Raw genomic sequence first — 44913 nt, forward strand, 5'->3', positions numbered from 1 at the left:
TTTCCGGGACATACCGATTATTTAGAGCAAGAATTAGAAGGAAATGCCCTTATGATGATGGTTCAGGATAATCTGAGAGTTGGTTTGCTGACGGATCACGTACCGTTGAATGAGGTTTCGTCTCATTTGACAGAAGAATTGATCACTAGAAAAATAGAAACCATTAAAAAGTCCTTAATTCAGGATTTTAGTATTGTGAAGCCGAAAATTGCAGTTTTAGGGTTGAACCCTCATTGTGGTGATGGTGGAGTGATCGGGAAAGAAGATGATTTGATTTTAAAGCCTGTTTTGAAAAAAATATTCGATAAAGGAACTATGGTTTTTGGGCCATTTCCTGCAGATGGGTTTTTTGGAAGCAGTCAATATGAAAAATATGATGCTGTTGTGGCGACTTATCACGATCAGGGACTTATTCCTTTTAAAACGCTTTCGTTCGGTAAAGGGGTTAATTATACAGCAGGATTGAATAAGGTAAGAACCTCGCCGGACCACGGTACGGCTTATGATATTGCTGGAAAAGATGTTGCAGATTACAATTCATTTAAAGAGGCTGTTTACCTTGCGATTGATATTTTTCGCTCGCGTAATCAGCATGAGGAGATTACTCAAAAACCTCTTAAAATAAAAGAAAAACAGTTATAAACAAAAAAAGGTGAATAAGATTATTAGTTTTATAATAATTTTATATCTTTGCACCCCAATTCAGGTATCTGAGTTTTAGATACCGGTTGGATAAATTGATGTTGAAATGAGCAAAACAAAAGAATTTTTAATTCCTTTCGTAGGATTAAAATTAGGAAAACACCATTTTGAGTATCAAATAAGTAACGCGTTCTTTGAGAACTTTGATTACGACGAATTTCAAAGTTCGGATATCAAAGTGGCTTTAGTTTTAGATAAGAAAAGCAACATGATGGAGTTGGATTTCAAACACAAAGGAACGATAAATGTACCTTGTGATCTGACAAGCGAAGAATTTGATTTGCCTATAAAAGGGAAAATGAAATTAATTGTTCGCTTCGGAGATGAATTCAATAACGACAATGAAGAGTTGTTGATCTTGCCGCATGGAGAGCATGAAATAGATGTAGCACAATACATTTACGAGATGATTGCACTTTCGGTACCGCTAAAACGAGTTCATCCAGGAGTAAAAGACGGAAGTTTGCAAACCGAAGCTTTAACAAAACTGAATGAATTAACCGTAAAAGAACAAAAAGAAGAGAGTAAACAAGAAGAAGATATTGACCCGCGTTGGGACAAATTAAAGAAACTATTAACGGATAAATAATATAGTAAAATGGCACATCCTAAGAGAAAAATCTCGAAAACAAGAAGAGATAAGAGAAGAACACATTATAAAGCTACTGTAGCTCAGATCGCTACATGTCCTATCACTGGAGAGGCACATTTATACCACAGAGCTTACTGGCATGAAGGTAAAATGTATTACAGAGGGCAAGTTGTTATCGATAAATCTGTAGCGGTTGCTTAATACGTTTTTGTAAAAAATACTGGAACTCTCACATCGTGGGAGTTTTTTTTGTTGGTTATAATTTTCTTTTTTTAAGAAAATAGATACAAATTCGCTTTGTTTTTTTTTGTAATTTTCAAGTCTTTTAAAAATTTTTCAAATAGGAGTATTTGGAAGGAAATAATAGAATATAATGAATACAATCACAGCCGCAATTACCGCTGTTGGAGCTTATGTTCCTGACTTTGTACTTTCGAACAAAGTTTTAGAAACAATGGTTGATACCAATGACGAATGGATTACCACTCGTACCGGGATAAAAGAAAGAAGGATTCTTAAAGATGCTGACAAAGGAACATCGTTTCTTGCTATAAAAGCAGCACAGGATTTAATAGCGAAAGCAAATATTGATCCGTTAGAGATTGATATGGTTATAATGGCAACGGCAACAGCAGATATGCCAGTAGCTTCTACGGGAGTTTTTGTTGCCACAGAAATTGGAGCTACAAATGCTTTTGCATACGATTTGCAAGCAGCATGTTCAAGTTTTTTATACGGAATGTCTACGGCTGCAGCTTATATTCAGTCAGGACGGTATAAAAAAGTATTATTGATTGGTGCGGATAAAATGTCATCAATTGTAGATTATACAGATAGAGCGACTTGTATTATTTTTGGAGACGGCGCAGGAGCTGTTTTATTTGAGCCAAATTATGAAGGCTTAGGTTTACAAGACGAATATTTACGCAGTGATGGCGTAGGACGTGATTTTCTTAAGATCGCTGCCGGTGGTTCTCTGATTCCTACTACAGCAGAGACCGTACAAAACAAACTACACAATGTTTTTCAGGACGGGAAAACCGTTTTCAAATACGCAGTAACTAATATGGCTGATGCCAGCGAATTGATCTTAAAAAGAAACAATTTGACTAGAGAAGATGTAAGCTGGTTAGTAGCACATCAGGCAAACAAACGTATTATTGATGCGACAGCAAACAGAATGGAGCTTGAAGATTCTAAAGTATTAATGAATATCGAAAGATATGGTAATACAACTTCAGCAACTTTACCATTAGTGCTAAACGACTTTGAACACTTATTAAAAAAAGGAGATAATATTATTTTTGCCGCTTTTGGTGGTGGATTCACTTGGGGATCTATTTACCTAAAATGGGCTTACGATAAGAAATAAATTAAAACTAAAAACAAATCATTATGGATTTAAAAGAAATTCAAAACCTAATCAAATTTGTTGCAAATTCGGGAGTTGCAGAAGTTAAGTTGGAAATGGATGATGTGAAAATCACGATCAGAACAACTTTGGAAACAAATGTAACAGAAGCTACTTATGTGCAACAATTACCTGCTCAAACTGCATTGCCACAGGCAGTAGTTCCTCAGCAGACAGCTCCGGTTGTTGTAAATGTTAACACTGATACACCAGCTGCAACAGAAGATTCTAAGTATATCACTATAAAATCTCCAATTATTGGAACGTTTTATAGAAAACCATCTCCGGATAAAGCCGTTTTCACTGAAGTGGGAAGCACTATCGCTAAAGGTGATGTTCTTTGTGTAATTGAAGCAATGAAATTATTCAACGAAATCGAATCAGAAGTTTCAGGTAAAATTGTAAAAATTCTTGTTGACGATATGTCTCCTGTAGAATTTGACCAACCTTTATTTTTAGTTGATCCATCATAGTTTTTAAAAATTCCAATAGACAAATCACAAAATCCAATGAGTTGGAATTAGGAGATTGGAATTTGTAATTTTTAATATAAGTAAGATGTTTAAAAAAATATTAATTGCGAATAGAGGAGAAATTGCACTTCGTGTAATTCGTACATGTAAAGAGATGGGAATCAAAACTGTAGCGGTTTACTCTACAGCTGATGCAGAAAGTCTACATGTTAAGTTCGCTGACGAAGCGGTTTGTATAGGACCTCCTCCAAGTAACTTATCGTATTTGAAAATGTCAAATATTATTGCTGCTGCTGAGATTACCAATGCAGACGCAATACACCCGGGATACGGTTTTCTTTCTGAGAATGCTAAATTCTCTAAAATTTGCCAAGAGCACGGAATCAAATTTATTGGTGCCGCTCCTGAAATGATTGACAGAATGGGAGACAAAGCTTCTGCAAAAGCTACCATGAAAGAAGCAGGAGTACCTTGTGTTCCAGGTTCAGACGGATTGTTAGAATCTTTTGAACAAACACAGGAACTGGCTAAAGAATTTGGTTACCCGGTAATGCTTAAAGCTACTGCCGGTGGTGGTGGAAAAGGAATGCGTGCTGTTTGGAAAGAAGAAGACTTATTGAAAGCCTGGGAAAGCGCACGTCAGGAAGCTGCTGCTGCTTTTGGGAATGACGGAATGTACATGGAGAAACTTATTGAAGAACCACGTCATATCGAAATTCAGGTTGTAGGAGATTCTTATGGAAAAGCATGTCACCTTTCTGAAAGAGATTGCTCGGTACAACGTCGTCACCAAAAACTTACTGAAGAAACACCTTCCCCTTTCATGACAGACGAATTGCGTGCTGCTATGGGAGAAGCTGCTGTAAAAGCTGCTGAGTTTATTAAATACGAAGGAGCAGGAACAGTAGAATTTTTGGTTGACAAACACAGAAATTTCTATTTCATGGAAATGAATACCCGTATTCAGGTAGAGCACCCGATCACAGAACAAGTTATAGATTATGATTTGATTCGTGAGCAAATTATGGTGGCTGCAGGAATTCCAATTTCCGGAAAAAACTATTTACCACAATTACACGCTATAGAATGTCGTATTAATGCTGAAGATCCTTATAACGATTTTCGCCCTTCACCGGGAAAAATTACTACGCTTCATATGCCGGGAGGTCACGGTGTACGTTTAGATACACACGTTTACTCTGGTTATAGTATTCCACCTAATTACGATTCGATGATTGCCAAGTTAATTACAACAGCGCAATCTCGTGAAGAAGCAATAAGCAAGATGCGAAGAGCTTTGGATGAGTTCGTTATTGAAGGTGTGAAAACTACAATACCTTTCCACAGACAATTAATGGATGATCCAAGATATATTGCAGGAGATTATACCACTGCATTTATGGATACTTTCAAAATGAATCCAATCGAATAATTTTAAAGGCTATCAATTTTGATAGCCTTTTTTTGTTTCTATAGTTAGTTTATTTCTACTGTTTAAAAAAAACGCTCCGGTTTGCCGGTTTGGTTTTTCGCTAAGTAAACACTATTTGTGTATACTTTTTACACACTATTTCGTAATAGTATACAGTTTTGTTTGTTTTTGAGTTTTGTTGTATTTTGTTTAAAGCCTTTTAAAATAAGAGCTTAGGGCGTTTGATGGTTGGTTTTGTACTTACGGCATAATAATTTCATTATCCTAAAGCGTATAACAACTATTAAATAACTAAACATATACATTATGAAAAATTTATTTTTATCAGCCGCAATCGTTTTGGGAAGTTTAACTTCATTTGCCTCAACTACTCCAATTAGTAACACAACAGTAAAAACGATCTCAGTTCAGGATGACTATACAGAGATTAAATTGGAAGAACTTCCTACTGCTGTTACAGACGCTCTTAAAAAAGCATATCCAACTGCTGTACTTGCTAAAGCATTCAAAAATACAAATTCAGAGTACAAATTAGAAGTAACAGTTGGAGATAAAACGGGAAATCTTTTTGCTAACGCAGATGGAACCTGGATCAAAAAATAAGTATCTTGGTTTCTCTTAAAAAGCATTCAATAAACACTATTAAATATATACACACTATGAAAAATTTATTTCTATCAGCCGCAATCGTTTTGGGAACTTTGACTTCATTTGCTTCAACTTCTCCCATTTCTACTACAATCCTAAAAACAATCTCAGTTCAGGACGAATATACTGAAGTGAAGCTGGAGGAAGTACCAGTCGCGATTACCGATGCTCTTAAAAAAGCTTATCCGACTGCTGTACTTGCCAAGGCATTCAAAAATGCAAATTCAGAATATAAATTAGAAGTTACCGTTGGGGACAAAACCGGGAATCTTTTTGCTAATGCAGATGGAACCTGGATTAAAAAATAACCAAAGTAAACTTAAAAACTATATCTTATGAAAAAATTAATGATCACTGCGACAATCGTTTTAGGAACTTTGTCAATGCAGGCTGGAACCACTTTTATCAAAACCACAAAAGTCCAGTTAGAAACCACTCAGGAGGAGTATAAAGAAATAGATGCTGTTCCGGCAGCCATCAAAACAGCTTTAGATAATGCTTATCCGGGGGTGAAGCTTGAAAAAGCATACGTTAATGAAAAGAAAGAATATAAAATTGAGATCGTTGTAAGAGACGTAAAGTCAGTTGTGTACACCGATGCTCAAGGAAATATTCTAAAAAAATAATAACTAATTATTAAACAACCCAATAAAAAAATCATTATGAAAAATTTAGTAGTAGCAACAGCAATCGTTTTAGGAAGTTTAACTGTTAATGCAGCCACAACTCCATCATTAGAAAATGCAGTAAACCAATCCGTACTTATTCAAGATGAGTTTAAGGAAGTTAGTGCAGATGCAGTTCCGGCAGCAGTAAAATCAACAGTTGAAAAATCTTTTCCAGGTACTAAACTTGAAAAAGCGTATGTAAATGAGAAGAAAGAGTATAAGCTTGAAATCTCTAAAGGAGACAAAAAGTATATTATATTCTCTGATGCTGCGGGAAACATAGTTAAATAAGAAAAAATATGAAAAAGATCGTTTTAATAGCCGCAATCGTTTTAGGAAGCCTATCCATTTATGCCACTACAATTGTACATTCTGAAGAAGTGAAAACGGAAACAAGTTTCCAAACCGAATATACCGAAGTTGGTACAGATGCTGTTCCGGCAGCAGTAAAAACGGCATTGGAAACAGCGTACCCTGGGGCAAAATTGGTTAAAGCTTATGTAAACGAGAAAAAAGAGTACAAATTAGATATATCAGTTGGTGACCAAAAGGCTACTGTCTACTCAGATGTCAATGGCAACTGGTTGAAAATATAATTAGGTGAATTAGATTTATGTTTTTGGTAAAAAAGAGATTGTTGGATAACAATCTCTTTTTTTTGCAAAATTTTATGAAAAGACAAGTTTAATAGTATTATTTTAGCAAAAAAGTCACTAAAAAACAATGCCAAAGATATTACTAATAGAAGATGATATTTCATTCTGCAAATTATTGGAGAAGTTCTTGATAAAAAAAGAATATGAAGTAATCATTGCCTTTTCAGCTGCAGAAGCCCGAGTAGCAGTTAACAATCAATTATTCGATTTGATTTTAACGGATCTTCGATTACCGGATTCTGATGGCATTGTACTTATGACTGAATTTAAGGCTTCCAATCCCGAAATACCTGTGATCTTAATGACAGGATACTCCGATGTGAATACGGCTGTAAAAGCGATCAAAAATGGCGCTGCAGACTATATTTCGAAACCGTTTAATCCCGATGAAGTTTTGTTGGTTATTACAAACGCTTTGCAAACTCCGCAAGTTCAAGTTCCAACAAAAGAAAAGAAAGTTGTCAAAAAACAAACTGCCGCTACGGAGAACGAATTTGTACGAGGAATTTCTGTAGCTTCAAAAAAATTACTGGATCATATTCAATTGGTAAGCCCAACGGACATGTCTGTTTTAATTATTGGGGAAAGTGGTACAGGAAAAGAAATCATCGCCAAAAGCATTCACGAACAAAGCACCCGAAAAAGCAATAATTTCATTGCCGTTGATTGTGGTGCAATCCCAAAAGAATTGGCTGCAAGTGAGTTTTTCGGACATTTAAAAGGATCTTTTACCGGAGCAATCAGCGACAAAATGGGTTATTTTGAAGCGGCTAACGGTGGAACTCTTTTTTTAGATGAAATAGGAAATCTTTCGTACGAAAATCAGATACAGTTGCTAAGAGCACTTCAAGAACGAAAAATTAAACCCGTAGGAAGCAATAAAGAAATTAACGTTGATATCAGAATTATTACGGCCACCAATGAAGATTTGCGGGAAGCCGTTAAAAATGGTGATTTCCGTGAAGATTTATACCATAGAATTAATGAGTTTTCTATTCAGTCTCCTTCCTTGACAGACCGTGAAGAAGATTTAATGGTTTTTGCCGATTATTTTCTCGAGAAAGCCAATCAGCAATTAAACAAAGAGATTATTGGTTTTTCACCGGATGTGATCCGAATTTTTCAAAACTACAGCTGGCCCGGAAATTTACGTGAACTTCAAAATTGCGTAAAACGTGCCACATTATTGTCACGTGGTGATTATATTGAAAGTGAAGTTTTACCAACAGAATTTTTTCAAATCGAAAAACAGCAAAATTCTAAAGGAAATTTTTCATTGTCAGAAAACGAGAAAGAGGCCATTATTCACGCATTATCCAAAGCACAGAACAATAAATCAGAAGCGGCTAAACTGCTTAAGATTACCAGAAAAACACTTTACAATAAGCTAAAGCAATACAATATAGATTAAGCTATTTCTTGTTGCAGCGCAATAAAAAGCGTTTCGATTTGGGCTTTTAAACTGTTGAATATACTTTCTAAATCAGAATTTTTAAATTCATTCTTTTCTAAAGTTTTTAAAATACCGGCAATTTCATCAGATTCAATTTGTTTGAACATTGGTGCAATTCGGTGTGCAATAAGGTTTACTTCAGTGATGTCTTCTTCTGTTATTGCTTTGTTTAAGTAAGTCAAATTTTCTTTAGTACTTTCAATAAACGAGGTGATAACATCTTTCAAAGCATCAGCATCATTGCCTAAAAATTCTTTCAGGGTATCTAACGAATACAGAGATTCGTTGTTGGATAAAGCTTCAGTAGTTCCTATTTCACTATTGGGCAGCGGAATATCTTCCACAATATGATGTAGGGTTTCAAGCAGCATTTTTGGGGAATACGGTTTTTTGATAACAGTGGTGAATCCGGCCGCTGTGTAAACGGAGAAATCGAGATCTGTTCTTCCCGTCAGTGCAATTATAGGTTGGCTTTTGAATGTCGAAAGCGCACTGTTTTTTAATTTTTCAATAAACATAAAACCATCCATTTCCGGCATTTGAATATCGGTGATGATAAAGTCAAAATCAGTAGTAGCAATGGTTTCTAACGCTTTTACGGCTTCGTTAAAAGACAAAACATGATGATTTTCCTGCTTTAAGACGCCACTGGTTAAATTCAATAAATTGATATCGTCGTCAATAACAATAAAAGTCAGCTTTTTTGTATTGAGGTTAGCGGGCTGTTTCGGGGTTGTAGCCGTTGTGTTTTTAGTACTGTCAAATAATAAAGGGAGTTTGATTTCAAAAGTACTTCCTTCTCCAAAAGTACTTCTAAGGGTTAAGCTTCCTTGAAGAATGGTGACTATTTTTTGGCAGATAGACAGCCCTAAGCCGGTTCCGCCATATTGTTTTTCAATATTTTCATTGGCTTGTGCAAATTCTTCAAAAACCAATTGTTGGTTTCCTTTCTCAATTCCAATTCCGGTATCTTCAATGGTAATAACAAAAAAGTCGCTGTTGTCTGCAACATAAGCACTGATTTTGATAAAGCCTTTTTCTGTAAATTTATAAGCATTCCCGATTATATTGGTCAGGATTTGCTTTAAACGAAACGGATCGCCGACTATTTTGCTGCTCAGCTGATCGTCAACATTGATAATAAGATCGATGGTTTTGTTTTTATAAACGGTCTGAATATTTTTGGCAGCCTCTTCAATAAGTTCAGGTAAAAGGAACGGTACTTTCTCGATGCTGATTTTCCCCGCTTCAATTTGGGAAAAGTCCAATAAATCCTGAACGAGTTGCGAAATATACTCGGAGGAATTTTTAATGTTTTTAACGAAATAGGATTGTTTGGTTGTCACATCAGAATTGCCCAAAAGTTCCGTGTAGCCCACTATGGTGCTCAAAGGTGTTTTCAGGTCATGACTTACCGTTGAGATAAGTTGCTCACGGCTTTTTAGTAGGTTCTTGGTTTTGAAATTAGCAATCTCGAGCTGTTTTTTATACAATTGAGATTTGGAGTAATCGCTGACAATTAAAATAGAGAAAAACACCGTCAGTAATAAACCAATAATGGCAGATGCTGTTACGATATCATTGACTTTTTTAAGTGATTTTTCTTTTAAGGAGTTGTTCTTTATAGAGTTGATAATGATCTCCCGTTCAATGATACGAAGTACTTTTCTAAGTTGTTCCGAGATGGCAATTTCATTTTTTAGCAATTTGTTTTCTTCAAAATTCAGCGATTCTTTCTTTTTTTCTGCTTTTATTTTGACATTGCTCAGTAATTTTTTTGAATTGGCTAAGATGGAATCGGAGGCCTGTTTACTCAACGTATTGGTGCTGTCGTCGGGAATATTCTGATTGAGATAATCAACATATTTCTGAAGCACATTTCGCTGGTAATTCCCCAATTGATTGGGGCTTTTCGTAAAATCCTGAAGTTCCAGCTTACGGAGTTTGAATTCCATTTTGGTAATTTCGTCAATGGCGGTATTGACCGAAACTTCATCGTCGGCCTTGTTTTTTATGGCTTTTAGCTGTCGGATATTCTCTGTTTTTTCGGACAAAAAATAGGTAACACTGTCTAGTAAAGTTTTCTGATAGTCGGTAGTAACGATTTGTTTTAAGGTATCAATTCTTGCACGCAGGGAATCTGTTTCAATAATATAACTTTTAAAATCATTTTCAGAATTCGTCTGGATCGTTTTTCGGGCCAAACTTTCTGTTTTGTATACATTGGAGAAGAGTTTGCTGACTCTTAAAATCTTGGTTTTTTCAAAGCCTATTTTTTCTTCGAGTTTGTTATAAACTTTATTTTCAGAATATAGGAACCAACCAACCGTAACAACTAATCCCAGTAATGCAATATAACTGAAGAGTACTTTAATCGGCATGTAACTTTTTTTACTCTCCATAAATTAGGGTAACAGGAATTGCAAGGGTTTTTGTAAATGAAACAACTGCAATTTATTTAAAATTTTCTGATTTAGGATTATAAACCGCGAGGAAAATCTTGTATAATTATAATATGAGGCTTAAAAAAACCGCAGATTTTAAAGATGAAACAGGTTCGATCTAGAAAATCTACAGTTATTTTTTTTAAACACGAATTTCACGAATTGGCACGAATTGTTTTTTTTTGCCACGAATTAATTAGTGTAATTAGTGCAATTCGTGTTTGATTTTTTTGCCACAGATTAAAAAGATTCGCACAGATTATCTGATCGTTTTGGTTTTTTTGCCAAGAATATCTCCAATTGGCACGAATTAATTAGTGTAATTAGTGCAATTCGTGTTTAATTTTTTGCCACAGATTAAAAAGATTCGCACAGATTATCTGATCGTCTTGATTTTTTTGCCACGAATTTCACCAATCGGCACGAATTAATTAGTGTAATTAGTGCAATTCGTGTCTGTTTTTTTGCGTCGCAGATTATCCAATCATTTTAATCCTTTAATCTGTGGCAGTTTTTTCACCCAGCTTTAACAGATTTTTTCAAAAGCAATGTTGAAAAAAATCTGCTAAATCTGCGTGCTGTTTTATTTCGAAACAAACGCTTACAACGTTTCGTTTAACCATTTGAAAAACTCACCTTGCCAAACCTGAGCATTCTGAGGTTTTAAAACCCAGTGGTTTTCTTCAGGGAAATATACTAAACGGCTTTTAAGACCTCTTAATTGTGCCGCCTGAAAAGCTTCTTGTGATTGTCCGATTGGCACACGGAAATCTTTTCCTCCCTGAACAATCAAAATAGGTTTGTTCCAGTTTTGAACTAAGCTTGCAGGATTAAAAGTAGTATACGTTTTTTGGGCTACTGCATTGTCTTTTTCCCAATAAGCACCACCAAAATCCCAGTTGTTAAAGAAAACTTCTTCTGTTGTTCCAAACATACTTTGAGTATTGAAAACACCATCGTGAGCGATAAAAGTTTTGAAACGGTTTTTGTGAATTCCGGCTAAATAGAAAACAGAATAACCACCGTAACTAGCGCCAACGCAACCTAAACGAGATTTATCTACATAGCTTTCTTTAGAGACATCATCGATTGCAGATAAATAATCATCCATAACCTGTCCACCCCAGTCTTTACTGATTTGTTCGTTCCATTCTACTCCGTGTCCAGGCATTCCGCGACGGTTTGGAGCGACTACTACATAACCTTTAGCAGCCATTAAAGAGAAATTCCAACGGAACGAGTATGATTGTGTTAAGGCAGATTGTGGCCCTCCCTGACAGAATAATAGCGTTGGATATTTTTTTGTAGCATCAAAATTAGGAGGCAAAATTACCCATACCAACATTTTTTTACCGTCGGTAGTCGTAACATAACGTTTTTCTGTTTTGCTTAACGTTAGGGTGTTGTACGTTTCGGTATTTACATTTGATAATTGTTTCCAGGTTTTTTTCTTCAAATTGTAAGAAAAAATTTCAGCCGCATGATTCATGTCTGTTCTCGTTACGATAATTTCATCACCTGAAAATCCAACTAAATCACTTACATCAAAATCTCCATTTGTCAATTGACGAACCTGAATGGTTATTTTGGTTAAACCCGGAAAGTTTACTTCAAAAAGTTGTTTTGTTCCGTCTACCGGTGCTACAAAAAATACTTTTTTACCGTCTTTACTCCACATGAAATTATCTACAGTACCGTCCCAATTAGCAGTTAAGTTCGTTTTGATTCCTTTAAAATCAACAATAATGTCGTTTTTGTCCGCTTCATAACCATCACGTTTCATTTGCAACCAGGTTAGATTTCCGGTTGGAGAAAATTGCGGAGCAGTGTCATAACCTAAGTTACCTTCGGTTCTGTTGCTTGTTTTTTGAGTTTCTAAATTGTACTCATAAATATCGGTATTCGTAGAAATGGCATAAGCAGTTCCGGCTTTTTTCTTGCACACATACAAGATGCTTTTTCCGTCAGGAGACCAGATATAATCTTCGTTACCACCAAAAGGTTTTTGTGGACTGTCGAAAGCTTCTCCTTTAAGGATATCAATTCCTGCAGCTTCTTTGTTGTTATTTTTGTAGAAAACATGATTGAATTTTCCTTCGTTCCAAGTGTCCCAGTGACGGTAATCTAAACCATCGTAAATCTGAACATCAGATTTTTCTAAGTTCGGATAGAAATCTTTCCCTAAAACTTTATCGATTTTTACTTCTTCATTATAGACTAATAACGTTCCGTCAGGCGAAATGTTTTTGTCTGTCAACACCTCTTTGGTGTCTTTGATTTCAGTTGCATTCCCTCCATTTACCGATAAAATGTAAAATTTAGAATGCGATTTGTTTTCCTCTACAGAAGGAGTTGTTACTTTAAAAACAACATTTTTTTCGTCTTTCGAAAGGCCTAGTGGAGTCACTCGTCCTAATTTCCATAACAATTCCGGTGACATTACATTCTGTCCGATAGCGTTTAAACTCATCATTATTAAGGTTGTTACTACTACTTTTTTCATAATTGAAATTCTAATTTTTGTGGTGCCTAAAGTACGAATTTTAAATTCCAATCTTTTAAATTCCAAATTCCAATTTTTGTTAATATTTTTTGGGAAAAATGGGTTTAAATTTCAGTCTTCTGAAATTCCAATCTTCTGAAATTCCAGTCTTCTGAAATTCCAATCTTCTGAAATTCCAAATTCCAACCTTTTGTTGGTGACTTGGATAGATGAGGGGTGTCGCTCTTCGACTTCGCTCAGAGTGACACTCCTAGTTGGAATTTGGAATTTAAAAGATTGGAATTTATTTCTAGTATATTTCGTTGGTGATTAAAAAAAGGAAGTAAGCTCACTCTTCGACTTCGCTCAGAGTGACACCCCTCGTTGGAATTTGTAATTTCAGAAGATTGGAATTTACGTCTAGTATATTTCGTTGGTGATTTAAAAGAAGAAAGTCCGCTCTTCAACTTTACTCAGAACGACACCCCTCGTTGGAATTTGGAATTTAAAAGATTGGAATTTACGTCTAGTATATTTCGTTGGTGATTTAAAAGAAGAAAGCCCACTCTTCGACTTCACTCAGAGCGACACCCCACGTTGGAATTTGGAATTTAAAAAATTTGGAATTTATTTTTTAGCATAAAAAATTTCTATTTTTATACCTAAAAAATATTCACTCATGGAATTAAGTTATTGGGAGCTTAAAAATTGGTTTACAAATGTAGATTATACGATCGTTGGCAGCGGTATTGTAGGTTTGCATGCGGGGTTGCGCTTGCGCGAAAGATTTCCAACTGCAAAAATTCTGATTTTAGAAAAAGGAATGTTACCCCAGGGAGCAAGTACCAAGAATGCCGGTTTTGCTTGTTTCGGAAGTCTTTCTGAAATTATTGAGGATTTAAAAACACATTCCGAAGACGAGGTAGTACAACTTGTTCAAAAACGCTGGCAAGGTTTACAATTACTTCGAAAAAGATTGGGTGATACTGCTATCGATTTTAGACCGCATGGCGGTTATGAACTTTTTTTGAAAGAAGAGAACAATGGTTTTGAAGATTGTGTAAGTAAGTTGCCTTTTATAAATAGTATTTTAAAACCACTTTTTAAAGCAGATGTTTTTGGTAAAGAAGTGGATAGATTTGGATTCAAAAACATTGAAGACTATTTGATTTTTAATCCGTTTGAAGCTCAGATTGATACTGGGAACATGATGCAGGAGTTATTGAAACAAGCGATTGCAGCAGATATTCTGATTTTGAACCAGCAAACCGTAACATCTTATCTGGACAATGGAACTCAGGTTGAAGTAGCCTTGAATGATTTTAGTTTTAATTCAAAGAAAATACTTTTTGCGACCAATGGTTTTGCAAATGTCTTGACAAAAGGAGCTGTACAGCCGGCAAGAGCACAGGTTCTAATTACAGAACCCATTCCGAATTTAGATATTAAAGGTACTTTTCATCTCGATAGGGGGTATTATTACTTCAGGAATATCGGCGATCGGATTTTATTGGGCGGAGGCAGAAACCTGGATTTTGAAACAGAAAACACTACAGAATTTGGTCAAACCAAAATTGTTCAAAATAAATTGGAGGATTTACTTAAAAATGTAATTTTACCGAATCAGGAATTTCAGATTGCCCATCGTTGGAGTGGCATTATGGGAGTAGGGAACAGTAAAAATCCTGTGGTTACACAACTGTCTGAAAACGTGTTCTGTGGAGTGCGTTTGGGCGGAATGGGTGTAGCGATAGGTAGTTTAATAGGAACAGAATTAGCAGATTTAATATAATGGCAGTCAAAAAACCAGCACCAAAAACAACAACCGCAAGTAAACCTAAACCCAAAGCGCCTCCGAAGAAGTCGAAACGTTCTTTTGGTGAAAAAGTAAAATGGTTTTTCATTAAATTATTGCTTTGGTTCTTCGGGGTTTCAATTGCATCGGTGGTTTTATTCAAATACATACCGGTTCCTTTTACTCCGTTAATGGTGATTCGTGCTATTGAAAATAAAACAGGGGGCAAAGAAGTCTATTTTGATCATGATTGGGAGCCTATTGATAAGATTTCGATGAATTTACAAAAAGCAGTTATTGCGAGTGAAGACGGAACTTTTCTATCGCATAATGGTTTTGATTTTAAAGCACTTCAAAAAGCCTATAAAAGCAACGAACGTGGACGTAGAATTCGGGGGGGAAGTACAATTTCGCAGCAAACCGCCAAAAATGTTTTTTTATGGCAAGGGAAAAGTTATTTCCGAAAAGGTTTAGAAGCCTATTTTACTGTTTTAATCGAAGTAATATGGGGGAAGAAACGCATTATGGAGGTATACCTGAATAGTATCGAAATGGGTGATGGTGTTTATGGCGCATATGCTGCAACAGAACATTGGTACCGTCGTGATGCTTCTAGCTTAACACCAATGCAGGCTGCCGGAATTGCGGCCATTTTACCAAACCCCAGAAAATTTAAAGCAACAGGATCCTCCAGTTATATCAACAGACGTAAAGAAAGAATTGTTCGTGAAATGCGTGCGGTCGGAAAAATAAATTACGATGGGAAGTAAACAAGCCTTCGCAGGGCTTCTCGTATTGACATCGCTTTTTGTTTTTGGACAAGGAAAGACGAAAGAAATAGGACTTATCTCAGATAATGATTTATACACATCGTCTAAGAACGATATGTATTATACCAATGGGTTAGAGTTTTTCTATCGGTTTCTGTCGAAAAATGACAATGAAAAAATCAATAAGAAAATAACCGAATTTCGCGTCGGACAATACATTTACAATCCACGGTTTATAAATATAGAAGTGCGTAATAACAATAATCGTCCTTTTGCAGGGTATCTTTTTGCAGAAGCGGGTCGCAGCTTTTTTTACAATAGCGAATCCGTTTTGAAAACCGATTTTCAGTTGGGATTTGTGGGGCAGAATTCTCTTGGAAGAGAAATGCAGGAAGCTTTTCATCATGTGATTGGATACAAAAAAGTATACGGTTGGGAGAATCAGATTCACAATGCGTTGGCACTTCAGGCGCACGTAATGTATTCGAAGAAATTATTTCCAAGTCAACATAATGATTTTGCCGATCTTCATTTTCAATCCGAAGCCGATTTAGGGACTATTTTTACAGGGGTTTCTACTGGTTTTTTGACCCGAATTGGTTTTAAAAAATTGCTTCCGGTTTATGATTCAAATTTGCATGACGCTTCTGTGAGTACTAATCCGCAATATACGGTGCGGGAGTTTTACTTTTATGCCATACCAAGTGTCAGGTATCAGTTTTATGATGCTACAATCGAAGGAAGTTTGTTTAATAATGAAAGTCCTGTGACTTTTGACTTGGTTTCGCTTCGTTTCAATGCTGAGTTTGGTTTAAAATACCGTCATGACAATTTCAACTTGTCGTATTCTTTTATTTATCACGGAAGAGAATTAAACAGTCATGAGATTACCGGATCTTTTTATGGTTCGATTCGGTTTGCGTATTTATTAAAATAAAAAAGCCATAATCTGAGACTATGGCTTTCGGTATTTGCTTTATATATGAATGTCGTATTTTATAATTTCAGGGTACTAATTCAGAAATATTTAAAAATGATACTAGTTCAAAAAACAGATACTTTTCTTTTGATGAAGACGGAATACGATCCCCGTACTTCTATTATATTTTAATGTTATTTACAATTTTTATTCATTAGCCGATTCCTAGTAAAGAGTGCCGAATCATCAGGGATTAAACAAGAATTGACTCATTAAAATGCACACGATATTTTCTATGCCTCGCTAATTTTTTGCAAATGTACGAAGAGAAACTTTATTAAATTGTCAATATTGGATTAAAATTTTCTAATATTAGATAAATTTTTGCCAAAAAATAGTCGGCTCTTTATTGAATAGGTAATTTGGGAAGAAATGATCCCGTCTATTGTAATGAATTCACTGTAAAAATCAAATCGCAAGAAGGCGTTAAGTGTTTAAAACTAAGGTTAATTAGGTTTTTTATTGTTAAACTAACGCTTGTGAATTTAGGCTTAGGACAACTATATCGATTTCAAATAAGAATAGTAGTATTGAAATACAGCTCAAATTTTAAAACGTAAGAATGTACTTCTTTTTTTATAACTCATGTAAATTGTAAGCCCCATTAACACCGAAGAAATGATGCTGAGGTTTTACTATTTTTAGATAAGAACATCCAAAATCGAAAATAAAAACAGCTGCCGTCTAATGTGACGGCAGCTGTTTTTGTTTGGAAACGGAGCAAACTACTAACTCTTCTTTTAATTGGAACAAGTATTAATGAGGGGCTAAACCAAAATGTAAACTGGAGCTGCTGGGTAACAAATTAATTAAAGGATGGATATAATCATATAATACTAAAAAAGAGAAATCATGAAAACTAATTTAATTAAAACCGGATATTTATTTTTATCAGTATGGTTACTTGGTAGCTGTACAAATAATGATCAACCCAACCCAACTGTAGCTTGTCCAAGTATCGACGTACTCGGTTTGGCTTTTACGGGAAATATAAATAATGCAAGCGCAATGCCTTTCTTTGGCTATTTTGATAATTCGACAGCAGTCTCCAATTGGGTACCTATTGCCAACATAAGTATTACCAATCCAGCTACGCCAGCTTTTATACAGTTGTCGTCTGCAAATAATGCGGTGTACAATGCTGCAACGGGAGATTATAAGTTGGTTATTGCAGAAGAAAAAAGATTAATAACGATTAACGCTGCGGGAGCAATTTCTTTTACTCCAATTACAACGGGAATTGCGGGTGTTAACATTACCAATGCTCCGGTGTATTCAGGAGGTAACTTGTATTTTGGAAACATGACTTATACTGGCGTAAATATGGTTTTTAGTGTTTTGGATAGTTCCTATGCATTGGTCAATTCTATTACGATTCCAAGCGGTAATATTAGCGGTAATTATTCTTGGAATTTTACATCAGCAACCGATGGTGGTAGTTTGATCTATTTTGCAATTGGAAATAATATTATAACATATAACAGATCGACAAATACAATCGTTGCCTCAGTAATACCAGGAGTTTCATCAGGAACCATTATAGGTTTAGAGTTTAAAGGGACAAATAAGTTGTATGCTTTACATGAAGATTGGTCTGCTGCCAGTACAGATTTGGTAGAAATTGATGTAACGAACCCGCTGGCTGTAACAAAAGCAAGCGTAATATCGTTAGGTTTTCAAGTGAATTATGAGTTTTTCAGTACAACTTATAACGAGTGTAATCAAAAATTTTATTTGTCTACACCGGACACTAGCGGAAGTAATTTGCCAGCGCGAAATATTCGAATTGATCTGGCGGGAACGCCAACTATTGTACCGCTGACGCCGGTTAACGTCTGGATTACCGGATTAGCCTTAAAACGTTAAGGAGATTAGATTTATTGGAGGTGAAGTTTTTCACGCAGATTTAGCAGATTTTTTTATTGCTGCTTTTGCAAAAATCTGCAAAATCTGCAAAATCTGCGTGATATTTTGTTTTGATATTTCCTGTCTTATTGATATTCTTGACGAGAAATTTTTGCCACTGATTAAAGGATTAAAATGATTCAATCTTTTCTACAGCTTACAAAGTAATTAGTGAAAATTAGTGTAATCCGTGGCGAAAAAACTATCTAACTATTTTCATACTAAGTTAGTAGCTCTTTGTCAAAGTTCTGTGGTGAAAACAAAGAAAAGCCCTTGTAAAAAAATACAAGGGCTTTTAGTTTTCGTGGAGAATACCGGATTCGAACCGGTCACCTCTTGCCTGCCAGTAGCAATGGTATTGTATTTATGTCTTAAAAATTAATATGTTATGATTTTTAATATTTGCAAAAAGTAGCATTATCATTCATTTTTCCACTTAATAACTACACTTAGAAATTTCTAAATAATTTCAGTTTTTCTAATTCTCAGTTTAAATTAATTGTATATGAAAAAATTTTATATAAGAAATTTGGTTTTAAAAAATTAAAATATATAAAAATTGTAGATTTGCATAAACTGACCTTTAAATTTAATGAAAGAGATTACAAATAAATTAACTTACAAAAATTTTGAAGTTGTAGACTTATTTTGCGGAATTGGCGGATTATCACATGGTTTTGTGAAAGAAAAATTTAGTGTAAAAGCTGGAATTGATTTTGACAACTCTTGTGGATTTGCTTTTGAAAATAATAACAATGCCAAATTTCTACATAGAGATATTAAGGATTTTAAACCTTCTGAATTATTATCTTTATACGGCAAAGGGAAAAAAAAAATATTGGTAGGATGTGCTCCGTGCCAGCCTTTCTCAATATATAATCGAAACAGTTCTAATATTGAGAATAGACCAGAAGATAAATGGAAGTTACTATATTCATTTTCTAATTTAATAGATGAAACTGAGCCTGAAATAATTTCTATGGAAAATGTACCATTAGTGGTTACATTTGATGGTGGAAAGGTTTTTAAAGATTTTATAAGTAGGTTAGAATCAAAAGGCTATTTAGTATCTTGGAGCGTTGTAAACGCTCAAGATTATGGAGTTGCGCAAAGAAGAAAAAGGTTGATTTTATTTGGAACCAAATTAGGAGAAAAAATCAAGTTAATCGAACCAACTATAAAAGACAAAAATTATAAGACAGTGCAAGATGCGATTGGGCACTTACCAAGCATTGCTGATGGCGAAACTCACTCAGACGACCCTTTGCATCATGCAAAGAAACTAAACAGTTTAAACAAGCAAAGAATTAGAGCAACACCAGAAGGAGGTTCGTGGAAAGACTGGGATGAAAGTTTGTGGTTAGAATGTCATAAAAAAGATTCTGGAAAAAATTTCAAAAGTGTTTATGGAAGGATGAAATGGAATGATGTTGCTCCAACAATGACCACATATTGTACAGGTTTGAGCAATGGTCGATTTGGTCATCCTGTTCAAGATAGGGCAATTAGTTTAAGAGAGGCTGCATTGATTCAAAGTTTTCCCGAAGATTATAACTTCATTGACCCGAATTCTGAATTCTCTAGTCCAACAATAGCAAGACAAATAGGCAATGCGGTTCCTGTAGGATTAGGGATAGCAGTTGCACAAAGTATTAAAAATCATATAAAAGAAATTGGGAAAAAAGAACAACATTAAAGATATAGATACTAGTCTTCGGTGGAGATTTGATGTTAATACTTTTCGTTTAATAGGAAGAGAATTAATAACGGATAGAGTTACTGCTGTTTTTGAGTTAGTCAAAAATTGCTATGATGCTAATGCAACAGAAGTTCTAGTAGATTTTGTAGATGTTGGCTTTAAAAATTCAGAAAAGAAAATTATCATAAAAGATAATGGAATAGGAATGTCTTTTATTGATATAAGGGATAAATGGATGGTTGTTGGAACAAATAGTAAGAGGAAGAGCCTTTATTCTGACCCACCTTTTAATAGAAAATTTGTTGGTGAAAAAGGGATTGGTCGATTTGCTGTGGATAAATTAGGCGAAAAATTATTGATTAAGACTAAGCAAAATAATGAAAATGATTGGCTTAATGTCAAAATTGATTGGGATGAGTATGAAGCTTTATCTAATAGTTCAAAAGTTGTTGAGCAGTTGTCATTATTTACTGAAGTGGATAATAAGTATTTCTATGAAGACGGTATTTTAGAAGAAAGCGGTACGGAGTTGATTATATCTAAAGTGACTGATTTATGGACTGAAAATGATATAGAGAGGCTTTATAAAGAATTATCAAAACTTGTTTCTCCTTTTTATCCCGTTAATCCACCTTTCGATATTAGAATAAATTCTAACGAATATAAAAGTTTTACCAATAAAATTATTAAAGCTGACCCTATAAAATATTATTCTCATAGAGTTGAAATAGATTTTGATATAGAAAATAATAAACAACAGACTTTGTCTTTTAATTCTAAAACTGGAGAAATTGAAACAGTATGGATAGAAATTCAAAATTTTGGACCTGTCAAGATGAAATTATTTTATTTCAATGAGAATGCAAAGAGAAGATATGGTGCAGCTTATAAAAATGACGATACTAGAATAGATGGAATAAAGATTTATAGAGATGGAATTATTACTACACCTTTTGCAGAATTTCAACAAAATCCAGATAAGAAAAGAGATATCTTAGGAATTGACAAAAGGCGTTGGTCATCAGCATTTAATAAAGTTGGAACAAAAGAGGTTATTGGAGTTTTGGATATAACCAAACAAAATAATCCTAAAATAATTGATGCCACCAATAGACAAGATTTTATTCATACTGAAGAATATGAATCTATTAAAGAGTTTATTATTTCTCAATTGAAAATATTTGAAGAATTAAAAGAATTCGAAAGAGATGGAAAGAAAACTATTGTTGAAAAAGAACTTTTAGTTGCTGGAAGGGATGTTAAATCTTTTGAAAGAGAAATCGAAAAAATTGAAAAAAGCATTGAGAATGAATCAAATCCAGCATTTAAAGCTAATCTAAACATATTAAAAGACCAAGCTAAGCAATTGCATGTTACAATTACTAAAGGAATTGATGAACAAAAAAAATATCAAAAAGAGGTAGAACGGAAAGAAAAGATATTATATAGTGTAGTCTCAATGCAAGAATATGCATCATTAATTTCTCATGCTGTTCGTACGTCTATCGCAAAAGTTAAGCACCTTGGAGAATTCTTTAAATTAAATTTTCCTAATCCAAAGTTTGATAAATATTTCATTGATTACGCCATTTTAATATATGATGAGATGAATACTTTACTTAGTGTAACAGATTTCATGTTGAGCTATGCTGGTAGTGATAAAAGTTATGAAGAATTTGACATCAAGATTCTAATAGATGATTTACTTAAAAATACTTATGAAACAATTTTTAAGAACGAAAGTATTGAATTAGAAATTGATATAAAAGACGATTTTATAATTGACACTAATAAAAAGGCCTTTCAAGATATATTCCAAAATTTAGTTTCAAATTCAATTAAAGCTCTTAAAAATACCGAAAATAAAATTATAAAATGTTCAGGATTTCTCAATAGTGATAAATATGTAATTTACTTTTCTGATAACGGGATTGGAATTGATGATAGTGACAAGGAATGGATATTTGGTTTGTACAATACAAGAACTGCAGAACAAGGTGGTGCTGGTATTGGACTTTATATTGTAGAAAATCAAGTCAAAGCCTTTGGGGGTAATATTGAGTTAGTTGAAAATGAATTTAAACCTTCAGGAGCAACCTTCAAAATTACGATTCCATTTAATAAAAAATAATTATGAATAATTCAATAGACCCAAAAATAATTGTTATACATGATGACATTGCTGATAACTCACCAATTATGGTAATGTTAAAAGTTAATCATGGAGATGATAATGTTTTGTTATTTAAACATTCTCAAGAAGGTTTAGACTTTGTGTTAAATAATCTAGGTTCTAAAATGATTGTCTTATTGGATAAAAATTTTAAAGAAGCTAAGGATATATCTGGAATACGAGTTTTTGAAAAAATTAAAGAGAAAACTTCACTAGTGTATGTTATACTAATATCTGTTAGCAATATAAGTGAGCTAGAGGATGATGAGTTAAAAATGCTTATAAATAAAGATTTGTTCAAGTTTGAAAGCTTCACAACTGATTATACAACAATTCTAGGCTTAGTTGATGAAGCAATTCGAAATTTGAGTTTACGAATAGATTGTGTACTTGAAGACTGGATAATGAGACATCCAATTGAAGCTAGAAGTAAGCCTTTAATAAAAAATAGAGATGGGGTTTCTTTTACTATGGACGAGGTACTCACAAGTATAAGAGAACAAGGTGAGATTGGTTTAGAGTTTGAAAGAAGTTTACTGACATTAGCAATTGAAATTTTTAGTCGACAAAAACTTCTTACAAATGATTAATACAATTGTAACTTATGACGATATTGATGGTCCTCTAGGTAATTATTTCAATAAAAGTTACTTACATATAGACGAGTTAAAAAGTCAGCCTAATTTATCCATAACTGGATTAAGTGGTTGTAATTGCTTAGAAAACAACATTAGCAAAATAATACCTCCAGTTAATCAACAGAATTTTGTCTTTGTTGGTTTGTCTCATGGTGCAGAGGATGGTTTTTCCTTAATGGGAGCAGATAATTACGTAAATGTAAACAATGCAAATCTTTTTCTAAACTCCTTTTTTTATTCAACAGCTTGTCATATTGGAAAAGAACTTAGCAAAATTCTCCTTAGTCATGGATGTAAATGTTTCATAGGTTACACTGATGTGTCTGAAGCTCCTCTAAACGAAGAACATGAAGATTTATTCATAGAATGTGAATTACATGCCTTAAGAAATTTTTATCTTACAACTAGTTCTATTCAAGTCCTATACAATGAAATGATTGCATTTACTGATGAGAAATTCATTGAACTAGCAAATGGAAATGATATCTTAGATGCAATGGCATTGGTAAGAAATAGGAACTGTATGATTATTGTTGGAGATGATGCAAATAAGCAGTTAACGAGATTAGACTTCGATGTATAATTTTACTCAAGAAGTCCATTTAAATTAATCGCTTTGTTCTGATAAAATTTTACTTAATACATTTCCTGTAGTAGAGATTACCTTCCCTTTTGGCACACCTAATTTATCAAGTAGCATGAGCATTTGTTTTGATGTTAGTTTTAGCTTCATATCTTTCTTTTAATGATAAATATCTCGTAGCGGACCCAAAAACCAATGAAAAAATAAATTATTCTCCAAAATGAGGTTATGCACTCACACTACTTAATAAATTCATAGCTTTTACTAGTATTGATGAAATAATTCAATAGAGCAAATACAGGAGCGCCTAAGACCAATAGGTACGGATAAACAATTGATTAATGCTAAAAATAGAACCAAATTTTCCCGTGATATTTTTTTTTGAATATTGATAGGGATATACAACGATATTCGAAAAACCTCATATTAGTAGGGAGGTAACGGTTAACTTGATATTAAAAAAAACTATTATAACAAAATATCTTTTCTAAGAGTTCTTTCAATTATAAAAGTTAAAAAGTACACTCTAATAGTACATTTAGCATTAAATAAAAAAGCCTTACATTTCTGCAAGGCTTAATTTTATTAGTGGAGAATACCGGATTCGAACCGGTCACCTCTTGCCTGCCAGGCAAGCACTCTAGCCAAATGAGCTAATCCCCCAATTCGTTAGCAAATAAAGGCAATTAATTTTCAAAAAACAAATTTCAAATCACATCAGATGAAAATATTTTTCAAAACCGTAACTTTACGATCAAATTTATTTTTATGAGCTCAGATAACCAAAGCGGATCTTTACAAACCACTATTAAAAATGCAATTGCAACTGTACAATTTGGTCATCCGGCCAGTAATTCTTTTCCAAAAACATTATTAAAACGACTTACGGCTGAGATTCATTCGTTAAGTAGTAATGAAACTATTTCAATAATTGTTTTACAAAGCGAAGGAAGCAAGGTTTTTTGCTCCGGCGCTTCATTTGACGAACTTTTGGCAGTTGAAAATGAAGAACAGGGCAGGGAGTTTTTTTCCGGTTTTGCCCATTTGTTAAATGCTATGCGCAGCTGCTCGAAAATTATTATAGGACGTGTTCAGGGAAAGGCTGTTGGTGGTGGCGTTGGTATTATTGCCGCTTGCGATTATGCTTTTGGAACTCCTGAAAGTGCTGTGAAATTATCAGAACTTGCTATTGGAATCGGCCCATTTGTAATTGAACCTGCTGTATCGCGTAAAATCGGTAAAATGGCTATGGCAGAAATGACACTTGCGGCGCATGAATGGAAAACAGCAGACTGGGCACTTCAGAATGGATTGTTTTCTAAAGTTTGTCATGCAGATGAACTTGATGCTGCTGTGGAAAGTTTTGCTCAAAAATTAAGTGCTTATAATCCGGAAGCTTTGTCTGAAATGAAAAAAATTATTTGGGAAGGAACAGAAAATTGGGAATCATTACTTTTTGAACGGGCTGCCATTACCGGAAAGTTAGTTTTGTCGGACTTTACTATAAATGCTTTGATGCAGTTTAAAAAACAATAGCGATGAATGTCCTTTTATTCTTTCAGAAAATGGATGTTGCTGAGAAAATGAAAACCGCTCCGGATAGCAATTATCAAATTGGAGTTGTGATCGGATCGTTTATTCCTTTCGTGATTTTAATCGGAATTGCCTATTTTATGTATAACAGAGCCAAAAAAAGAGATGAAAACGGTTATTAATTTGTAAATTTGCAACCTAAAATTCAAATCGATGAGTAATATCAGAATTACAAAACAATTTAGTTTCGAAACCGGTCACGCTTTATACGGTTACGACGGAAAATGTAAAAACGTTCACGGGCACAGTTATAAATTATCGGTAACGGTTATTGGTTCGCCAATTACAGATCGATCCAATGTGAAATACGGAATGGTTATCGATTTTTCGGATCTGAAGAAAATTGTAAAAGAAGAAATCGTCGATCAGTTTGATCATGCGACTGTTTTTAACGAAACGACACCACATGTTGAATTGGCAAACGAATTAAAAAACCGTGGACATCACGTAATTCTGGTTGATTATCAACCAACAAGTGAGAATATGGTAGTTGATTTTGCTGAGCGAATCATTGCACGTTTGCCTGCCGAAATTTCACTTTTCTCACTAAAATTGCAGGAAACGGAATCTTCGTTTGCGGAGTGGTATGCTAGTGATAACCTGAAGTAAATTTCAATATTAAAAATTCCAAATTCCAAATTTCAACTTTTGTTGAGATTCTGAATTTCAATTTCAAACGTATTTCAATTAAATGATTTCAAATAAAAAAGTATATTTTGCTTCTGATCAGCATTTTGGAGCTCCGACTCCGGAGTTGAGTTTTCCTCGTGAACAAAAATTTGTGGCTTGGTTAGAGGAGGTGAAGCACGATGCCGAAGCTATTTTTTTGTTGGGAGATCTGTTTGATTTTTGGTTTGAATACAAAACAGTAGTTCCGAAAGGATTTGTACGCGTTTTGGGAAAACTGGCTGAAATTCGCGATAGTGGAATTCCGATTTACTTTTTTGTCGGAAATCACGATTTGTGGATGGAAGATTATTTTCAAACCGAATTGAATATACCGGTTTATCACGATAATAAAGAGTTTACTTTTAACGGTAAAACTTTTTTAATAGGTCATGGTGATGGTAAAGGACCCGGTGATATGGGGTACAAACGAATGAAAAAAGTATTTACGAATCCTTTTTCTAAGTGGCTTTTCCGCTGGTTGCATCCTGATATCGGGGTTCGATTGGCACAATACCTGTCAGTCAAAAATAAATTGATTTCGGGTGCTGAGGATGTAAAATTTCTGGGCGAAGAAAACGAATGGCTTGTATTATATGCTAAGCGTAAACTCGAAACCAAACACTACAACTACTTTGTTTTTGGTCATCGTCATTTGCCAATGATCATGCCGGTCGGTGAAAATTCCGATTATGTAAATCTGGGCGATTGGATTGGTTATTTTACCTATGGTGTTTTTGATGGAAATAATTTCGAACTGCTGAAATTCGAGAAGTAGACACGGGGATTTTTAGACTATTTCTTAGTTTAAACCTACGCCATATACATACTCTTCCAATTCAATTTTGAATAAGGATCCTTCAACCAAATCTTTAATCGATTTCAATTCTGTCATAGAAACAGCCAGGTCTATTTGAGAACAAGGTGTTTTTAGTAGAAATTTATGACAGGAATATTTTAATTCACAAGCTTCGCAACAAGCATTTTCGGTCATGCTATCTTCAATCAAATCACAAAATTGATTCAATTCTTCAACTGTAAAATAAAAACCGGTTTCTTTAAAAACAAGTTGAACTTTCTCTGATATAACTTGTTTTCCATTCTTCCAGTAAAAGGATATTCCAAAATTGTTATGGTATATTTGCGCAATTTCTCTCATCGTAAATCTTTTATTTCAACAAATATAAATATTATTTATATTAATTCTAAATAAAAAAATCATAAAATAAGATAAATTTTAATTGTGCTAAGATGTGTCAATTTTAGTATAAGGTCCAATAGTTGTAAGGAAGTAAAAAACTTTTAAATTTTTTTGGGGCAAAGGTGCATAGGAGCAAAGCGATAAAGGTTTAAAAAAAACTTTGCGACTCTGCGACTTCGCGAGATTTTTTGGAGATTTCTACCTTTTAACCTCGCGACTATTCTTGTTTGTTGCTTACCTGCAATGTAGCGGCTTTACTTAATCCATTTTTGGATACTGGATAAAAAGGCCTCTTGCTGATCTGTAAATAAATAATGGGAGCAGTTTCCGATTAGAGTAAAATGATCTTCTCCTACTAAATTCTCAATCCAGTTGATTTGATCTGAGGGAAAAATACCGTCGTCCTGACCATAAACAGCATAGATTGGGATGCGCTGAGCTTTTATTTTTTCTAACACAGGTTTGTTGTTGATGTTGTTGCGCTTTTCATTAGTATAAAAAAGAATCGGGGCGTTTTTATTTCTAATATTAGTTTTATAAAAAGGACCAGTTTCATAATCGCTGTACAGCTTTTTTGATGCCTCGGTCGAATTCGGCATTTTAAAGTAGTCGTTTTCACTGGCCAGATCAAAACAAGCCTTTCGGTATGCGGCGGAGTTTTTATTTAGGTTTTCTGTGAGAGTGATCTTTTGTAATTGTGTAGTATTGCCTTTTTCTAAGGCAGTCTTTTTTACAGATTTCAGAATATGATCGTAAGTTTCCTGTTGTGAGATCAGAGCTCCTGCAAGTACAAGCGAATTTACTTTTTCGGGAAATTTATCGGTATAAAGTGTGGCAACCAACCCTCCAAAACTATGCGCGATAAGTGTAGCTTTCTTTAGATGGTATTTTTTGTAAATTTCATTTAAGTCCTGAAAAGCTTCATCATAAGTGAAATTAGCGGTTGAATCTACAGATCTTCCTTCGCCTCTGCGATCGTAAACAATAACATAAAATCCATTGTCAGCCAGTTTTTCTGCTGTTGTACCTTCAAATAAAGTTGAATTCCCGCTCGGGCCTCCATGAATGAAAATTAAAGCTTTCTTCGTTTTATCACCGTATGTTTTGATGTAAAGATTTTGCCCTTCTACAAACCAGCAGGATAGTAAAAAGAAGAAAGTCAGTAACAATTGTTTCATTTATTCCATATTTTGATGATCTTCCATATCTTTCTGAAGATCTAAATTTCTAAAAGAAGGAGATTTGATTCCGGTTGCTAAAACGGTTATAAGCGTCATACTTCCACCAAAAACGACCGAAGTTACCGTTCCCATTAATTTTGCTGTTAAACCGCTTTCAAAAGCGCCTAATTCATTCGATGAACCAACGAACATCGAGTTTACTGCGGCAACGCGTCCGCGCATATGATCGGGAGTTTTAAGTTGCAAAATCGTTTGGCGAATTACGACCGAAATTCCGTCTGCAACCCCACTTAAGAACAAGGCAACCACAGACAACCAGAAAATGGTTGAAACACCAAATAAAATAATACACAAACCGAAAGCAAAAATGGCAACCAAAAGTTTCATTCCTGCTCTTTTATACAAAGGCACATAGGCGGAGACTAACATCGTAATAAAAGCACCGATAGCCGGTGCCGCTCTTAGAACGCCAAATCCTTCCGGACCAACTTTCAGGATGTCCTGTGCAAAAACAGGTAATAAAGCAACCGCACCTCCAAAAAGAACAGCGACCATATCCAACGTAAGTACGCCCAGTATTGTTTTGTTATTGAATACAAATTTGAGACCTTCCTTTAAACTTTCCATAACCGGTTCACCGATTTTTGGATTCAAAATGGGTTTTTTACTGATCTGCGACAGGGCTATTAAAGCAAAGAGCGAAAAGGCAAAAACAGAACACATAGACCAATGAACTCCGATGAAATTAATAGAAAATCCTGCAACGGCAGGTCCCATTACGGCGCCAATTTGCCAAACCGAACTACTCCAGGTTGCAGCATTAGGGTATACTTTTTTGGGTACGATCAGCGACAACAGAGAAAAAATAGTGGGTCCGAGAAAAGCGCGAACTAGTCCGCCTAAAAAGACCAAAAAGTAAATCGAGTATAAAATAACAGTAGAAGACCATCCGTCAACTATTTTTGGCCAGGTCAATAAAAACAAACCAAAGCTAATCACCGAAAAGCCTAAAATACATTTTACCAATAATCCTTTTTTCTCTCTTTGGTCGACAATGTGTCCCGCAAACAAAGCCATCGAAACGGCTGGGATTACTTCCATTAAACCAATAATTCCTAGAGAAAGCGGGTTTTTAGTTAAGCTGTAAACTTCCCATTCGATTACAATAAATTGCATGGACCAGGCAAAAACCATGGCGAAACGCAAGAGTAAAAACACATTAAATTCTCTATATCGAAGTGCCTGATACGGGTCGGCTTTTTTGGGTTTATCTTTCATTTGTTCTAATGTCTTTTAACATAAGTTGAGTAGAAATAGTATTGTTCCATTCGTTTTCGGCTATGCAGTACGCGAGCTGAAACGTATTTTGATTTTTTGTAATGTCTATTTTTTTTCCAAGTCCAAATCCAATTGCAGCAATTCCATCTGAACCATTTTGTTTGACAAAAAGCCTTAAATGCTCTTCATCTGCACCTAATGTTTTCGCATAACCGGTATCTTTTATATCAGTGGTCATAAAAACGGGCGTCATGTTTTGTGGTCCAAAAGGCTCAAACTGTTTTAAAATTCGGATCAGTTTTGGAGTTAAATCTGTAAAATTGATTTGAGCATCAATTTCGATTTCCGGAGTTCGCATTTCCGGTAAAATGGTTTTTTCGATCTGTTTTTCAAAAGCCGCTTTAAAGGGTTTGTAGTTTTCTGCTTTCAGCGTCATTCCGGCAGCATACATATGACCTCCAAATTGCTCGAGATGTTCTGAGCAGGCATCCAGTGCATTATACACATCAAAACCTTTTACCGATCGGGCAGAAGCAGCATATTTATCGCCACTTTTCGTGAAAACCAAGGTCGGACGGTAATACGTTTCAATTAATCTTGAAGCTACAATTCCGATTACACCTTTGTGCCAGTCTTCCTGAAAAACAACAGTAGAAAAGCGGTCTTGTTCGTTATTTTCTACAATCTGTTGAAAAGCTTCTTTGGTAATTTTTTTGTCCAGATCCTTGCGATCCGCATTGTATTGCTCAATTTCTGAGGCAAATTGTTGTGCTTGTTCAAAATTAAATTCGGTCAATAACTCTACAGCGTGATTTCCGTGTTTGATTCTTCCTGCAGCATTTATTCGGGGTGAAATGATAAAAACAACATCAGAGATATCTAAAACTTGCTTTTTTATCTGATGAACCAAAGCTTTAATTCCAGGTCTTGGAGCGCTATTGATTACTTGCAATCCGAAATAAGCGAGAACTCTGTTTTCTCCTGTAATCGGAACAATATCTGCGGCAATGGCGGTGGCAACTAAATCGAGATAAGGAACTAAATCGGTTATAGTTTCATTTCTGTTTCTTCCTAAAGCCTGAATTAATTTAAAACCTACGCCACAACCACATAATTCGTCATACGGATAGAAACAATCTTCTCTTTTTGGGTCTAAGATGGCTACAGCGTCCGGCAGAAATTCTCCGGGTCTGTGGTGATCGCAAATAATAAAATCAATGTTTCGTTCTTTTGCGTAGGCAATGTGATCAATTGATTTGATTCCGCAGTCAAGAGCGATAATTAACGAAAATCCGTTGTCATCGGCAAAGTCAATTCCTTTAAAAGAAATACCGTAACCCTCGTCGTAACGATCCGGAATATAAGTGGCAACATTCGGATAATGAGATTTTAAATACGAAGAAACCAATGAAACGGCCGTTGTTCCGTCGACATCATAATCTCCAAAAACCAGTATGTTTTCCTGATTGTTGATTGCCGCTTCTATGCGCACAACCGCTTTGTCCATATCCTTCATGAGGAATGGATCGTGCAGATGCTCTAACGAAGGACGAAAGAAATTTTTAGCCTCTTCAAAAGTTTCAATACCACGCTGAATCAAAAGTGTTGCCACAAAATCTTCTACATTTAAGGCTTGCGCCAAATGGTTGATTTTATCTTGAGAAGGTTTAGGTTTTAAAGTCCAACGCATTTTTAATTGTAGATTTTTGATTTCAGATTTTAGATTGTGGACTTTAGAGATCGTTTAATCAAAATCTTTAAAAAGAGTGCTTTCATTTTGTCAGATCGAGGGGTTTCGACTTCGCTCAATCTGACAGCGTAAAATTTACATTATTTTGTTTCTAAAGCTGTTCCTTCAAATTGAATTCCGTTCCAACCATTAGTAATAAAGTTTCTTATGTTTTGATGGTTTGTTCCGTTTGGATCGCCCAACACTTCATCAAAATAATATGCTCCAAAACAGGCTAAAGTTTGCTCTTGTGTTAAGTTCTGCAATTTAGCAAAAGCAAAAACTTTACAGGAACCCGAATTTTCTCCGGCAGCATTGTGTTGATTTCCGTTTTGAAAAGCAGTTGGGGTGAAGTTGTAATTTTCTTCTACAGTTGCAATGGTTTCAGTAAAAGCGATTGCAGTTGGAGTCTGGTTTAATTTTTCTAAAAAGGCTTGTACGCTCATGTTGTGTGTGTTATTTTTTTGCCACGAATTTTATTAATTTCTCGAATTAAAATTGGAGTATAAACACAAAGGTTCGTGTTAATCTGTGAAATTCGTGTTGAACTAGTATTTCGTACTCTTGTTTTTATTTTTTTGCCACAGATTTAAAAGATTTACAAAGGATTATAATCTGTGTTAATTGGTGAAATTCGTGTTGAATTTGTATTGTGTACTCTTGTTTTTATTTTTTCGCCACAGATTTAAAAGATTTACAAAAGATTTTTTAATCTGTGTTAATCTGTGAAATTCGTGTTGAACTAATATTGTGTACTCTTATTCCTCTTCGTCCTTAGAATATTTACTCTTTTTAGCTTCTTTCTCAATTGTTTTTCCAGCCACAACAACGACAATTTCGCCGCGTGGTGCTGTTTTTTCAAAATGAGTCAATACTTCTTTTGCTGTACCGCGGACATTTTCTTCGTGCATTTTTGATAATTCCCTGCAAACGCAAACTTGTCGGTCTTCTCCAAAATAAGTCACAAATTCTACTAATGTTTTCAGTAGTTTGTGTGGAGAAACATACAAAATCATCGTTCGGGTTTCTTCGGCTAAAGCCAAAAATCGGGTTTGGCGTCCTTTTTTCTCCGGAAGGAAACCTTCAAAAATAAAACGATCATTCGGTAATCCGCTGTTTACTAATGCGGGAACAAATGCAGTTGCGCCGGGTAGACATTCCACTTCAATTTTATTCTCAACACAAGCGCGTGTCAATAAAAATCCCGGATCTGAAATAGCAGGAGTTCCTGCGTCTGAAATTAAGGCGATTGTTTCACCCGCTTTCAAACGAGCGATTAAGTTTTCTGTTGTTTTGTGTTCATTGTGCATATGATGACTGTGCATGTGCGTGCCGATTTCAAAATGCTTTAGGAGTTTACCACTCGTTCGGGTGTCTTCGGCCAAAATCAAATCGACTTCTTTCAGAATCCGGATGGCGCGGAAGGTCATGTCTTCGAGATTGCCGATTGGCGTTGGAACGATATATAATTTAGACATAATTAAGCTTGTTGTTTAAAACACGAATTTTACAGATTGATGCAAATCATTGTCTTTCGAAATGGCATCAAGTATTAAAATTCGTGAAAATGGGTGTGATTTGTGTTTAAGAGAATTTCTTCTCTACAATTTCAAGAAAACGTTGTGCGTAATCGTCTTTTCCTTCCCAATTGTTGTAATCCGGTTTTACCATATTTTCAATAAATTCGGCTGCTTCGCCATAAGAATCGAAAGTTAATAATTGATTTAAAACACGGCTGTAATCTTCGGTGCTGTTTCCGAAAAGGTTTTTAGTGAACGCAATTCGATCGTTCAAATCAACATGAAAACCTTTTGCCAGTTTTTCGTTTAAGGAAGTTGCTTTTGTTTCTGTTTTCTCTATTACGACAGTCTCAACGGTTTTATTTTCTTTAAGTTCCGGAATTGATGAGGTAGGCGTTACGGCTTCAAAACTATCTACTTTTACAAATTCAGCATCGGCATAATTAACGCCAAAATCTTCAAACAAAAATTGAATTGGATTTTGTTTTATTTCTGTTTCTTCCTTTGGCTTCTCTTCCGGTTCCTCTGTAAGTTCAAAAGCAGGTTTGAAATCCGGAATCGGGTTTAAATCACTTTTGGTTGTAAAAGAAAGTGTTTCTTTTATCTCTGTTTCTGCTGTTTCTTCTGAAATGGATGCATCGAAGGCAAGCGTTTCAATCTTTTCTTCTGAAATTATTTCTGTTGCAGGTTCTTCGTCTTCGATAGTTGCGGTTATCGGTTCAACAATTGTTTCAATTATCGGTTCTTCGATTTCTTCTGCTACAATTTCTTCTGTAGTGGTTACTTCTGTAGCGGTTTCTTCAATAGTTTCCGCACTTGGTTCTTTGATTTCCTCTTCCGGGATTTCAATTACAGGCACTTCTTCTGTTTCTTCATTAACTTCCGGATCAGGAATTACTTCTGCTGCGGTTTCTGAAGTTTCTTCAGCGACAACCGGAGTTATTTCTTCTGTTTGAATCGCTACAGGAGCTAAATCTTCTTTTTCGAAAATGGTTTCTACATGAGATTCTACTTCACTGCGTCCGATTGTTGGTTTCAAAGTGTCGAAGTTTTCGTCTACAAACTTCAGAACCGCTAGTTTTTCATATAATTTCTGTGTTTCAAGATATAACTGATTGATATCGGATTTGCTTTTAAGCTTTAGAATTCGATGTGCAATGCTGATTAAATCGGCTTCCAATTTTTTTTTCATAACGGTTGAAATTATAGTGAATACGGTACTTTAGTGTGTTTTTAATTGGCCTGAATGGCTTTGATTGCCAAAGGGAAATCGCTTAATCTTACTTTTATTTCTGTTAATAAGCGTTTGCGAATCTTCGATTTGATAAAAATTATCTATTTTTGAAAAATGTAAAAAAGCATTTTTTTACTTCAAATTATTACCAGTACAAAGTAATAAAAACTATTCATTTTAAAAGGTAGAAAAATACAAAATGTTTCTCGAAAATACAGTAAATCACAAAGAACAATTTGGTTGGATTGAAGTTATTTGTGGATCAATGTTTTCGGGTAAAACCGAGGAGTTAATTCGCAGATTAAAACGCGCCCAATTTGCCAAACAAAGAGTCGAAATTTTTAAACCCGCTATAGATACCCGTTATCATGACGAAATGGTGGTGTCACACGATGCTAATCAAATTCGTTCAACACCGGTACCGGCAGCTGCTAATATTTCAATTTTAGCACAAGGCTGCGATGTCATTGGTATCGATGAAGCCCAATTTTTTGATGACGAAATTGTTACGGTTTGTAATGATTTGGCCAATCAGGGAATTCGCGTAATTGTTGCCGGATTGGATATGGATTTTAAAGGGAACCCTTTCGGACCCATGCCGGCACTTATGGCAACCGCTGAATATGTTACTAAAGTTCACGCCGTTTGTACCAGAACGGGAAACTTAGCCAACTATAGTTTCAGAAAAACAGATAATGACAAGCTGGTTATGCTTGGTGAAACAGAAGAATATGAGCCGCTTAGTCGTGCTGCCTATTACAATGCCATGAAAAAGAATCAGGAGAAATAGCTTTATTTTTGATTTTCTAAATAACATTAAAACCAAGATAAACAATGCAAAAAAAGGAAAGTAAAGAAAGACAGAATATTCGGTTGATGATTACGGTTGGAATTGCATTGGTTTTGGTGTTTGTGATTCAGTTTTATTTTTATAAAAGTACGGATGAAGTAGATACTGAAATAAAGGAATTGGTAGAGAAATACAATACAAATTGCCCCTTAACCATACAAGAGGGAATTCGTTTAGATAGCGTTAGTCTGCCGGAAGGAAATGAGAAAGTCGCGCAATATAACTTGACTTTGGTAAACATAGAAAAAGAAAAGACCGATCTCGATGTAGTTCATAAAGAGATCGAAAAAAGCTTGTTGAGCACGGCTAAAGCAAATCCGGGTCTTAGAGTTTTTGCCAATAATGACTTTACATTAGTGTACAGTTACAAGGACAAAAAGAAGGTGTTTTTGTTTAAAGTCACTATACTACCGGATCAGTATAAATAATTTCGAAGTTTAAAATAAAAAACAAACCCGACAGGTTTTTGAAACCTGTCGGGTTTTTTATATATTATTATTTGTCGAAAAAAATTATATTTTCTTTCTCATTCTGGCCACCGGAATATCAAGTTGTTCTCGGTATTTGGCAATTGTTCTTCTGGCGATAGGGTACCCTTTTTCTTTTAGAATATCGGCAAGTTGATCGTCCGGAAGTGGTTTTTTCTTGTCTTCTTCTTCAATAGTGTTCTGAAGAATTTTTTTAATTTCCAGTGTTGAAACATCTTCGCCCTGATCATTTTTCATGGCTTCAGAGAAAAACTCTTTAATCAGTTTCGTTCCGTAAGGGGTTTCCACATATTTGCTGTTGGCAACACGTGAAATCGTCGAAATGTCCAAACCAACCATATCTGCAATGTCTTTTAAGATCATTGGTTTTAACTTGGTTTCGTCTCCGTCTAAGAAATATTCTTCCTGATAATGCATAATGGCATTCATCGTCACAAAAAGCGTTTCCTGACGTTGTCTGATCGCGTCAATAAACCATTTGGCCGAATCCAGTTTCTGCTTGATAAACTGAACCGCATCTTTCTGTGCAGTCGATTTATCACGAGAATCTTTATACGTCTGCATCATTTCCTGATAATCTTTAGAAACGTGCAGAGAAGGGGCATTTCTGCCATTTAAAGTCAATTCAAGCTCACCGTCAACAATTCTGATGGCGAAATCAGGAACTACATTTTCGGTTACTTTATTGTTTCCGGTGTAAGATCCTCCGGGTTTCGGATTCAGTCTTTCGATTTCGTGAATGGCTTTTTTAAGCTGTTCGTTCGAAACACCGTATTTTTGGATTAATTTATCGTAATGTTTTTTGGTAAAAGCATCAAACTGATTCTCGATAATATCAATCGCTAAGTCAACATATTCAGTAGGTGTTTTATGTTTTAACTGCAACAATAAACATTCCTGCAAATCGCGCGCACCAACTCCTGATGGCTCTAGTTCGTGAATGATATGGAGCATTTTTTCAACCATAGCTTCATCCGTATAAATCGCCTGAGTAAAAGCCATGTCGTCAACAATATCCGGCACACTTCTGCGGATGTAACCCATATCATCAATACTTCCCACTAAGAATTCAGCGATTTCGCGCTCTTCATCATTCAAAATAAAAGTATTCAACTGATTGATTAAATCCTGATGAAAACTAATCGGAGAAGCAAAAGGCGTTTCGCGTTCTTCTTCGTCTCCGTAATTATTAACCTGTGTTTTGTAATCCGGGGTATCGTCGTCGCTTAAATATTCGTCTATATTAATGTCGTCTGCTTCAATTCGGTCTGATTCTGCATCATCGTAATCGTCGTATTCTTCATTAGAGAATTCATCAGCTTCGTATTCGTCTTCTTTTCCAGCTTCTAAAGCCGGGTTTTCGTTCATTTCTTCTAATAAACGTTGCTCAAATGCTTGCGTAGGCAATTGAATTAACTTCATCAGCTGGATTTGCTGTGGAGATAATTTTTGGGATAATTTTAAATTTAAAAATTGCTTTAGCATAACAAGGCACTAATTTTTTTAGCCACTAAGACGCAAAGGCGCAAAGTTTTTTTGTTTTTTATATTTGCCTTAAAGGCTTTAATACTCTTTTTTTGTATGTATAAATCGTCTTATGCCACTTTTAATTAAAGGAACATTGAAGTTGATTAAAAAGCCTAAATCTTTATCAAGTAATTTTAAGTGACTTATAATTTGTGCTTCCCAAACGGGATTTACTTGTTCAACTGCTTTTATTTCTATGATTATACAATCTTCGATTAACAAATCGAGACGTAATCCTTCATCGAATACGATTCCGTCATAAATAATCGGAATATGAATCTGGCGCTTAACAATAAGACCGGTCTTGCCGATTTCGTGAGCCAAACAAACTTCGTAAACTCTTTCTAATAATCCGGGTCCAAGTTGTTTGTGGACTTTAAATGCAGCATTTACAATAATTCTTCCTATTTCTTCTGTTCTTTCTGTGAGCATTTTTTTTGTTTTTGTCACGAAAGCACGAAGACACAAGGCTAATTTGTTCTGATGAGGTTTAAGTCGTCAGTGAAAAAAGAATAAAAGATACCCCGTGAATTTATGTCTTCGTGGTATTTTTATTTTTTGTGTTCAAGCAAAATTTATAAAAAAACTTTGCGTCTTCGCGCCTTAGCGGCAATAACTTATCTCTTAAAACTCAGCACTTCCAGGAGTTCTAGGAAAAGGAATTACGTCGCGGATGTTTGACATACCTGTAACAAACAATACCAAACGCTCAAATCCTAAACCGAATCCTGAGTGTGTTGCCGAACCAAATCTTCTGGTGTCTAAATACCATGATAATTCTTCTTCGTCGATTTCTAAGGCTTTCATTTTTTCAATTAAAACGTCGTAACGCTCTTCTCTTTCAGAACCACCAACGATTTCTCCAATTCCTGGGAAAAGGATATCCATGGCACGAACTGTTTTTCCGTCCTCATTCAAACGCATGTAAAATGCCTTAATGTTTGCCGGGTAATCAAATAAAATTACCGGACATTTAAAGTGTTTTTCAACCAAATAACGTTCGTGCTCTGACTGTAAATCAGCTCCCCATTCGTTAATGATATAGTTGAATTTTTTCTTTTTATTTGGAGTTGAATCTCTTAAAATATCAATTGCTTCAGTATAAGAAACACGTTTAAAGTTGTTTTCTAGTACAAAGTTTAACTTTTCTAACAAAGCCATTTCGCTTCTGTCGGCCTGCGGTTTTGATTTTTCTTCCTCTAATAATCTTCCCTCCAGGAATTTTAAATCATCGCCACAATTGTCCAAAGCATATTTTATTACATATTGAATAAAATCTTCCGCCAAGTCCATGTTGTCATCCAGATTGTTGAAAGCCACTTCTGGCTCAATCATCCAAAATTCTGCCAGGTGGCGAGAAGTATTTGAATTTTCAGCTCTGAAAGTTGGTCCAAAAGTATAGATCTGACCCAATGCCATAGCGAAAGTTTCTCCCTCTAATTGTCCTGAAACTGTTAAGTTGGTTTCTTTTCCGAAGAAATCTTCTTTATAATTTACTTTTCCGTCTTCTGTTCTTGGTGTATTGTCAAATGGTAAAGCCGTAACTTTAAACATCTCTCCTGCACCTTCAGCATCAGAACCGGTGATAATTGGCGTGTTTACATATACAAAACCTTTTTCCTGAAAATATTTGTGAACCGCAAACGACAATACCGAACGCACACGCATAATCGCGCCAAAAGCATTCGTTCGTACACGTAAATGCGCATTGGTACGTAAAAATTCTAAAGTATGTTTTTTAGGCTGCATTGGGAATTTCTCGGGATCTGAATCTCCTAAAATTTCAATTTTAGAAACCTGAATTTCGTATTTCTGACCAGCACCTTTGCTTTCAACCAAAGTTCCTGTTAAAGATACAGCAGCTCCGGTGGTGATTCTTTTTAGAGTGTCCTCGGGTGTATTTTCAAAATCAACAACACATTGTATATTATTAATGGTAGAACCGTCATTAAGCGCGATGAACTGATTATTTCTAAAAGTTCTCACCCATCCTTTTGCATTAACCTCCTGAAGCGTCGTAGTACTGTTTAATAAGTCTTTAACTTTTGTGTGTTTCATTTTTAATAAAATTGATATTAAATAATATTGTTGTTCAATAACTGCAAATATAATTGATTTGTTTGTAATTGTCCTAGCGAGAAGTAATTCAATAGCGTTAGAAAAAGTAGATCAGATTATTTTTAAATGGATTTGCTATTATTCGTCTTGAAAATAAAGAGTTAGTAGTTGTGATTACTGTTTTAAAAACAAAACAGTATCGATCGAAAAGATTCTATCCATAACGATTAATACTGTTCCGGATTAATGTTGTTTAAGGAGTTTGGAAGAGAGCAAAAAGAGACGCGATCATTAATAATAGGATTAAAGCCGCGAAAATTATAGTGCTTACTAGTATTGTTTTGAGGAATACGGCAACTATTGGGTTTCTGGGTCTTTCTGAAGCTAGTTTTCCATCATAGCCATTAATATACAACTGATTTTTCTTGCCTTTGTAATCATAAGAAATGATATAAACAGGGAATATAATAAGCTTGAATTTTATGTTAAGATATTGCGTCTGAATAATATCTGCATGGAACATCTTATTGATGGCATCTGAACTAATTTTTGTTTTAACGGCTTGATCAACCATTTTTTTTGCCTCATGGAATCCTTTTTTTAGATCTATACTGTATTTTTCAACAGTATAATCATTTAAGTATTCATTATTTGTATCGGTTAGTTTTTGTATGTCCCAAGGCTTTATTTGGTTTAACAGATACTGACTGATATTTGCTGAAGCGGAGACTAACACATCATCATAGAAAAGGGTAGTTACACTTGAAAATGAACGATTAAAGGCATTTTTTAGAATAGAGTCGGTATGAGTATTCATATCAAAAGTCCAATAGGGGGTATATACGGCCTCTATTGTTAGTGAAGATGATTGCGTGTTTTTTGTGTACCAAACGTCTTTTATCCAGTTGAGACCAATTTGAATTGCTTTTTCTTTGTCGACTTTAAAAGGTAGCAAGTAAGAAGGTTTTATTACAAGATCCATTTTTGCGTCTCCATCCGTAAAAGGGTTGCTGCAGTACGGACAGCTGGACGATCTTGAGTTTACATTTACTGTAGAAACTGCACCACAGCTTTTACAGTGCATTGTTTTTTCATTGACTAAGTTTTCTGCTTCCAGTTTCTCCAGATATTCCTCGAAATTGGTTTCTTCGATAATAATTTCTTGCTGCGGAATGCTATTTACAGTTTTGCAATATTCGCAGGTTAAATTTTCTTCTCCGGGTTTGTATTTTAATCCAGCTCCACAGTTAGAGCAGTTGAAAGCTTTTAGTGTTTCGTCTTTTATTTCAGCGTTTCTCATTTTAAAAGATTAGTTTTTAGGCAATGGAGGAGGAATTTTTGAAAATAAGTTTTGCAGTTCAGGCACAGTTGAGGCTTTTTGCCATCCTTCCATTCCTTGATTCCATACCAAGGTATCTTCTAAAAGCTGTTTGTTTTCGATTAAAGATGAAATCTGACTTTCGTTAAATGGACCAGATTGAACATTGTTAATTGCAGCAAAATAAGTTTTCCCTTCAACAGGTAATGGTGGAGGCGTTTGATTCGGTGTAAAGGAAGTTTGGTTTGCTGTCGCTGTTTGAGACGATTCGTCAAAAGACTGCATCATTTGTTTTGCCATATGCAATCCAGTTCCGATGCTAAAAGCGGTTCCTGCAATTCCGGAAGGGTTTTCTACGGCTTTTTCAATAGATTGAGCTGTTTTGTATTGTGTGAATTTCTGCATGTCTATCTTATTGAGACGGCTTAATTCAAAAATCTCTTTTTTAATATCCTCAGGCATTGAGGTGTTTTCGAGTAAAAATCTACTGAGTTCTATCCCATAATCCGCAAAATCATCTTTCATGAAGTTAAAAATCGTAGTCGAAAGTTCAGTAGTGTTACCTACATACGATTCTATCGGTAATTTTGCTTCACCAATTGCATCAGTAAAACGCGAAACAATTATACTTTTTAATTGCTCTGCAATTTCTTGGGTGGTAAATTGTCCGTCGGTACCCACAATTTCCTGAATGAATTTTTGAGAATCAACAACTTTAAAAGCATAGGTTCCAAATGCTCTGACTTCCAGCATTCCAAAACGATCGTCATTTAAAATTAACGCATTTTTTGTTCCCCATTTCTGATCGATAAAGTTGCGAGTGTTAATAAAATAAACTTCTGCTTTAAAGGGACTGTTAAAATCATATTTCCAGCCTTTTAAAGTAGATAAAATAGGTAAATTTTGAGTATTTAGATTATAAGTTCCTGCGCTAAAAATGTCTGCAATTTTGCCTTCATTCATGAAAACAGCCTGCTGACCTTCTCTAACAATAAGTTTACTGTTGTTTTTTATTTCATTCTGAAATCTTTCAAATCTATAAACAATAGTATTGTTGGTATTGTCTACGAATTCAATGATGTCAAGGAATTCATTCCTTAATCTATCAAATATCCCCATTTTTAATTTAGTTAAATTTTAAATTCAAATGTAAGAATAATTTGTTTTCTTGTTTGAACAAAAAGGATCTTTTATTGTTTTAATATTTATTTTTAGATTGTTTTTCGCGCGTAAAAATCAGAACGAAATTTAGTTAAGTGAATAAATGGTTAATAAGAAAATACGAAGTGTAGTTGGGGGTTCATCAAAAAAAACACACATTCATGAATTTTAATTCGTAAATGTGTGTGTTTATTTTATAAAATTGCTGTTTCTCGTTGTTTCTCTACATTTTGATGTAGTGATAAATCGAATTGAACAATTCGCGCTAATTCGTGAAATTCGAGGCAAAAAAACTACTCCAAATTCTCCAAATCCTCTTTCTTCGCCTTCTTCTTCTCAAATGTCAAAACCAAAGCCGGTAAAACCAATAAGTTCGCAAACATCGCAAATGCAAGTGTACAAGAAATTAATCCCCCAAGTGCAATTGTTCCGCTAAAGCTCGAAAGCGTAAAAGTGGCAAAACCTAAAATCAAAACTACCGAAGTATAAAAAGTACTGATTCCGGTTTCTCTTAAAGCACTGAAAACAGATTTTTTGACCTTTCCGTTACTTTGCAATAAATCATGTTTGTATTTCGCCATAAACTGAATCGCATTATCTACTGAAATTCCAAATGCAATACTGAATACTAATATAGTAGACGGTTTTAGAGGGATTCCAAAATACCCCATTAATCCCGAAGTAATGCAAAGCGGTAAAACATTCGTAATAACCGAAGCGAAAACCATTTTGAAAGAGCGGAATAAATACAACATCAGTATCGCAATCACCAGTATAGCAAAAATCAACGATTCGATTAAGTTGTCTACTAAATACGAAGTTCCTTTCTGGAAAACCAAAGCTTTTCCGGTAACTGTAACTTCATAACGGTCTTTTGGGAAAATTTCTTCAATTTTTTTATGTAGTTTTTTCTCGACTCTCGCCATTTCATCTGTACCGATATCCTTCATGAAAGTAGTGATACGGGCGTATTGACCAGTCGAATCTACATAAGCTTTCATTAGATTGTCTTTACTGTTTTTCGTCGCATTTTTAGCATAGCCCAAAATAAAAGTCTGCTCTTGCGAAGTTGGCAGTTGATAATATTCAGGATTTCCGTTGTAAAAAGCCTGTTTTGAATATTTAACCAAATTTACAATCGAAACCGGTTTTGCCAATTCAGGCATTTCGATAATTGTATTTTGTAATTCATCCATTTTACGAATGGTAGACGCTTTCATAACACCTTTTTTCTTCTTAGTGTCAATCATTATTTCGAGTGGCATTACACCATTGAATTCTTTTTCGTAGAATAAAATGTCTTTAAAGAACGAAGCACTTTTTGGCATTTCTCCGATCAAACTTCCCGAAACTTTCATTTGTGAAACTCCGATAACACTAAAAACTAAAAGCAAACCGTAAAGGATGTAAATTACTTTGCGTTTGTTTTTTACCACATTTTCAACAAAGTCAAGCAGGGTAGAAATATAGGTTTTGGTTAAGTGATACAAATGTTTTTCATTTGGCATCGACATAAAGCTGTATATAATTGGCACAATTAAAAGAGTCAATAAATAAACAGAGATCACATTGATAGAAGTCACTAAACCAAATTCAAAAAGCAGATCGTTGCCCGTAATCATAAAAGTAGCAAAACCAATTGCAGTCGTCAGATTCGTCATTAGAGTCGAAACTCCGATTCTCGAAATAATACGTTGCAAAGCTCTTGCCTGATTGTTGTGAAGTTTGATTTCCTGCTGGTATTTATTAATCAGGAAAATACAATTCGTGATTCCGATTACGATAATTAATGGCGGAATAATAGCCGTTAGAATCGTGATTTTGTAATGAAATAATCCAAGTGTTCCGAAGGACCAGATTACCCCGACAATCAAAATACAGATGGAAATAAAAGTAGCTCTGAACGAACGGAAAAAGAAAAAGAAAATCAAAGAAACAGTCAATAAAGCCGCACCGATAAAAAGTCCGATTTCGCCTTTCATATTGGCAGCATTGATGGTTCTGATATAAGGCATCCCCGAAACACGCAGGTCAATTCCCGTAGTTTTTTCGAATTTATCGATTTTAGGGACTAAATTTTCAAGGATAAAAGTTTTTCTTTCGGCTGTATTTACAATCTTTTTATTGATGTAAATAGCAGATCGAACACTGCCGCTTTCTTTATTAAACAATAGTCCCTCGTAAAAAGGCAGATTGTGAAACAGATCGTATTGAATACTTTTTAGATAAGCCGGATCATGCGTTTTGTTTTGGTTGATAAACGGTGACAAAACAAATTTTTCGTTAACGGTATCTTTTTCCAGTTTTTTCAAATCGTTTAAGGAAACCACTAAATCTACTTCTTTGGATTCTTTTAAACCTGTCATTAATTCATTCCAGGCAGCATAATTTTTCGGAGTAAAAAAGTTAGGATCTTTAAAACCAATTACAACAAGATTTCCTTCTTCACCAAACTTGTCTAAGAATTTTTGATAGTCTTTATTGGCAATATGATTTTTAGGAAGCAGATTGGCTTCGGTATAGGTCATAGAAAGGTTTTTCCATTGATAAGCAAGGAAAATGGTTAAGGCAGATAAGAGAACTAATATTGCAACTCTGTTTTTAAGTATGATTCGGGCTATTTTTTCCCAAAATCCGACTTGAATAGTGTTTTTCATAAAATCTTTAAAAATGGATGCAAATGTAGTGAAAAGTGCTCAAAATCATAAACAATTGGTTCAGTTTTTACGGTATGTTAACACAAAATTACCATTGGATTTCTAAGATTTATAGCTGATTTTAGAATTACTAGCTTAGCTTTTCGGATATTTGCGCTTAATTTAAAATGAAACAAAAATGAATTGGATTTTGTTAATTATTGCGGGACTTTTTGAAGTTGGATTTGCTTCGTGCTTAGGAAAAGCGAAAGAAACAACCGGAATTATTTCAACCTATTGGATGGCAGGCTTTTTTGTTTGTCTTTCTATCAGTATGATTTTACTATATAAAGCAACACAGGTTTTACCAATTGGTACCGCTTATGCCGTTTGGACAGGAATCGGAGCAGTAGGAACCGTTTTGGTAGGGATTCTGATTTTTAAAGAGCCGGTTACTTTTTGGAGAGTCTTTTTTCTTTCGACATTAATTGCTTCGATCATTGGGTTGAAGTTTGTGTCTAGTCATTAAAAAGGTTAGCCACAGATTAAACAGATTTCTACATATTGTATATTTCAATTCGTGAAATTTGCGCAATTGGTGGCAAAAAAAGGTCGCAGATTAAACGGATTAAACGGATTTACACAGATCGTATATTTTAGTTTGTGAAATTTGCGTAATTCGTGGCAAGAAAACTGGTTACAGGTTTAAAGTTTTAGCGCCAAGCTAAAAAAAAATCCGCGAGAATCCGTTTAATCCGCTTAATCTGTGGCAAAAAAACACCACCAAGGATTTATCTGATTAAACAGATTTGTGCAGATTGTATATTTTAATTTGTGGAATTCGTGGCAAAAAAAGGTCGCAGATTAAACGGATTAAACGGATTTACACAGATCGTATATTTTAGTTTGTGAAATTTGCGTAATTCGTGGCAAGAAAACTGGTTACAGGTTTAAAGTTTTAGCGCCAAGC

At 34.8% G+C, this 44913-nt stretch carries 43 protein-coding genes and 1 tRNA gene (1 of these 44 only partly in view); 27 read left to right on the top strand and 17 right to left on the bottom strand.

Annotated elements, in window-relative coordinates; all coding sequences use genetic code 11:
- The 12 genes from pdxA to ACHRV5_RS08570 all read left to right on the top strand — a co-directional run.
- Positions 1 to 642 carry the 3' portion of a 4-hydroxythreonine-4-phosphate dehydrogenase PdxA gene (gene pdxA / locus ACHRV5_RS08515; RefSeq protein ID WP_047776819.1) on the top strand. It extends 408 nt beyond the left edge of the window, so only the last 642 of its 1050 coding nucleotides appear in the window; its start codon lies off the left edge, out of view; it ends in the stop codon at positions 640 to 642.
- A gap of 106 nt (positions 643 to 748) precedes the next feature.
- Positions 749 to 1291, top strand: a complete 543-nt coding sequence (locus ACHRV5_RS08520; protein WP_047776821.1) for a DUF177 domain-containing protein — start codon at positions 749 to 751, stop codon at positions 1289 to 1291.
- Between the two features lie 9 nt (positions 1292 to 1300).
- Entirely contained in the window at positions 1301 to 1495 is a 195-nt protein-coding gene (gene rpmF, locus ACHRV5_RS08525; protein ID WP_007137315.1) for a 50S ribosomal protein L32, read from the top strand.
- Positions 1496 to 1667: 172 nt separating this feature from the next.
- On the top strand, positions 1668 to 2666 hold the full coding sequence (locus ACHRV5_RS08530) for a beta-ketoacyl-ACP synthase III (protein ID WP_047776822.1): 999 nt from the start codon (positions 1668 to 1670) through the stop codon (positions 2664 to 2666).
- Between the two features lie 23 nt (positions 2667 to 2689).
- Entirely contained in the window at positions 2690 to 3178 is a 489-nt protein-coding gene (gene accB, locus ACHRV5_RS08535; protein WP_047776824.1) for an acetyl-CoA carboxylase biotin carboxyl carrier protein, read from the top strand.
- Positions 3179 to 3263: 85 nt separating this feature from the next.
- Positions 3264 to 4610, top strand: a complete 1347-nt coding sequence (accC, locus tag ACHRV5_RS08540; protein WP_047776826.1) for an acetyl-CoA carboxylase biotin carboxylase subunit — start codon at positions 3264 to 3266, stop codon at positions 4608 to 4610.
- 306 nt (positions 4611 to 4916) lie between these two features.
- A complete protein-coding gene (locus ACHRV5_RS08545) occupies positions 4917 to 5213 on the top strand; it encodes a hypothetical protein (RefSeq protein ID WP_230003691.1) in 297 nt (98 codons plus the stop codon).
- Between the two features lie 56 nt (positions 5214 to 5269).
- Positions 5270 to 5566 (top strand): hypothetical protein, encoded by a 297-nt coding sequence (locus tag ACHRV5_RS08550; RefSeq protein WP_395426454.1) that lies wholly within the window; start codon positions 5270 to 5272, stop codon positions 5564 to 5566.
- A gap of 27 nt (positions 5567 to 5593) precedes the next feature.
- Complete coding sequence (locus ACHRV5_RS08555) at positions 5594 to 5884, top strand: hypothetical protein (protein WP_395426455.1); 291 nt, start codon at positions 5594 to 5596, stop codon at positions 5882 to 5884.
- Between the two features lie 36 nt (positions 5885 to 5920).
- Complete coding sequence (locus tag ACHRV5_RS08560; protein WP_047776832.1) at positions 5921 to 6217, top strand: PepSY-like domain-containing protein; 297 nt, start codon at positions 5921 to 5923, stop codon at positions 6215 to 6217.
- An 8-nt stretch (positions 6218 to 6225) separates the two neighbouring features.
- Positions 6226 to 6522 (top strand): hypothetical protein, encoded by a 297-nt coding sequence (locus ACHRV5_RS08565; protein ID WP_047776834.1) that lies wholly within the window; start codon positions 6226 to 6228, stop codon positions 6520 to 6522.
- A gap of 127 nt (positions 6523 to 6649) precedes the next feature.
- Entirely contained in the window at positions 6650 to 7993 is a 1344-nt protein-coding gene (locus tag ACHRV5_RS08570) for a sigma-54 dependent transcriptional regulator (RefSeq protein ID WP_230003689.1), read from the top strand.
- Here the strand turns inward: ACHRV5_RS08570 and ACHRV5_RS08575 are convergent.
- Both ACHRV5_RS08575 and ACHRV5_RS08580 read right to left on the bottom strand, forming a co-directional pair.
- Complete coding sequence (locus tag ACHRV5_RS08575; protein ID WP_395426456.1) at positions 7990 to 10437, bottom strand: hybrid sensor histidine kinase/response regulator; 2448 nt, start codon at positions 10435 to 10437, stop codon at positions 7990 to 7992. The two genes, ACHRV5_RS08570 and ACHRV5_RS08575, sit on opposite strands and share 4 nt — an antisense overlap.
- A 643-nt stretch (positions 10438 to 11080) precedes the next feature.
- Positions 11081 to 12982 carry a S9 family peptidase gene (locus ACHRV5_RS08580; RefSeq protein WP_395426457.1) on the bottom strand — a complete coding sequence of 634 codons (1902 nt, stop codon included), beginning with the start codon at positions 12980 to 12982 and terminating at the stop codon, positions 11081 to 11083.
- A 658-nt stretch (positions 12983 to 13640) separates the two neighbouring features.
- On the opposite strand from ACHRV5_RS08580, the gene ACHRV5_RS08585 reads away from it, so the two are divergent.
- The 8 genes from ACHRV5_RS08585 (at position 13641) to ACHRV5_RS08620 (ending at position 23503) form a co-directional block, all read left to right on the top strand.
- Positions 13641 to 14753: an NAD(P)/FAD-dependent oxidoreductase gene (locus ACHRV5_RS08585; protein WP_395426458.1), complete on the top strand. Its 1113-nt coding sequence runs from the start codon at positions 13641 to 13643 to the stop codon at positions 14751 to 14753.
- On the top strand, positions 14753 to 15526 hold the full coding sequence (mtgA, locus tag ACHRV5_RS08590) for a monofunctional biosynthetic peptidoglycan transglycosylase (protein ID WP_395426459.1): 774 nt from the start codon (positions 14753 to 14755) through the stop codon (positions 15524 to 15526). The genes ACHRV5_RS08585 and mtgA overlap by 1 nt, the downstream gene beginning before the upstream one ends.
- A complete protein-coding gene (locus ACHRV5_RS08595; RefSeq protein WP_047778936.1) occupies positions 15516 to 16463 on the top strand; it encodes a lipid A deacylase LpxR family protein in 948 nt (315 codons plus the stop codon). The genes mtgA and ACHRV5_RS08595 overlap by 11 nt, the downstream gene beginning before the upstream one ends.
- 894 nt (positions 16464 to 17357) lie before the next feature.
- On the top strand, positions 17358 to 18371 hold the full coding sequence (locus ACHRV5_RS08600; protein WP_230003681.1) for a hypothetical protein: 1014 nt from the start codon (positions 17358 to 17360) through the stop codon (positions 18369 to 18371).
- A 631-nt stretch (positions 18372 to 19002) separates the two neighbouring features.
- A complete protein-coding gene (locus tag ACHRV5_RS08605) occupies positions 19003 to 20106 on the top strand; it encodes a DNA cytosine methyltransferase (protein WP_395426460.1) in 1104 nt (367 codons plus the stop codon).
- Positions 20084 to 22240, top strand: coding sequence for a sensor histidine kinase (locus ACHRV5_RS08610; RefSeq protein ID WP_395426461.1), 2157 nt, complete (start codon positions 20084 to 20086; stop codon positions 22238 to 22240). The genes ACHRV5_RS08605 and ACHRV5_RS08610 overlap by 23 nt, the downstream gene beginning before the upstream one ends.
- 2 nt (positions 22241 to 22242) lie before the next feature.
- Positions 22243 to 22872, top strand: a complete 630-nt coding sequence (locus tag ACHRV5_RS08615) for a hypothetical protein (protein ID WP_395426462.1) — start codon at positions 22243 to 22245, stop codon at positions 22870 to 22872.
- On the top strand, positions 22865 to 23503 hold the full coding sequence (locus ACHRV5_RS08620) for a hypothetical protein (protein WP_395426463.1): 639 nt from the start codon (positions 22865 to 22867) through the stop codon (positions 23501 to 23503). The genes ACHRV5_RS08615 and ACHRV5_RS08620 overlap by 8 nt, the downstream gene beginning before the upstream one ends.
- Before the next feature lie 24 nt (positions 23504 to 23527).
- Here ACHRV5_RS08620 and ACHRV5_RS08625 read toward each other — a convergent pair whose 3' ends face one another.
- Complete coding sequence (locus ACHRV5_RS08625) at positions 23528 to 23653, bottom strand: hypothetical protein (RefSeq protein ID WP_395426464.1); 126 nt, start codon at positions 23651 to 23653, stop codon at positions 23528 to 23530.
- A 439-nt stretch (positions 23654 to 24092) separates the two neighbouring features.
- Positions 24093 to 24166, bottom strand: a tRNA-Ala gene (locus ACHRV5_RS08630).
- A 105-nt stretch (positions 24167 to 24271) separates the two neighbouring features.
- Between ACHRV5_RS08630 and ACHRV5_RS08635 the strand changes: the two genes are divergently transcribed.
- The 4 genes from ACHRV5_RS08635 (at position 24272) to ACHRV5_RS08650 (ending at position 26540) form a co-directional block, all read left to right on the top strand.
- On the top strand, positions 24272 to 25039 hold the full coding sequence (locus tag ACHRV5_RS08635; RefSeq protein WP_395426465.1) for an enoyl-CoA hydratase/isomerase family protein: 768 nt from the start codon (positions 24272 to 24274) through the stop codon (positions 25037 to 25039).
- A gap of 2 nt (positions 25040 to 25041) precedes the next feature.
- Complete coding sequence (locus tag ACHRV5_RS08640; protein ID WP_395426466.1) at positions 25042 to 25218, top strand: hypothetical protein; 177 nt, start codon at positions 25042 to 25044, stop codon at positions 25216 to 25218.
- 31 nt (positions 25219 to 25249) lie between these two features.
- Positions 25250 to 25705 (top strand): 6-carboxytetrahydropterin synthase, encoded by a 456-nt coding sequence (locus tag ACHRV5_RS08645; protein ID WP_047778933.1) that lies wholly within the window; start codon positions 25250 to 25252, stop codon positions 25703 to 25705.
- A gap of 82 nt (positions 25706 to 25787) precedes the next feature.
- Entirely contained in the window at positions 25788 to 26540 is a 753-nt protein-coding gene (locus ACHRV5_RS08650) for a UDP-2,3-diacylglucosamine diphosphatase (RefSeq protein WP_395426467.1), read from the top strand.
- Between the two features lie 24 nt (positions 26541 to 26564).
- On the opposite strand, the gene ACHRV5_RS08655 is transcribed toward ACHRV5_RS08650, so the two are convergent.
- From ACHRV5_RS08655 to ACHRV5_RS08685, 7 genes are all read right to left on the bottom strand, one after another.
- Positions 26565 to 26921 (bottom strand): hypothetical protein, encoded by a 357-nt coding sequence (locus ACHRV5_RS08655; protein ID WP_047778931.1) that lies wholly within the window; start codon positions 26919 to 26921, stop codon positions 26565 to 26567.
- Between the two features lie 296 nt (positions 26922 to 27217).
- A complete protein-coding gene (locus tag ACHRV5_RS08660; RefSeq protein ID WP_395426468.1) occupies positions 27218 to 28141 on the bottom strand; it encodes an alpha/beta fold hydrolase in 924 nt (307 codons plus the stop codon).
- Positions 28142 to 29422, bottom strand: coding sequence for an MFS transporter (locus ACHRV5_RS08665; protein WP_230003672.1), 1281 nt, complete (start codon positions 29420 to 29422; stop codon positions 28142 to 28144).
- Positions 29412 to 31112, bottom strand: coding sequence for a single-stranded-DNA-specific exonuclease RecJ (gene recJ, locus ACHRV5_RS08670; RefSeq protein WP_395426469.1), 1701 nt, complete (start codon positions 31110 to 31112; stop codon positions 29412 to 29414). The genes ACHRV5_RS08665 and recJ overlap by 11 nt, the downstream gene beginning before the upstream one ends.
- A 140-nt stretch (positions 31113 to 31252) precedes the next feature.
- Complete coding sequence (locus ACHRV5_RS08675; protein WP_230003668.1) at positions 31253 to 31597, bottom strand: HopJ type III effector protein; 345 nt, start codon at positions 31595 to 31597, stop codon at positions 31253 to 31255.
- Positions 31598 to 31909: 312 nt separating this feature from the next.
- Positions 31910 to 32629 carry a 16S rRNA (cytidine(1402)-2'-O)-methyltransferase gene (gene rsmI, locus ACHRV5_RS08680; RefSeq protein WP_395426471.1) on the bottom strand — a complete coding sequence of 240 codons (720 nt, stop codon included), beginning with the start codon at positions 32627 to 32629 and terminating at the stop codon, positions 31910 to 31912.
- 106 nt (positions 32630 to 32735) lie between these two features.
- On the bottom strand, positions 32736 to 33863 hold the full coding sequence (locus ACHRV5_RS08685; protein ID WP_395426472.1) for a hypothetical protein: 1128 nt from the start codon (positions 33861 to 33863) through the stop codon (positions 32736 to 32738).
- Between the two features lie 241 nt (positions 33864 to 34104).
- On the opposite strand from ACHRV5_RS08685, the gene ACHRV5_RS08690 reads away from it, so the two are divergent.
- Both ACHRV5_RS08690 and ACHRV5_RS08695 read left to right on the top strand, forming a co-directional pair.
- A complete protein-coding gene (locus ACHRV5_RS08690; RefSeq protein ID WP_047778925.1) occupies positions 34105 to 34695 on the top strand; it encodes a thymidine kinase in 591 nt (196 codons plus the stop codon).
- Positions 34696 to 34739: 44 nt separating this feature from the next.
- A complete protein-coding gene (locus tag ACHRV5_RS08695) occupies positions 34740 to 35183 on the top strand; it encodes a hypothetical protein (protein ID WP_230003662.1) in 444 nt (147 codons plus the stop codon).
- Between the two features lie 84 nt (positions 35184 to 35267).
- Here the strand turns inward: ACHRV5_RS08695 and rpoN are convergent, their stop codons facing one another.
- The 6 genes from rpoN to ACHRV5_RS08725 form a co-directional block, all read right to left on the bottom strand.
- On the bottom strand, positions 35268 to 36728 hold the full coding sequence (rpoN, locus tag ACHRV5_RS08700; RefSeq protein WP_047778923.1) for an RNA polymerase factor sigma-54: 1461 nt from the start codon (positions 36726 to 36728) through the stop codon (positions 35268 to 35270).
- A 78-nt stretch (positions 36729 to 36806) separates the two neighbouring features.
- Positions 36807 to 37202 (bottom strand): GxxExxY protein, encoded by a 396-nt coding sequence (locus tag ACHRV5_RS08705; protein ID WP_395426473.1) that lies wholly within the window; start codon positions 37200 to 37202, stop codon positions 36807 to 36809.
- 192 nt (positions 37203 to 37394) lie between these two features.
- Positions 37395 to 38828 carry an asparagine--tRNA ligase gene (asnS, locus tag ACHRV5_RS08710; RefSeq protein WP_395426474.1) on the bottom strand — a complete coding sequence of 478 codons (1434 nt, stop codon included), beginning with the start codon at positions 38826 to 38828 and terminating at the stop codon, positions 37395 to 37397.
- A gap of 253 nt (positions 38829 to 39081) precedes the next feature.
- Positions 39082 to 40128: a hypothetical protein gene (locus ACHRV5_RS08715; protein ID WP_395426475.1), complete on the bottom strand. Its 1047-nt coding sequence runs from the start codon at positions 40126 to 40128 to the stop codon at positions 39082 to 39084.
- A gap of 9 nt (positions 40129 to 40137) precedes the next feature.
- Positions 40138 to 41265 (bottom strand): SPFH domain-containing protein, encoded by a 1128-nt coding sequence (locus ACHRV5_RS08720; protein WP_395426476.1) that lies wholly within the window; start codon positions 41263 to 41265, stop codon positions 40138 to 40140.
- Positions 41266 to 41600: 335 nt separating this feature from the next.
- Positions 41601 to 43964, bottom strand: a complete 2364-nt coding sequence (locus ACHRV5_RS08725) for an RND family transporter (RefSeq protein ID WP_395426477.1) — start codon at positions 43962 to 43964, stop codon at positions 41601 to 41603.
- A 178-nt stretch (positions 43965 to 44142) separates the two neighbouring features.
- Between ACHRV5_RS08725 and ACHRV5_RS08730 the strand changes: the two genes are divergently transcribed.
- Positions 44143 to 44472, top strand: a complete 330-nt coding sequence (locus ACHRV5_RS08730) for a multidrug efflux SMR transporter (protein ID WP_047778919.1) — start codon at positions 44143 to 44145, stop codon at positions 44470 to 44472.
- Positions 44473 to 44913: the final 441 nt, after the last annotated feature.

Origin of the sequence: Flavobacterium sp. FlaQc-52 (assembly GCF_044007495.1) — a bacterium.
Classification (GTDB): domain Bacteria; phylum Bacteroidota; class Bacteroidia; order Flavobacteriales; family Flavobacteriaceae; genus Flavobacterium; species Flavobacterium cupriresistens.

What these genes read in the sequence shown, in the direction of transcription:
- ACHRV5_RS08520 (WP_047776821.1), top strand. Translation starts at nt 749, where the DNA reads ATGAGCAAAACAAAAGAATTTTTAATTCCTTTCGTAGGATTAAAATTA.
- rpmF (WP_007137315.1), top strand. Translation starts at nt 1,301, where the DNA reads ATGGCACATCCTAAGAGAAAAATCTCGAAAACAAGAAGAGATAAGAGA.
- ACHRV5_RS08530 (WP_047776822.1), top strand. Translation starts at nt 1,668, where the DNA reads ATGAATACAATCACAGCCGCAATTACCGCTGTTGGAGCTTATGTTCCT.
- accB (WP_047776824.1), top strand. Translation starts at nt 2,690, where the DNA reads ATGGATTTAAAAGAAATTCAAAACCTAATCAAATTTGTTGCAAATTCG.
- accC (WP_047776826.1), top strand. Translation starts at nt 3,264, where the DNA reads ATGTTTAAAAAAATATTAATTGCGAATAGAGGAGAAATTGCACTTCGT.
- ACHRV5_RS08545 (WP_230003691.1), top strand. Translation starts at nt 4,917, where the DNA reads ATGAAAAATTTATTTTTATCAGCCGCAATCGTTTTGGGAAGTTTAACT.
- ACHRV5_RS08550 (WP_395426454.1), top strand. Translation starts at nt 5,270, where the DNA reads ATGAAAAATTTATTTCTATCAGCCGCAATCGTTTTGGGAACTTTGACT.
- ACHRV5_RS08555 (WP_395426455.1), top strand. Translation starts at nt 5,594, where the DNA reads ATGAAAAAATTAATGATCACTGCGACAATCGTTTTAGGAACTTTGTCA.
- ACHRV5_RS08560 (WP_047776832.1), top strand. Translation starts at nt 5,921, where the DNA reads ATGAAAAATTTAGTAGTAGCAACAGCAATCGTTTTAGGAAGTTTAACT.
- ACHRV5_RS08565 (WP_047776834.1), top strand. Translation starts at nt 6,226, where the DNA reads ATGAAAAAGATCGTTTTAATAGCCGCAATCGTTTTAGGAAGCCTATCC.
- ACHRV5_RS08570 (WP_230003689.1), top strand. Translation starts at nt 6,650, where the DNA reads ATGCCAAAGATATTACTAATAGAAGATGATATTTCATTCTGCAAATTA.
- ACHRV5_RS08575 (WP_395426456.1), bottom strand. Translation starts at nt 10,437, where the DNA reads ATGGAGAGTAAAAAAAGTTACATGCCGATTAAAGTACTCTTCAGTTAT.
- ACHRV5_RS08580 (WP_395426457.1), bottom strand. Translation starts at nt 12,982, where the DNA reads ATGAAAAAAGTAGTAGTAACAACCTTAATAATGATGAGTTTAAACGCT.
- ACHRV5_RS08585 (WP_395426458.1), top strand. Translation starts at nt 13,641, where the DNA reads ATGGAATTAAGTTATTGGGAGCTTAAAAATTGGTTTACAAATGTAGAT.
- mtgA (WP_395426459.1), top strand. Translation starts at nt 14,753, where the DNA reads ATGGCAGTCAAAAAACCAGCACCAAAAACAACAACCGCAAGTAAACCT.
- ACHRV5_RS08595 (WP_047778936.1), top strand. Translation starts at nt 15,516, where the DNA reads ATGGGAAGTAAACAAGCCTTCGCAGGGCTTCTCGTATTGACATCGCTT.
- ACHRV5_RS08600 (WP_230003681.1), top strand. Translation starts at nt 17,358, where the DNA reads ATGAAAACTAATTTAATTAAAACCGGATATTTATTTTTATCAGTATGG.
- ACHRV5_RS08605 (WP_395426460.1), top strand. Translation starts at nt 19,003, where the DNA reads ATGAAAGAGATTACAAATAAATTAACTTACAAAAATTTTGAAGTTGTA.
- ACHRV5_RS08615 (WP_395426462.1), top strand. Translation starts at nt 22,243, where the DNA reads ATGAATAATTCAATAGACCCAAAAATAATTGTTATACATGATGACATT.
- ACHRV5_RS08620 (WP_395426463.1), top strand. Translation starts at nt 22,865, where the DNA reads ATGATTAATACAATTGTAACTTATGACGATATTGATGGTCCTCTAGGT.
- ACHRV5_RS08625 (WP_395426464.1), bottom strand. Translation starts at nt 23,653, where the DNA reads ATGAAGCTAAAACTAACATCAAAACAAATGCTCATGCTACTTGATAAA.
- ACHRV5_RS08635 (WP_395426465.1), top strand. Translation starts at nt 24,272, where the DNA reads ATGAGCTCAGATAACCAAAGCGGATCTTTACAAACCACTATTAAAAAT.
- ACHRV5_RS08640 (WP_395426466.1), top strand. Translation starts at nt 25,042, where the DNA reads ATGAATGTCCTTTTATTCTTTCAGAAAATGGATGTTGCTGAGAAAATG.
- ACHRV5_RS08645 (WP_047778933.1), top strand. Translation starts at nt 25,250, where the DNA reads ATGAGTAATATCAGAATTACAAAACAATTTAGTTTCGAAACCGGTCAC.
- ACHRV5_RS08650 (WP_395426467.1), top strand. Translation starts at nt 25,788, where the DNA reads ATGATTTCAAATAAAAAAGTATATTTTGCTTCTGATCAGCATTTTGGA.
- ACHRV5_RS08655 (WP_047778931.1), bottom strand. Translation starts at nt 26,921, where the DNA reads ATGAGAGAAATTGCGCAAATATACCATAACAATTTTGGAATATCCTTT.
- ACHRV5_RS08660 (WP_395426468.1), bottom strand. Translation starts at nt 28,141, where the DNA reads ATGAAACAATTGTTACTGACTTTCTTCTTTTTACTATCCTGCTGGTTT.
- ACHRV5_RS08665 (WP_230003672.1), bottom strand. Translation starts at nt 29,422, where the DNA reads ATGAAAGATAAACCCAAAAAAGCCGACCCGTATCAGGCACTTCGATAT.
- recJ (WP_395426469.1), bottom strand. Translation starts at nt 31,112, where the DNA reads ATGCGTTGGACTTTAAAACCTAAACCTTCTCAAGATAAAATCAACCAT.
- ACHRV5_RS08675 (WP_230003668.1), bottom strand. Translation starts at nt 31,597, where the DNA reads ATGAGCGTACAAGCCTTTTTAGAAAAATTAAACCAGACTCCAACTGCA.
- rsmI (WP_395426471.1), bottom strand. Translation starts at nt 32,629, where the DNA reads ATGTCTAAATTATATATCGTTCCAACGCCAATCGGCAATCTCGAAGAC.
- ACHRV5_RS08685 (WP_395426472.1), bottom strand. Translation starts at nt 33,863, where the DNA reads ATGAAAAAAAAATTGGAAGCCGATTTAATCAGCATTGCACATCGAATT.
- ACHRV5_RS08690 (WP_047778925.1), top strand. Translation starts at nt 34,105, where the DNA reads ATGTTTCTCGAAAATACAGTAAATCACAAAGAACAATTTGGTTGGATT.
- ACHRV5_RS08695 (WP_230003662.1), top strand. Translation starts at nt 34,740, where the DNA reads ATGCAAAAAAAGGAAAGTAAAGAAAGACAGAATATTCGGTTGATGATT.
- rpoN (WP_047778923.1), bottom strand. Translation starts at nt 36,728, where the DNA reads ATGCTAAAGCAATTTTTAAATTTAAAATTATCCCAAAAATTATCTCCA.
- ACHRV5_RS08705 (WP_395426473.1), bottom strand. Translation starts at nt 37,202, where the DNA reads ATGCTCACAGAAAGAACAGAAGAAATAGGAAGAATTATTGTAAATGCT.
- asnS (WP_395426474.1), bottom strand. Translation starts at nt 38,828, where the DNA reads ATGAAACACACAAAAGTTAAAGACTTATTAAACAGTACTACGACGCTT.
- ACHRV5_RS08715 (WP_395426475.1), bottom strand. Translation starts at nt 40,128, where the DNA reads ATGAGAAACGCTGAAATAAAAGACGAAACACTAAAAGCTTTCAACTGC.
- ACHRV5_RS08720 (WP_395426476.1), bottom strand. Translation starts at nt 41,265, where the DNA reads ATGGGGATATTTGATAGATTAAGGAATGAATTCCTTGACATCATTGAA.
- ACHRV5_RS08725 (WP_395426477.1), bottom strand. Translation starts at nt 43,964, where the DNA reads ATGAAAAACACTATTCAAGTCGGATTTTGGGAAAAAATAGCCCGAATC.
- ACHRV5_RS08730 (WP_047778919.1), top strand. Translation starts at nt 44,143, where the DNA reads ATGAATTGGATTTTGTTAATTATTGCGGGACTTTTTGAAGTTGGATTT.